Source organism: Varibaculum sp. C0165D1 (assembly GCF_056590355.1).
Window position 1 is genome coordinate 1 of the sequence record NZ_JBWPVY010000006.1, and the last position, 57,671, is coordinate 57,671.

A 57,671-nucleotide genomic window follows, 5' to 3' on the forward strand; every position below is an offset into this window, starting at 1 on the left:
ACAGACTTCCCCCTGCCCGCCCTCCCCCGATAACCTGGACGGGTGAAACTTTTTGGACGCAATAACGACGAGAACACTCAGACGCCAGCCGATCAAGGCGAGAGCAAGGGTCGCCCCACCCCTAAACGCAAAGAAGCGGAAGCGAAAAACCGCCGGCCCCTGATAGTAGACAAGAAAGAGGCCCGCAAACGCCGCCGCGAGCAGCGCGATAAGCTCTACAAGAAACAGCAAGCCGCCTTGGACGGCAAGGGAGACGAACGCTATCTTCCCTACAACGATAAAGGACCAGTGCGGCGTTACATTCGCGATTTTGTGGATGCCCGCTTCGCTATCGGCGAGCTATTTATGCCGATAGTGCTGGCCTTCCTAGTTTTGTCGATTGCATTTTCCCGTAACCAACAATTGAACGGAATCCTGCTTTTCACTATGTGGGGACTACTACTGCTAGCAATTATCGAAGCGGTGGTCACCACCATGATCATCAACCGTTCTTTATTGTCGGTTACCGGGGGCGACAAACGGGTGAAGAAAGGCAACGGACGTTACATTTTAATGCGCCTAGCTAGCCCGCGGCGCATGCGCCGCCCGCGTCCTTCCGGCCCGCGCGGACCGCGCCCTGATATTAGCGAATACGCTAGCGATATTCGCTCCTATATGCTCTCTCGTCCCTAAGAGTTTTTTTGCAACGGCAGGGCAGGAAGCTCCGCCGCAAGCTGTTTATTTAGCTTTCCCGCAAAGCCGGGACCTTGATAGATAAGGGCGGTAAACGCCTCCAACAGGTCAGCTCCCGCGTCCAGGAACTGACGGGCAGTGGCAGCGTCTTCTATTCCTCCGCACCCGATAATCAAGTAGTAATTGCCTAGTTGCCGGCGCAGCAAGCGCACTACTTCCAGGGCCCGTTCTTTTAAGGGAGGACCCGAGAGTCCGCCCTCGCCAAACTCATGGTTGATGGTGGTGTTAGTGGCTATTACTCCCGCTAGCCCCACTTCTTTTACGATTTGTGCGAGTTCTTTTAGCTGCGCATCTTGTAGGTCGGGAGCCAGTTTTACTAACACTGGAACTTCCCTTCCGGCACTTTGCCTCGCGGCAGAGATTACTGCCTGCCCGATTTCACGCAACTGCTCGCTGGCTTGCAGACTGCGAAGTCCCGGAGTGTTGGGAGAAGAAACATTAATCACCAGGTAATCTGCATATTTTGCGAGCAGGCGCGCACTGGCACGGTAGTCAGCGGCTGCTTGCTCCAGCTCGGTGGTCTTGTTCTTCCCCAGGTTTACCCCCAATATTAGGGAGCGTCCCGCCGGGGTGCTGCGCAGCTTCTGGAGTCGCCGCAGCATGTGAGAGGCACCCTGATTGTTGAAACCCATCCGATTGCGGACGGCGCGCAAATCTAATATCCGCCACAGACGCGGCTTATCATTTCCGGGTTGCGGACGCGGAGTAACCGTCCCCACCTCAACGAACGCGAATCCGAAAGCTCCGAACTGGAGCGGGGCTAGGGCATCTTTATCCATTCCGGCTGCCAGACCCAAATATCCGGGAACTGGCCTAGCCAGGGATTTCAGTCCCTGCGCTTCGCCTACCCATCCTCCTCGTAGGGTCCCCACTGAGCCGGAGAAAAATATTCTGATCAGCCCGGTTAATCCCGGAACCCGAGAGATTAGGTACAGGGCTTGCATAGTGGCGTGGTGACATTTTTCGGCATCTAGACGTGAAATCACGTGGTTAAATAAAAATCGATACAGCACGCCCTCAAGTGTACTTAAAAGCTAACGCCGGGAATTAAAAGTAGTCTGGTCGCTTGCTTCGCCCGAGCTGATTTTGGGGATTTTATTAGTTAGTCCCACCATAAGCACCAGCCGGGACATGCCCATCTAGGGTCGGCGCTATAGAGTTCATCTGGCGCGGATGCCTGACCCAAGGACAGTTTGTCCTGGTAGGTTTGCCAGATTTTTCGGGCCTGCTGCGCTGAAGGCTCGCTTGTCCCTTCGGCAGAACCTTCAACTACAAACATGGTGTCTACACTGACGCGTTCATCCCAACGCGAAGACCCGATAATATATCCCGAAAGGTACACCCGCCCGGGATTCGCGATGCAGGCGTTTAGGAAGGCTAGCAACGTGGGGGCATCATTTTGCCGATCTGCTAAAGCTACCCGCGGAAGTGCTGCTCGGAGCCTGCTTGCTCCCTCGGCATCTAGACCGTGAAAACGCTGATAATCTCCGATTCCCTGCCCCGTGGCCACATAGTCTTTAAGGATTTCTGGGATTTTGGCTTGCGCCAACCAACCTAAGGGACCGTAGAGTCCGGAAGGTAGATCCGGGTCGTCCTCCAGCATATCTAGGAGGATATTGTCGCCGTCTTCCCCCAGAAATTCTGGGGTAGACAACGCGAAAAAATCGGAACCTTTCAGGCGTTCCCCCAGAACCGGTTTTTCGGATTTACGGCTAGGTGACGAGGTGGTGGTCATGGTTACTCCTTGAATAGTGGTTGCTGGAACTCACTTTGGCGCACCCATCTCCAGGATGAAAATAGGAAATAACGAAACCGGGAAAACTTTCTGGGCTCAAAAAATGTGGAAATCTTTTTTGCGGGAGCGAGGCTCTAAACTAGTAGGGTGTTGATTCCGCTTGCAGATTTATCAGATCCGCGGGTACGTGATTTTACCCAGTTAAAAGACGTGAACCTGCGCAAAAGTTTTGAAGCCGAACATGGCCTGTATTTAGCGGAAAGTTTTTCGGTGATCTCCCGGGCGCTTGCTGCCGGACATCGGCCTCGATCCGTTTTGACCAGTAAACATTGGTTAGAACGCCTGCAGAAAACCTTGGGCACAGGCGCTGGCGACATCCCGATTTTTATAGCTGAAGAAGAACAGTTAATTCACCTTACCGGGTTCAGTATGCACCGAGGCGCTATCGCCGCGATGGAACGCCCGTCCCTTCCTGAGCTGGACGAAGTGCTTACCGGAGCGCGGGCAGTGCTGATCCTAGAAGATTTAGTTGACCATACCAATGTCGGCGCTGCTATTCGCTCAGCAGCGGCGATGGGTTTCGACGCCATTTTAACCAGCCCTCATTGCGCCGATCCGCTTTATCGCCGCGCAGTGCGGGTTTCAATGGGAACCGTTTTTTCGCTGCCTTGGACCCGGATTGATTCTTGGCCCGATACCACCGCTTTAAAGGCGAACGGTTTTACGGTTGCGGGACTAGCCTTATCTGACCAGGCGGTTTCGCTTCCAAAGTTTTGCGCCGATCTAAAGTCCAAGGTGAAGCGGGAAGAAAAACCAAAAGTGGCTTTGGTACTAGGCACCGAAGGCCCCGGCATGAGTCAACGGGCGCTAGCAGCATGTGATCAACTAGTGAAAATCCCGCTGAGTCACGGGGTGGATTCTTTGAATGTTGCCGCCGCGGGGGCGGTGGCCTGCTACGCAGTTAGCCAAGCCTTAGGGACGAATATTCAGGCTTCTTAGGGCACGAGGGCGTCCTTGGGAGCAATACGCCTACCGAAATCGCTGGGAAAAAATCAGGCGGGGCGCAGGCGAGATATTCTCGCCGCGCCCCGCCTTAAAAAACCAGGTCTACGTTACTCCTGACCGGCTTTAGCTGCTTCCGCCGCCTCTTTAGCTTCCTTTTCTATAAAGTCAGCCTCCGTAAGACCCGGATGCGGGTTAAAGTCGATTTCTGAGTAGTTTTCCCCTTTTTGATAGGGCGGATCCATGCGGCGCAAAGCCACTACCGACCCCACTAGGCCGCCCCAAATCACCAGGATGGCAACCAGCATCATCAATATTGCTTCACCAGTCATAGCTAGTCTTCCTCCTTATTCCAGTCCACGTTTTCTAGGTTGAACGAGGGCGAAATCTCGGCGCTCTTATGCCACTTCAAACGCGGCATTACCACTGAGAACACCAAGAGAATCGCCAACATTCCCCAACCGAAGGTGTTAGTCCACCAGCGCGGGTAATCGCCATAACCGTGGGAAATCAGGTCTACCAGGTTCGGCACCAGCATGAATACCAGGAGCACCGGGATTACGAACCCGATGAGCGCCTCCCACCATTTACCAGCCTTCACCGCAGAGGTGACATTTAGGTGAATCCGCAAGGAACGCAGCGAGGGGGTAACTACGGTAACAATCACGCACAGCGAGAGCGCCGCTCCCACCACCCCAATGGTGTTGATGTAGTTGTCAACCGTATCCAAAGCGGCGAGCCCGGTGGTGGTTCCAAAGAAGAACACCGAGACGATCGCGAGGATGACGCCCAGAATCACCGAAGCCTGCTTAGAAGTCCATCCAATTTTGTCTTGGAATGCACCTGCAACCACCTGCACCAAAGACACCATGGAAGTGATACCTGCCAGCACCAGGGAGGCAAAGAATAACGCCCCGAAAATGGCCCCACCCGGCATCTCATTGATGATTTGCGGGAAGGTAATAAAGGAAAGCGACACCCCGGTAATGTTTTCCAGTTTGTCAACCGAAGTATTTTGCAGATGCGCCATATAACCCAAGGTGGCAAAGACTCCGATACCGGCGAGTACCTCAAAGGAAGAGTTTGCGAAGCCCGCAACCAGGCCGGTACCGGTCAAGTTAGAACGTTTCTTCAGGTAGGAGGCGTAGGTCATCATGATCCCGAAACCCACTGACAGGGAGTAGAAGATCTGCGCCACCGCCGCGATCCAAACCTTTCCATTCCACAGAGCGCTCCAGTCAGGGGTAAAGAACTTGTTCAACCCGTCGGTTGCCCCCGGCAAAGTTAGCGCCTTGATCACCATGGCTACGAACAGCACCACCAACAGCGGAATGCAGATTTTAGTAATCCATTCGATGCCGCGGGAAACCCCCAGAGCGATTAGGACTATAGTGACCACCCAGGTGACGATCAACGGAATCGCGATTCCCCACACCGGGGTTAGGGAAATCGAGTTGGTGTCTTGCGCCTGCAGGAATTTATCAGAGAAGAATCCTGCCGGGTCATCTCCCCAGGCACGAGTAAAGGAAAATACGGTGTACCGCAGCGCCCAGGCAATAATGGCCGCATAGTAGACGACAATGAAGAAACAGACGCCCACCTGCCACCAACCTACGGCTTCGGCGCGCCGGTTTACCCGAGCCAGCGCCAGCGGAGGTGAGCCCCGGAACTTATGACCAATAGCGTAGTCCAGCATCAGCATCGGCAGCCCAATAGCTAGTAGCGCAATCAGATAGGGAACGATAAACGCACCGCCGCCATTTTCGAAGGCAACACCGGGGAAACGCCAAATGTTTCCCAAACCAATCGCAGAACCAATCGCCGCAATCAGGAATCCGTATTGTGTCCCCCATGACTGTCGGCTGGTCTTCTTGGACGCAGTAGACTGCGAAACCTCTTCAGACATCTCAACTCCTTATAGACGGGACAAGCAACTGTCTAAGCGCAATTGCTTAGAGCAAAAATAGCCCGATCCGCCATCTGTCGGACGAAAATACTCACATTGTGAGATTAAATCGATGCTTCCAACTGTCTGAAAATTATTTATCTCCCACCAACTGAGGGGGTTAGCGGGAGATAAGAGAAAATTATTAACTGGTTACCGCGGCGTGTTGCCGCGGCGCCTTCTCCGCGGAATCTTCAACGATATCCGGTTTCTTTTCCCAGGTGGGAGCGCCCGCACCTAACTGTTCTAAACTAACAGTCTTGGCTGCGCCAGCGCTTTGAATAGTCATCACTGCTCCCTCGGATGCCGGAGTAACCGTTCCGGAGGTGACAGCCGCCCGAGCTTTCCCGGTGGCCATACCTTCGGTGTTTTTTTCGCTTGATTCCGCCACTTGATCCTTTGGAACTTCGACTTTGCGGTTCTCAATTGTCGCGGGCATATCACTCGCGTCCTCTTTAGGAGCTGCCTGCGGGTGCCGGTCATCTTTACCAGCATCCGTTCCCGCCTCTTTAACGGAGACGGAGACTTCCTCAGCTACTGGCTCTGGCTGCTTAGAACTCGCAGTCGCCTCTACCTCAGGTTGTTCCTCGTGAGCTTTACTGGCAGCCGCCGCTACTTTCGCCATAGATGCCCGGTTTTTAGAATTCGTTTTCGAACGCTTTTCCTCTTTAGCCTCGCGCTTTTGCCCTTGGGAACGCAGATTCTCATCACTATTGGCACCATTTTCAACTGGATCAGTGTGCACAATAAACCCGCGTCCTTCGCAATGTTCACACGGGGTAGAAAATGCTTCTACTAGGCCTTCCCCTACCCGTTTGCGAGTCATCTGCACCAGGCCAAGAGAAGTAACTTCGGTTACCTGGTGGCGGGTGCGATCCCGCCCCAGACATTCAACCAAGCGCCGCAGCACCAGGTCCCGGTTAGATTCGAGCACCATATCGACAAAGTCGATAACCACAATTCCCCCGATATCGCGCAGCCGCAGCTGCCGTACGATTTCCTCGGCGGATTCTAAGTTATTGCGGGTGACGGTTTCTTCTAAAGTGCCACCAGAACCGGTGTATTTGCCGGTGTTGACATCAATAACCGTCATCGCTTCGGTGCGATCAATGATCAAATAACCGCCCGAAGGCAACCAAACCTTGCGATCCATCCCCTTAGCTAGCTGCTCATCGACGCGGTGGGCAACGAAAATATCGTCACTTCCTACCCATTGCTCTACGCGATCACGTAAATCAGGGGCGAACTCTTCCACATAGGAATCAACCTGACGATAAGTTTCCTTGCCTTGCACAATCAACTTTTGGAAGTCTTCGTTGAAAACATCGCGTACCACCCGCAAAGCTAGTTCGGGTTCGCCGTGTAATAAATAGGGAGCCGATTTAGAGGACGCCGCATTCTTTTCGATTTTTTCCCACTGTCTTTGCAGGCGCTGCACATCTTGGCGCAGTTGTTCCTCGCTGGCACCTTCGGCGGCAGTACGGATGATCACTCCGAAGTCCTTGGGCACAATCACTTTCAAGAGTTTCTTGAGACGTCGCCGTTCTACCTCTGGAAGTTTGCGAGAAATACCGGTCATAGATCCTCCCGGAACTAAAACCAGGAAACGTCCCGGCAGGGTCGCTTGGGAAGTAAGCCGTGCCCCCTTGTGACCAATAGGGTCTTTAGTTACCTGCACGGTGATCGAATCTCCAGATTTTAAGGCCTCTTCGATCCGCCGCGGTCGTCCCTTCATTCCGGCAACATCCCAATTAACTTCCCCGGCATAAAGCACCGCGTTACGGCCCCGCCCTAAATCAACAAAGGCCGCTTCCATAGACGGCAATACGTTTTGCACCTTGCCGCGATAAACCGAGCCCACCATAGTGGTTTGGGTGTGCCGGGAGACATAATGTTCCACCAACACGTTGTCTTCTAAAACCGCTATCTGATTTAGCCCATCTTTTGACCGGATCAGCATGGTGCGATCTACCGCTTCGCGCCGCGCCAGGTACTCGGATTCGGTAATGACCTTGGGTCGGCGTCCTTCTTTGCGCCCCTCGCGGCGGCGCTGTTTCTTTGCCTCCAGACGGGTTGAACCTTTTACTTGTTCAATCTGGTCATTAGCTTCCGCCGCTCCGCGGGTGCGCCGCCGACGTCGCCGACGACTACCGCTGGTTTCCTCCTCTGACTGATTGCCACGATCAGCATTGGAGTTACTGGATTGGTTACTATTTTTCTTAGTTGACGCTTCGCCCGCGCGATTGTCTTTCCGTTTTTCTGAGGCAGCACTGTCGCTGTCTACATTGTCACTTTTACGCGACTTTTTCGTTCCGCGCGTTTTCTTGTCGGTCTTACCGCTTGATGACTTGTCGTTTTTCTCCGCTGCGTCCTCAGCATTTCTTTTTCTCTGCCGCTTTGGTTTGCTGTCCTTTTCTGTTCCTGATTCTTCCGGGATACCCTGGTCGAAAGCAGGAGCCGCCGCAAACATAGGAGCCGCAAAAGCCGGAGCCGCCGCAATCTGAGCGGGAGCCGCCGGAGAGGACTCTATTTTCTTAGGGGCAGAAAAAGCCGGCCCGGAAAAAAGCGCCGCGCCACTATTTTGATTAAATTCTGTTTCGTTATTATCTGGGTTTTTCACCACTGGTCTCACCTGGACACGCCCGCACTGGCGAGTCCCCTATATTACGCCGTCCTCTAGGACGGAAGCCCTTGTTTGCGTGGGAGTATTCGCCCCACGCCAGAGAGTTTTCCTAGGAAAATAGTCCCTCCGGGGTAGTTTCCTCCGTAGTGCGCCGGGGAAACCATCCACCATCATTATTCCATATTTCTTAATTCTGTCGTAAAACTGAGGCAATTCTTAGGGAATCCTGGGAATTGCTTAGCGACGGGCTGAAAAACAAGCTAATCTAAGTGACAACGTTGTCACTATGGACTTGACGTAAGCCAGTTTTTAGTGGGCAGCGACTTCTAAACCGACTAGAAACGGAAAGGCGAGCAGAATGACTATTGCTTCAACAGCATTAGATGCCACCATGTTGGCGCGATGGCAGTTCGGTATTACTACCGTCTACCATTTCATCCTGGTTCCGTTCACCATCGGCATGTCCCTCCTAGTTGCCATTATGCAAACTAAATGGCATAAAACCGGCGAGGAATATTGGCTGAAGGCGACACGGTTCTTTGGGAAACTGTTCCTAATTAACTTTGCACTCGGTGTAGCCACCGGTATCGTGCAAGAATTCCAGTTCGGCATGAACTGGTCAGAGTACTCCCGCTTTGTGGGCGACATCTTCGGTGCGCCGCTAGCGTGTGAGGCTCTTATCTCCTTCTTTATGGAGTCCACTTTCTTGGGGCTATGGATCTTCGGCTGGGGCCGGCTATCCAAGAAGGCCCACCTCACCTGCGTCTGGCTGGTCTGCGTCGGGGTTAACACTTCGGCTCTGTGGATCGTGGGGGCGAACTCCTGGATGCAGCATCCGGTAGGGGCAACCTTCGATCCGGCAACCGGCCGTGCACAGTTGGACGGCCTGTCTGGCTTCTTCCAGGTGTTGCTGAACCCGGTTCTCTGGGCGGCCTACACTCACGTGCTTTCTACTTCTTGGCTGCTGGTTGGCACCTTTGTCGCCGGCATTGCTATCTGGTGGATGGTTCGCTCTGCCAACGCTGACGCTGAAACCGAAGCCCGTGATATCTGGCGTCCCATTGCCCGTTTCGGCATGGTGGTAGTTATCGTTGGTGGTCTGCTAACTGCAGTCACCGGTCACGTACAAGGTCAGCTAGTTGCTAAGCACCAGCCGGCAAAGATGGCTGCTGCCGAGGCTCTGTGCCAGACTCCGAATGCCGGCGAGGGCGCTCCCTTTACCATTGCCGCTTTCGGACCGCTGAACGCTAAGTGCGATGAGATCTCGAAGATTGGCGAGGTTCCTGGGGTGTACTCCTTCATGGCTACCAACTCCTTTACCGGCAAGGTAGAGGGTCTGGACACTGTAAACCAAAAGTACGGCTCAATGTTCTCTGAGATTCTCAGCCAGCGCGGATACGATATGCAGTCGCAGCCGGTTGACCTCAGCCCGAATATCATGTTCAGCTTCTGGAGCTTCCGCTTGATGATGCTGTTTGGCATCTTCTCGGCGGTCCTGGCGATTTGGGGTCTGGTTGCTACCAAGAACGGCAAGATTTCTAAGTCCACCGGCTTGGGTAAGTTCGCCATTTGGTCCCTGCCGATGCCTTTCCTAGCCTGCTCCTTCGGCTGGCTATTCACCGAATGGGGTCGTCAGCCGTTCATCGTGCACCCAGTGGATATGCAAGTCGATGGATCCTCGGTATTTATGCTTACCGCCCATGGGCTTTCGTTCGCGGTGCCCGCATGGCAGGTACTGGTTACCTTGCTGGGCTTCACGCTGATCTACCTGGCACTAGGCATTGTCTGGTTCCTGTTGATGAAGCGTTACGTTAAGGAAGGTATCCACGTCAATGCCAATGAAAAGGCAGTGCATGGCGAGGATGCTGGCAAGAACCTAAGCTTTGCTTACTAGGTCAGATAGGAGATCGAAGAGATGACTATTCTACAAGTTATTTGGTTCATCCTGATCGCCGTCCTCTGGACTGGCTATCTGGTACTGGAAGGGTTCGGTGTAGGCGCCGGTATGGTAATGCCGATGGTAGCCAAGACCGACCGCGAACGCTCTCAGGTGCAAAAAACCTTCGGCCCAGTATGGGACGGTAATGAGGTTTGGTTGCTGACCGCCGGAGGCGCGACTTTCGCCGCCTTCCCGGAATGGTATGCCACTATGTTCTCCGGAATGTACCTGGCACTGTTCCTGATCCTGTTCTGCTTGATCGTCCGCATTTGCGCGATTGAGTGGCGCACCAAGGTAGCCTCGGCTGCCTGGCGGGGTCGCTGGGACAGCTGGCAGACCGTTGTGACCTGGCTAGTTCCGATCCTGTTCGGGGTGGCTTTCGCTAACCTGGTACAGGGCATGAACATTGCGATCACCCAATACAACACCCCGGGAGAAGCGGTGGCGGGAGCTGCTGACCTCAGCAAGCACGTTCACAACTTCACCTCTCAGGGCGCTCCCCTCGGTAGCGTATTCCTTTCGCTGCTAACCCCCTACACTATTGCTGGTGGGGTCATGCTAGCGTTGATCTTCGCTACTCAGGGTTTGGCTTTCTTGGCTCTGCGCACCACTGGTGACGTTCAGAACCGCGCCAAGAACCTGCTCGGCAAGTTCGCGATTGCGGACACCGTACTGGTAGCGATCGCGGCGCTTTGGGGTCAGTTCCTTTACGCCTCCCAAGCCATGGCTTGGATTCCGCTTATCATTGCTGCCCTGGCGTTTGTCGCCACGGTACTAATGGCGCTTCGCGGCTCCGAATGGGGTGCCTTGCTCGCCCACTCCGTCGGAATTGCAGGCGCTGTAGCGTGGATCTTTACCGCGATGGCACCCAATGCCATGAAGTCTTCCATTAAGCCAGAGTTCTCTCTGACTATCTGGGATGCTTCCTCCTCGCAGTCCACTTTGGCGATTATGCTAGTGATCGCGCTGGTAGTGGTACCCATCGTTTTGGGTTACACCTTCTGGAGCTACACCCGCATGCCGCTGAAGATTACTCTTGAGGATCTAGACGAAAACCCGGGCGTTCCCTGGGACAAGATTCGTCAGGGTGCTTCTTTCCTCGCGGAAAGCTAGGCAAACAATCGGCACTTGCCAGATAACTTTCTGCCAAGTGTCGATTAATCAAAACTAAATAAATAGTGTTGGCCTTGGCTATTCAGCCAAGGCCAACACTATTTTTACCCCCGCGACTATTGACCCCACCTATCGGAAACAGATTTTACTGACACGCGAAACCCAGAATGAGCGCGGGAGGGGATTTCATCCGAGTAGGCGCGGTGTTACCGAACTGGGGTAGAAAAAGATGCGAGAGGGGGCTTGAGCCGAGCGAAGCAAGGCTCACCGGGGTCCCCCGAGTACTTTTTCTACCCCAGACCCGGAATGAGCGTGGGAGGAGAAATCCCTCTCCCGCGCTTAGTAACTAACTAGATTGGGACGCGTTTAGAGTTTTCAGGTTCGTGTGGGAAAATAGTCCCGATATTTGCACGGAGGACACTTGTTTTGAAACCACTTGATCCCAAACTGCTGAAATACGCCAAGTCTGCGCGGATTGCCATTGCTATCACCGCAGTAACCGGCATTATGCAAGCAGGTCTAGTAGTCGCCCAATGTTTTCTGATAGCTGCATTGATTTCTCCGGTGATATCGCTGCGCCAATCCTGGGATCAAGTCGCTTACTTTGCCTTTTGGTTAGCCATTGTTTCTCTGGCACGGGTGGGGCTCACCTATTTCCGCTCCAACCATCAACATAAAGCTGCCAAGAAAGCGATTCGGGAACTGCGCGGACAGGTGCTTGCCCATTGTCTAAAACTGGGGCCGCGCTGGCTGGCCCGCAAAGGAACCGACACGGTTACCCTGGCTACCCGCGGCCTGGAAAAGCTCGGCCCCTATTTCGTTGACTATATTCCGCAACTAATATTGGCAGTTACCGTCACTCCTATGGTTTTAGTGGTGATGGCAGTCATGGACTTCTGGTCAGCGTTAGTAGCGATCATTACGATTCCCTTGATTCCGATATTTATGGTGATTATCGGGCTGATGACTCAGACGGCCTCCGATCGCCGTTTGGCGACTATGCAACATTTAGGGAGGCAACTGCTAGATTTAGTCGCCGGTTTGGCCACCTTAAAGAGTCTCGGTAGGCACCGCGGTCCGGAGAAGCAGATTTCCTCTATCGGGAAAACCTATACCCAAACCACGATGGCGACTTTACGGATCGCTTTCCTATCGGGTGCCGTTCTGGAATTTATATCTATTCTTTCGGTAGCCATCGTGGCGGTTACCGTGGGTTTGCGAATGGTGGCTGGCGGCCTCGACCTTTATACCGGGCTAATCGCGATTATGCTGGCCCCCGAGGTATATGCACCGGTGCGAGAGGTAGGTAAGTTCTTCCATGCCTCCGCCGATGGACTGTCAGCTTCGCAATCTGCCTTTGAAATCTTAGAAACTCCCCCGGCTACCGCCGGAGATAATCCGGCTCCGAACCTGGAAGAAACCACTATTACGATTAAGGATCTGGGGATGCGTTCGCGGGGAGCCTGGGCACCCAACGCCGTGAATCTAGTCATTCAACCAGCTACTATCACCGCTTTAGTGGGTAAATCTGGGGAAGGCAAAACCACTACCGTAATGGCGTTATTAAAACAGCTGTCTAGCGATCGCGGAACCATTACCCTTGCGGACGCTTCCGGTAAGACCCTTAATTTAGACGAGGTTTCCCCAGACTCCTGGTGGGAGCAAACTTCCTGGCTACCGCAAATGCCTCTGCTTTTACCCGGCACCTTGGCGCAAAATATTGCGGAGAGTCCCGCTCATCTGGCGGAGCTTTTCCCCCAGGGGACTCCCGGGGAACAAGTGCGTAAAGCAGCACGTCTAGCCGGTTTTGAGGAGGTAGTAGCGAAGCTACCGGAAGGTTGGGACACTTTCTTGCGCGCCGGCGGGGAAGGCCTGTCAGTCGGTCAGCGCCAACGTCTTGCCCTAGTGCGCGCCCTGCTTTCCACCAAGCAATTAATCGCCCTCGATGAGCCTTCTGCGCACCTAGATGCGCATTTGGTTGCACAAGTAGCGCAAGTAGTCCAGCAGTTGAAAGATTCCGGGAAAACCGTAGTCTTAATTGCCCACCGCAAGGAACTCGCGCAGATAGCTGACCAGGTCGTGCGAATCTCCTCTGCTCCTTTCACTCCCGAAGAGACAGAAAAGTATAGAGACACTCAGCCAGAGGCGGCGCGAGCCAGTGAGGCGGAGATACCCGAATTTTTAGGCTCGACTCGGGGGTTGGAATAATATGAAAACTTGGTTTATTACTGCTCAGGAACGCCGAGCCTTGAAGCGGGCGATAAAACTTTTGGAATTAAAACCGGGCACCTTGTTCCTCGCTTGCTTCTTAGGAGCAGCCGGCCTGGGGGCCTCGATTGCCCTAGGTGCTACCGCCGCCTGGCTAATTGCCCGCGCCTCCCAAATGCCACCCGTCCTCTACCTAGAGGTCGCGGTAGTCTCGGTGCGTTTCTTTGGGATCTCTAAAGCGGTTTTCCGCTACCTGGAGCGCCTTGCCTCCCACCAGTTGGGGGTATCGGGGATGACTACCCTGCGCACTAACCTTTATAAGACGCTTTCTCATTCCGATACTGCCCGGATCGCCAGTTTGCGGCGGGGAGATATTCTCGACCGGATGGGAACCGATGTTGATAATATCGGGGACTTCGTAGTGAAAAGCCTGCTACCCGCAATGGTCGCTACCATTATCGGGATCATCACCGTGGTGGGGATTTCCCTAGTAGATTGGCGCGCGGGTCTCTTTTTGGCTCTCGGTCTGTTGCTCTCGGGAGTGGTGGGGCCGCTCTTTACCATTCGCTCTACCCGGATCGCCCAACGCCGGGAAACCGAAAGCCGCGCTCATATTTCGGAAGTGGCGATGACTATTGTTGATGGCGCCGCCCAAATCACGGTTGATGGACAAACCCAGCAGGTGCTTTCCGGATTATCCGATCTGGAAGATCAGCTGTATGACGCGAAAGATGCCACCGCAAAACCGGCGGCTTGGGCCGCGGCTATTGACGTGTTCGGGATGCTAATGGCAGTGATTATGGCTGCCTATTTCGGGATTTTTGCGGTTAATGACCAATCAATCCCCGAGGTAATGCTGGCAGTACTGGCCCTTACTCCCCTGTCTTCCTTTGAGGGTACCGCCCAGCTAGGTCCCGCTGCTCAACAACTGGTGATTTCGGCGACTTCGGCAGTGCGGATTATGAATATGTTGCCCCCGGAAGACCAGGTGAAAGCGGCTGAAGAAAACGAAGAAGTGGTAACTGAAAACCTGAAGCCAACCGGACCAAGCGTTTTAGAGGCCCAGGACTTAGCAATCGGCTGGCCAGGCGGCCCGGTAGTAGCTGAACACCTTAATCTGCGACTGGCTCCCGGGGATCACCTGGCGATTGTGGGCCAGTCCGGTATTGGGAAAACTACCCTGCTCTACACTCTATCTGGTCTGCTTAAACCGGTTTCGGGGAGCGTAAAGATTGATGGGATAGATATTTCTTCTCTTCCCCGTACGCAAGCAGCCGCGAGTTTCGTGATTACTCCTGAAGATGCCCATATTTTCGAGACCTCCATTTTGGAAAACTTACGGGTCGCTAACGGTCAGCTGTCTGTTGCCGAGGGCGAAGACCTGCTTAGGGAAGCCGGTTTAGGCGAGTGGCTTTCCTCGCTACCGGATGGTATTGAAACCGAGTTAGGTTCGGGAGCTACCACTATTTCGGGTGGGGAACGTCGCCGCATCCTGTTAGCACGTGCCCTCGCAGCGAAAGCTCCGCTGCTAGCCCTGGACGAACCGGGTGAGCATTTAGATCCCGAAACCGCTGATGCGTTGCTGCGGGACTTACTTACTGCCGGTAGCGAGGATCATAAGCGGGGAGTAATCCTGGTAACCCACCGCCTCACCCCCCTCGACCAGGCAGACCGGGTTTTCATTATGGATAAACCCCACGGGCGCCCGGATGAACCGGCAACTTTCGTAGCTCAGGGCACTCATCGGGAGCTGCTAGAAACTCACCAAGGCTATGCCTGGAGTCTGCGTCAGGAGCAGGTAGATGTCTTTTAATAACCAGACCGACTCCGGTATCGCTGCCCCTTATAACTCCGATTCCCGCGATTCTACCGCTGCTCCTGCGGCGCCACCCAGTCCTGACATCTCACCCAGTCCTGACACCTCACGCACTCCTGGTGCACCCTACAAAATCGATATGCCCCCGGTTTTAAATAACAATTCGGGCCGTTACTCGCCCCTGCCGGGAGATAGCACCCAGCTACTTTCCTCAGTGTTGCAGCTGATGGGCAACCTGGAGCAGGATAAAGTTTTGCAGGCTTTCGTGGACCAGGCCTGTGCCGTTACCTCCTCCCCTTACGGGGCGTTATCGATCTTAGGTTCGCGGGGGGAAACCAGTGCTTTTTATATCCACGGATTAAGCGCCGACGAGCGAGAAGCTTTAGGCAGTCCCCCGATCGGGCGGGGAATTATCGGAGATATCCCGGTGGATAACGGCATTATTTCTAATGATTTACATGCAGATCCTCGTTTCACCGGATATCCGCCTTCGCACCCGGACATGGTTTCTTTCTTGGGGGTGCCGCTGCGCATTCACGAGCAGGTGTATGGCCGTCTCTATCTGTGTAATCGTCCCGGCGGTTACCGCAAACAAGACTTAGCTTATGTGTCTGGTTTAGCAATCCTGGCGGCAGTGGCAGTAGAGAACTCGCGTCTTTACGAGGTTTCGCGTTCCCGCGAACGTTGGACCCGAGTATCTCAGCAGCTCACTACGATTTTATTAGAAGGAACCGAGGAAGAGGACGCGCTGCAGTTCATCGCAAAATCAGTGCGGGAGGTGGCGGAAGCAGATACCGCGCTGCTGATTCTGCCGTCGGTGGGTGATTCCTGGGTGTGCGAAATCGCCTCCGGATACGGCGCCACTGACCTAATCGGGGTGTCGTTCCCTCCCCACGGGCGCGCACGCACGGTACTGGAAGAAGGACAAGGTCTGGTGGTGGATTCCCTAGCGCGGGCGACCACTCTACGGGTACCGGAGTTAGCTAAGTTCGGGTCAGCGCTCTACGCTCCTCTATTGGCCGGCTCCCACGCTATCGGGGTTTTGTTGCTGCTGCGCCTGCCGGAAAAACCAGAGTTTGATCCGGCGGTATTAAAAATGGCGGAACAGGTGGCAAGTCAGGCGGCTTTGGCTTTAGAAATTGCCGGGGCTAAACATGCGGCAGATATTGCAACTTTGCTAGATGAGCGCGCCAAGATCGGCGAGGACCTTCATGACCTAGCAATCCAACAGCTGTTTGCAACTGGTATGCAATTGGAACGCATCCGCGCGGCCTTCGCTAGTGGAGCTGATCTGGATTCGGCACATGCAGAATCTTTGATGCAAGATGCTCTAGCTAGCGTTGACGACTCGGTTAAACAGATCCGGGCAATTGTTCATAACCTGCGAGAACCCGATGCCGCAGTTGATTTGGTGGAGCGACTGCGCCGGGAGGCTTCCTTGGCACGCCGTCTACTAGGATTCGCGCCCTCTTTTGTACTAGATATTGACGGCGAAACCCTATCTGCCTCTGATCCTTCCCATGAAGAAACCCTGATTGCGGAGACTGATCAACGGGTCGGTCACGATATATCCGATGATGTGGTTGCGGTAGTTCGCGAAGCTCTATCTAATACCGCCCGCCATGCCGGCGCGTCCTCAGCACAAGTGGTGGTGTCAATCAGCGGTATGGGTACCAACGGCTGTATCCGGGTAGTGGTAACCGATGATGGACGCGGCCTCGATCCCAAAGTTACTAGGCGCTCGGGGTTGGATAATTTACAAAGTCGCGCGCGCCGCCACGGCGGTGTCTGTTTTACTCAGCCCGCCTCCCCGCACGGGCTGCAGGTAATCTGGGAAGTGCCCCTCGGTTAGGGACACTTCCCGCTATCTTGACTACTTTTTAGAGTCCTACGGTTTTAGCAACCTCGGTCAGTTTTTCCGCGCTGCGGGTTAACGCATCGCGTTCGTCTAGGGTGATAGGCGGATCCAAAACCCGCCCTACCCCGGCGCGTCCCACCAAAGTGGGCGCTGCCATGCATACTCCGGAAATGCCATTCCAGTTATCTAACAGGGACGATACCGTCAGTACCCGGTCTTCATCGCGCATAACCGCCGAAATAATATTGGTAACCGAAAGCCCGATCGCGAAGTTAGTTACCCCTTTGCCTTCGATTATCCGGTAGGCAGATTCCACTACATCTTTAGAAATGCGCTGTTTCAGCTTGTCATCGAAAATCCCGCCGTTAATAGTGGCTCCCCAACGCGACAGCGGTACGTTGCCAATCTCGGCGCTGGACCACAGCGGCACCTCGGAGTCGCCATGTTCTCCGGCGATATAGGCGTGAATATTTTGGACTGCTACCCCCGTCTCTTGGGAGATTAGATAGCGCATCCGGGAGGTATCCAGCACCGTACCGGAACCAAATACCTGGTGAGAAGGTAGGCCGCTCATCTTTAGGGCCATATAGGTGGCAATATCAACCGGGTTGGACACCAAAATATAGATGGCATCGGGCGCCACTTTTAGCACCTTCGGCAAAATCGAGTTCATGATATTTGCCATCGCCTGCACCATATCGAGGCGTGACTGCCCCGGTTTTTGTTGGGGACCAGCGGTAATCACGATTACATCCGAATCGCGGAGCACTTCCACATCATCCGAGCCAGAGATTGAAGCCGCGGGGGTGAACTGAATCCCGTGGGCCAGATCTAGTGCCTCTGCCTCTACTTTGGCTTTATTAATATCGAAGAGGGCGATCTCGCGGGCTGCACCCTTGATTTGGCAGGCATAGGCCAGGGCAGTTCCCACGAATCCGGCACCTACAATCCCAACTTTTGAGCGCCGCGTAAGCATCGACGCGGGGTAGAGAGAATTGGCGCGTTCTTTGGACATTTTTTCTCCTTTAGTCTGGGATTGATCTCCTACATCTAAAGCTACCGGTTAGAACCGAGGTTGTCTGGTGAAGAACGGCCTAATACCGAGGTGATTTAGATTCCTTTTCACCTTGTCGGTTATCTAGTTTTCTGTTTCTTCTAGGTTTCCTAGCCGCCCTAGCGCCCCTAGCACCGTCTGCTGGTCGGTAGTCCGCCAAAATGGGGGCAAAGATTTCAGCAGATAGCCCGCATATCGGGCGCTAACTAGACGCTGATCTAGCACCGCTACTACTCCCCTATCGGCGTGAGTGCGAATCAACCTCCCGGCTCCCTGTGCTAAAAGTAAGGCCGCGTGGGAGAGGGAAACCTCCGCAAATCCGCTGCGCCCCTGCGCCTCCGCCGCCCGGGTACGCGCGGAAATATAGGGGTCATTGGGTCGGGGGAAGGGGATCCGATCGATGAGGACGAGGCGGCATTTATCGCCAGGTAAATCTACCCCCTGCCAGAGAGAAAGAGTGCCAAACAGGCAGGAATTTTTACTGGCGGAAAAGTCCGCTATCAGTTGGTTTATCGGTGCTTCCCCCTGCAGGAATATCTGCAAATCGCTTTCGTCTGCAAAATACTCGGCGGCTTGCTGGGCGGCTCTATAGGAAGAAAATAGCCCTAGCACCCCGCCGCCGGCTGCTTCGGCCAGCTCTAGGGTTCTTTTCAAGGCGGCTTCACTCAAGCCAGATTTACCTGGCCTTGGTAAATCGGCGGCCACATATAAAATCCCCTGCTGGAGATAGTTAAAGGGGCTGCCGAGGTCGCTGCCTTTCCAAGTGTGGCTATCCCGGAAGCCTAAACGAGTCGCAACCGCCTCGAAAGATCCCCCTAGCTGCATAGTTGCCGAGGTAAGTACGCATGAATGTCCCTTAAAGAGACGGGCATAAAGATCGCCGCCCACATCCAGGGGGCCGCTATAAAGACGGCGATTCCCGGATTTGTCTTCCACGATCCAGGCAGCCGATTTTTCCGGGTCGAAGGCAGCGATAATTTCGCAAGCGTCTAAAGCTTCTTCAATCTGGGCAAGGACGATGCGCTGTTTTACCCGTTGTTCGTCCTCATCCCCGCTGCCCGTAACTTCCCCGGAGATATCGGAGAGTTCTATTTGGAGAGTGGTCAAAGTAGTTTCGAGTTCTTTAGGCAGCGCGGTAAGTTCGCCTTCGTCCTGTTTCTCTAGGATTTTTGTGAAATTTTTGGCCGTCTTTTCGAGGGCAGTAACCGGCAGGTTGAAATGTTTACTCACCCCGCGCGCCACTTTTTCTATTGCACCGCCTGAGAGGCTTACGCAGGCTTGGGAGCGGGCGCGGGAGGGCAGTTCGTGAGCTTCATCTACGATTAGGAGGTCGAACTCTGGCAATAGTTCCGCGCTGGTGAGTGCCTCTATGGACAGCAAAGCATGGTTGGTGATGATGATATCTGCGTCTTGTGCCTTCAGGCGCGCATCGCGGGGAAAACAATCGGTAAAGAAACGACAGGTTTTCCCTTGGCATTGGTTGGGAGAAATCGAGGCTTGCTGCCAAGCGGCTAGGGACACTCCGCGCTGAAGTTCATCCCGGTCACCGCTGTCAGTTTCTTCTGCCCATTCTCGCAGGCGCTGCAGCTGTTTACCGATATTGCTGGGGGAATATTCGGCGGCCTCGTAGCTGGGGAACAGCCCTTCGATTTCTTCGGGAGCCGCCAATTTCCAGCGGCAAATATAGTTTGACCAGCCTTTTAATACCGCAACCGTGGGAGGAGTGTATCCGAGTTCGCGGCAGGCACTCACTACCGTGGGGATGTCGCAGGTAAGTAGCTGGCGTTGCAAGGCTAGGGTCGCAGTGGAGATTACTACTCTGTCCCCATGTTCGATTGCCCGTTGGAAGGCAGCTGCCAGATAGGCGAGAGATTTTCCGGTACCGGTTCCGGCCCCGACTAATTGGCTGCCGGACTGAGAAAACGAGCGGGCAACCAGGTTGCACATTTGCACTTGTTCTGCGCGTTCACTGCCGCCAATCTGGTTAATGCAGGTACTGAGGATTTTCCGTGCGGCCTGGGCATCTTTGCTGCTCCCACCTTTACCTTTATCGGTGGCCCCTACCAATGGGGAAACTCCGGGATCGGGCATCTAATTCGCCGCCTCTAGGATGGCTTGGGCGAGGGCAGGGCCGGCGCGTCCGACCACGTGGGTGCCGTTTTCTAAGTATTCGACTTTGTCAACGATACCTTCCTCGTGCAGCCGCGCTACCAGAGAAGATTGGTCGTAGGGAATCACGTAGTCAATAGGTTTAGCGGGAGGAGGTAGCGCCTGAGCGATAGCTTCCCGCAGCTGGTCTAAGCCCTGCCCGGTATGAGTGGACAGCGGGATTCCTCCACCAATGGCAGATTGCAATGCGCGAATGTGCAGGGCATCTATCAGGTCTGTTTTATTGAGGACGATAATCTCGGGAATGCGGGAGACATTGGGCAGATCCGCTAGCACTTCATGCACGGTTTGTACCTGTTGGACCGGGTTATGGTGACTGGCATCAACCACGTGCACGATTACATCGGCGTATTCGGCTTCTTCCAGGGTAGAGCGGAATGCTTCCACCAGTTCGTGGGGCAGTTCGTCAATAAAGCCTACGGTGTCAGACAAAGTATAGGCGCGTCCATCGGGAGTTTCCGCTTGCCGTACCGTGGGATCCAGGGTGGCAAATAGCGCATCTTGCACCATCACATCTGCATCTACCAGCGCATTCAGTAGGGAGGATTTTCCCGCGTTGGTGTATCCCACGATTACTACCGAGGGCAGGGGGCTACTGAGGCGACCTTCCCGTTTGGTGTCCCGGGCTTTCTTCATCTGTTTGATTTCGCGGCGTAGTTTCGCGATTCGTTTGGTGATCCGCCGCCGGTCAGTTTCCAGTTTGGTTTCGCCTGGGCCGCGTGCGCCGATTCCGGCGCCTCCCGATACGCGTCCGCCGGCCTGGCGCGACATTGACTGTCCCCAGCCACGCAGGCGCGGAAGTAGGTATTGCAGCTGCGCTAGTTCAACTTGGGCTTTGCCTTCGCGGGAGGAGGCGTGTTGAGCGAAAATATCGAGGATTACGGCGGTGCGGTCAATGACTTTCACTTTGACTTGGTCTTCAAGTCCGCGCCGCTGTGAGGGCTGCAGCTGCGCATTTACAATCACGGTGTCGGCTTCGAGCGCCGCCACCTGCTCCGCTAACTGTTTGGCTTTCCCGCGTCCTACGAAAGTTGCGGCATCGGGAGCGCTGCGTCGTTGCAAAGCCGCACCTACCAACTCAGCCCCGGCTGTTTGGGCTAACGCCGCGAGTTCCGATAGGGACTGTTGGGCGCCGGTGCGATCCGAATCATAAATACCTACTAGGAAAACTTTTTCTAGCTGTACCCGCCGATACTCAACCTCGGAAATATCTAGGTCAGAGGCGTTTGTGCGTTGGAATTCTTCGCGCAGCCTGCGAGAGAAATCCCCGCCGTGGGAACTTTGTTTCGTCAGGGCGGTACTGGACCAATCCAGCAGCTCCAACCCCTCCTTGGGAGTGGTTGCGTCCGGATAGTACCGCGCGGATTTTCCAGGGGAATTTCCCAGGGATGTCTTCAAAGTGGAATCAGTTTCGCGCCGGTTTAAGCTCCGGTCACGCACGCGGCGTACCAGATTATAGGCTCTGTCCAGGTCTTGTTTACTGACTTCCGTTTCCGCAGGTATTTGCGCCGCCTCCCTTGGTGTTCTTAGCTTATTCCATTTTCCCACGACCCTGCGTTAGCTGCAAAAGGCGCGCGGGAGGTGTGGACGAGCAGAATATTTCAGGGACCTGGCTGACCAAGTTCGACACATCTCACAGCCCGGTAAGTTTGTTTCTTCCGCGCGATTAGGTATTCTTTAACAGGTCTAGGGCCTATAGCTCAGTTGGTTAGAGCGTCACGTTTACACCGTGGATGTCGGGGGTTCGAGTCCCTCTGGGCCCACTCATAGTGGCTTACTTCCATAACATTTTCTTTTGTTCGGCAATCTTTTATCTTCCAGATAGGGCTCAGAGGGCTCGAACCCGTGAGGGCTAAGCCGGAAATAGTAAACGCGGGTTGAGCGTTTGCCCGGCTTAGTGCCCCGAAGCGAAGCAAGGGGCGGCGCTAATGCGAAGCATTGCCGAGTCCCTCTGGGCCCACTATCGTAGGCGTATGTTGCGAAGCAACATTACAGGCACTGTAGAACTCGAACGGCAAGCAAGTTTACTTGCTTGTCAGTGAGGGCGAGGAAACGGCGCGTAATCCCGCCAGGGATTACCGGCACTCATTGTGGCTTTCTTCCATGAAATTTTCTTAGATCGGTAATCTTTTCTTCCATACAAGGCTCGGAGGGCTGGGGCGGGAAAAGATGCGAGAGGGGACACGCTGCTAATCATTTCCCTTCGCATCGGATACGTTTTCTTTTATATAGATTCCATTCCGCCCTTGTTTTAATTCTTACAAGGCTCACCGGGGTCCCCCGAGCGCTTTTCCCACCCCAGCACCCAGGGTTTGAGTGAGGATAATAAAACTGTGTCTACAATCCCTACAGGGATTAATATTCACTTTATGTACTACAGGCGAATACCCTTATTTTCTTCGCTGGCACTTGCCGGGCTGACCGGGGGGTTATGGCAGTACGCCTTGGAGTCCACCGCTCCCGCTCCCATGTGGGTGCCGGCTAGCGTGCTAGTTATCGCATTCCTGATTGCAACTATCGGGATGGCCTGTGCGAGCAAAACTACCGGTTCCAAGGGCGCAAAAATTACTTACCTGACCGGGACGATGCTGTTCCTTGCGGGATTCGCATCCTTTTATGTATTCTCCCAACCTACCACTATAAACATTTTTGGGTTTATAGCGGTTACTGCGGGTTTAATAGCCGCAAATCTAGCCGCGGGTTACCTTTACCGGGACAATTCTCGGCAAAAGTAAATACTATGTTTTCCGCCGCTTAGCGGCCGCGAGTTACTACTTGGGTTCCCGCCCATTGGGGGGAAACCACATCAGAGGTAGTGGGGTTCATCCCGACTGTTTTTGCGGCCTCTTCAATTATGCGGGGATCAACGGCACCCGGGTCGGAGGCGATCGGGCTGAGCACCCAAATAAAGCCCCCTTCATCCATATTGCCCATCGCATCCATGAGCGCATCTGAGAGTTCATCGGCGCCACCGTCATCATCGCGCCACCAAATCAGGGCGCCATCGGTCATCGCGGTGAAATCTTCATCTGCGAGATCGTCATCAATTTGATCCATTATGGTTTGGCGAAGATCTTCATCGACATCCTCGTCCCAACCAAATTCTTGAATGACTTGTTCTTTCTTAAACCCCATCTCCGATACGGATAGGGAACTTTCATGCCTTTCGCGTGTGGTTTCCACGCTCTCTAAGTTACATGATTAAAGCAATAGGAGGAAACGCGGACGCAGACATTGAGATAATTGCGCCCTCCTTCACTAACTTTCTATTATCCAGTTGCCTCTTTTACCCTCCTCTGCTCCTATATGCCCTGTTAGAAAAGGTTTACTGCTACTAGGGAGGCACATGGAACAAGATTTCCAATTTTTTGAAGTTTCCCGGGCGCCGCTCTTTTCCTTCGAGTTCAGTCAGTCGCGGTAGCCAAAGTGAGGAAAATAGATAACAATTAGGTTCGTATGGTCTTTTCTGTTGGAGGAGCGACAAAACCTATGAGCGAAAATAAAGCGTCCCTGGACTCTGTACACCAGTTGGCTACTGCCCTGCCGGATCCCGATCCTCAAGAAACCAGCGAGTGGCTGGATTCTTTAGATCATTTGATTAAAGAACGTGGTCCGGAGCGTACTCGCGATCTTTTGTTGCGGATGCTGTCTGCGGCGGGCGAGCAAAACGTGGCGGTGCCCGCGAACCTCAACACCCCCTTTACTAACACTATTAAGCCGCAAGATGAACCGAGCTTCCCCGGTGATGAACGTATTGAGCGTGACTATCGCCGCTGGATGCGCTGGAATGCGGCGGTGCAAGTTACCCGCGCGCAGCGCGACGGAGTCCACGTGGGGGGTCATATTTCTTCCTATGCCTCGATTTCTACTCTTTACGAAGTGGGCTTTAACCATTTCTTCCGGGGGAAGTCGCACCCGGGTGGGGGTGACCATATTTTCTTCCAGGGTCACTCCTCCCCCGGTATTTATGCTCGCGCATTTTTAGAGGGGCGGCTCTCTGAGGAAGATATGGACGGTTTCCGTCAGGAACTATCGCAAGCACCGCACGGACTGCCTTCTTACCCGCACCCGCGGCATCTGCCGGAGTTTTGGGAATATCCCACGGTTTCGATGGGACTGGGACCGGCCGAGGCAATCACGCAAGCCTGGTTTGACACCTACTTAACTAACCGTGGCATCAAAGACTGCTCAGACCAGCACACTTGGGCGTTCCTGGGTGACGGCGAGATGGATGAACCGGAATCGCGGGGAATGCTGCAGCTGGCGGGGCAACAAAAGCTCGACAACCTTACCTTTGTGGTGAACTGCAACCTGCAGCGCCTGGATGGCCCGGTGCGCGGCAATGGGCAGATCATTCAGGAGCTAGAGGCATTTTTCCGAGGCGCCGGCTGGAACGTTATTAAAGTGATTTGGGGTCGCGGCTGGGATCGGTTATTGGCCAAGGATCACGACCATGCGCTGCTGAAAGTCATGACGGAGTGCCTGGATGGTGACTACCAGACATTCAAAGCTAATGATGGCGCTTACGTGCGCAAACACTTCTTTGGACGGGATCCGCGCACCGCGAAAATGGTGGAGGATTGGACCGATGAGGAGATTTGGGATTTGCGGCGGGGCGGTCACGATTACCGCAAGGTTTACGCTGCTTATCACGCAGCCATGGAGCATAAGGGACAGCCGACAGTCATTTTGGCGCACACTATTAAGGGATATGTGCTAGGAGAGACTTTCGCGGGACGCAACTCCACTCACCAGATGAAGAAGTTGAACCTGAAGGATTTGAAGGCGCTACGCGACCGGCTCCATATTCCGATTACGGATGAGGAACTGGAGAAAGATCCGCAGCTTCCGCCCTACTACCTACCTCCTAAAGATCATCCTTCGCTGCAATATCTGTTTGAGCGGCGGGAAAAGTTGGGAGGATTCCTTCCTTCTCGTCCTAAAGAACGCAATCAGATGCAGATTTCTTTGCCGGAGGATTCCGTGTACGACGTCCTCAAAAGCGGATCCGGTAAGCAAAAGGTTGCTACCACTATGGCGCTGGTGCGCCTGATGAGAGAGTTCCTGAAAGACAAAGAGTTCGGCAAGCGGATTGTACCGATTGTGCCGGATGAGGCGCGTACTTTCGGGATGGACTCGATGTTCCCTTCGGCGAAGATCTATAACACCCTGGGCATGAATTACACGGCGGTGGATAAAGATTTGATGCTGCATTATGCCGAGGGCAAGGATGGGCAGATTCTACACCCCGGCATTAATGAGGCGGGAGCGGCGGCTGCCTTGCAGGTGGCCGGCACCTCCTATATGTCTAACGGGGAACCGATGATCCCCTTCTACCTGTTCTATTCGATGTTTGGTTTCCAGAGGACGGGCGACCAGTTCTGGGCGGCTGGGGATCAGTTGGCGCGGGGCTTCGTGATTGGCGGAACCGCGGGGCGTACTACTCTGACCGGTGAAGGTCTGCAGCACGCTGATGGGCACTCCCCGATCATTGCCGCCACTAACCCGGCGTTCGTACAATACGATCCGGCCTATGCCTACGAGCTGCGGCATATTATTCGTGATGGGCTGCAGCGGATGTATGGGGATGGTTCCGATGGGCGCGACCAGAACGTTATGTACTATTTGACGGTTTATAACGAGGGGATTCACCAGCCAGCAGAACCCGAAGGGGTCGACGTTGAGGGAATCTTGCGCGGCATGTATGCCTTGACCGGTCACTATGAAAATGGCGGACCGAAAGTGGAGCTGCTGGCCTCGGGGATTTCGGTTCCTTGGGCGCTGCAGGCACAAAAACTCTTGATGCAAGATTGGGGGGTTGACGCCGCGGTCTGGTCGGTTACCAGCTGGCATGAGCTGCGCCGGGACGGGATGGAATGCGATCGCCACAACCTGATTCATGCGGATGAGGAATACCGCCTGCCATACGTGACCCAGCGGCTACGTAACGCGACGGGTCCGGTGATTGCTACCTCGGATTATGACCATCTGGTTCCCGATATGATCCGCCCCTGGGTGCCGGGACGCTATAAGGTGCTGGGCGCTTCGGATTTCGGATATTCCGATACCCGCGCCGCCGCACGCCGCCACTTCTTGATCGATGCGGAATCCCTGGTGGTTCAGGCCTTGGAGGCTTTGAATGAGAATGGGATTTTGCAGGATCGCTCGGTGGTTACCCAGGCACGCGATCGCTATGACTTGCTGAATCCGAACGCCGGTTCTTCTGGCGAACAGTAATCGCTGATAGTACTAGCATCAGAGGGGCGCCCACCGCTTGGTGGGCGCCCCCCTGCTTTTTACAATTTTGCAGACACGGATCCCCCAGCTTTCGCGGGATTTCCCTATAGTTACCGTTGCTACAACTACCGATAAAATTCTTTGCGATGTCCAATCGCCAAGTCTTGAATATAGAAACAGTCATCCTCAATTTCACAGATGAGGCGGTAGTTTCCGATGCGGTAACGCCACTGCCCCGCATGATTCCCGCGCAGCGATTTTCCGTGGCTGCGGGGATCAGGAGTTCCCACCAGGTTTTTATCAATCCAGTTACTAATCATGCGCTGGGTGTAGCGATCGAGTTTACGAAACTGTCTTTTAAATCTGGCGGTTACCCGAAACTGGTATTTCAAAGGTCAAGTTCTTTCTTGAACTCATCCCAGGAGTAGGATTTCTTTCCGTCCTCCACCCAATCGCGGTGAGCCTCATCGGCTACTGCCAAGTCGAACTCGTCTTCGATCTTTTCAAAAAGTGCCTGCCGAAAGGCTTCTGCCAAGGTAACGGAATGCAGGTTCGCATAGCTGGTGGCTAGTGCTTTTTCTTCTGCACTCATCCGGATAGAAAACGCCATCTTTTCCCCTCCTCCGTTGTAGTACAAGGTACTACACACCCGAGAGGTGGTCAATAGCTTTAGAGCCATTTTAGTTTTCCCTGCCGCCGGAATAACTGCCGGACTGGTTAGCAGTGGCAGCTGCACGCTCCCAAGATATTTATTGCGATAAGTAGATGCTGGGAGGTGTGGGAGAATGGCCCTATGGAAAAAGCTAAAGTTTCCGCCCAGACAGTGAAGCGGGTTTCGCAGATGGAGTCGGCGCTGGTGCGCCTAAATGACGCGATTGCAACTGTTGAGGGCGCGCTGGATACCTATGAGCAAATGTGGGACGATTACCGCGCTTTGGATAGCTACTATTCCGGAAAAGCCTGGTGGGAGGATTTAGAGGCAGACAACCGGGGGCTTTTACCAGAGGATTTGCCTCGCGGAGTCCTTTCCGAGGACGCACTCTATGACGCCCTCGGCGACGCCGAAGCCCTTCGCCAGCGCCTACAAGAACTCTCCCAAGCCGCGAAGTAAAACACACGTCACTAACCCGAAAAGGATATTGAACGCTTTATCCTGCTTTAGTTGCACATATGCAACTCAGATAGTTTTGCTGCGTTTACGTAACTGCGCTGCAAAAAACATCAGGCATAGGTTTATTGTCAAGAGCAGTGAATAACGTTTCCGGCTATGCCTGTTAGCTTAAACGAATTCCAACCCTGTTCAAGATCGCTTCTGCCGAAAGGATTATTCTCAAACCCAGAAAAAGAAACTCCCGTTTACGACAATGCCCATGGCGCTGACTAGCCGGGTGTGGGAAAAACTCCATCTCCCGGGCAAAAAGTTACTGCCACGTCTCCACTACCGGGTAGAGCTTTGGACTTTCATCGCCTAGACTCTGTGAAACACCTCCACTCAAAGTCAGGCTAGTGATCACCAGGAGCACAAAATATTTTTAAGTAAATTTTTCACCATTTGAAAACACCTCCCTTGTATTGCTCGGGTTCCACCTACTGCTATGCGTATTTAAGGGATTCGCTGTACCCAATAAAACGAACACTCCAGGTAAAAGGTGTTTCTGGTGGCAAATGTTCCGCCTAGTTACAAAGCGCCTCTTCTTTTCCAGCTCCTCCAGCGCGCTAAAAGATGCATGCAACACTGGCGGGGAGCGGGTAACTCCGACCTCGCAAGTAGTAGTAAGTTCGTCCCTATTGTGAGAAACGAAAAAATCATCAACCAACCTGGACTCAAGATCGTTCACAAGATTTTGATTTTCTTCCATACTCCCTATGTAGGGCGCAAGAGCAGAAACCCAGGTGAAAGCTATATTCCCACTGTGTAGTATTGGAAGTTTTCAAAAAAGAAGATTTTGTTAAGATTTCTGTGTGTGCAAGCAAAATTGGGATGATGGCCTCCCAAACGGGGACTACCAGATACCGCCCAGGACAAGGTGCGAGAAGTACCCAATCAGCGACATTGTGCCTTGCGATATAGAATACTTACGAATTCAGGGGAATCGTTGGACACAGACCGGGAGACTGACTGAGTTTGTTTTTGTGCTCCAGGTCAGAAACGAAAACACTGGTAGGTGGCAAACGCACCTTTCGATAGACTGCACCCACTCCAACGCCCATATCCATTACTACAAAGATGGGGAACGTGATGGCCACCCGCGCGAAACGATTAAGGTACTTAACCGGGCAAGGGATGTTCAGGACGCATTGGGAATGGCTATACTAAGAATCAGGCAAGAAATTAACAAACTGGTGGAGGTGCGAAAGTGAACAAGGAATTGGCAGACTTTGAGAACGAAGTCCTCTACAACGTCATGCTTGGAACTACCACCCCTAAAGTTATAGATTCTAGGGGTCACACCCCGCTTATCGCCTGCCTGGAAAGCGAAACTGTAGGCACCCTGCTAGCTAGAATCGAAAGAGCCGGAGGATGCGGGACCGTATATGCCCTATCCGAAACCGGCGAGGTCAGCGTAGTAGCCGTGCAAGACAAAGACCCGCAAGCACCCAGTCCCACCGATCTAGCAGCCGACACCCTAAGCGAAAACTCCCCTATCGGATTATTTATCGAATACATTTCTACCCAAGAAGACGGGGTGTATCTCACCGGCGCAAAAATGCGTTCCTACGGCACTGCCGAACTGACCAAGGTTTAATTCCCGCAATTCCAGCTACCGCTGACCGATCCATCAGCAGTCAAAGTGGCTGCAAACGAGCCGTTCCAAGGAAGACTCAGGCTCGATCCGCCACGTTTGCCGCCCAAAGATATGGAGGCATTCTGCCCAGAGGCGTAAATTGTTAGCGTGCCGTTGCAGGCCCCGGTAAGAGTGGTGCTTGCCCGCCTGCTTGCCGGGGCAGGTGCCGGGCGAACGGGCGCTACTGGACGCTCAGTAACCGTTTTTGTTGGCACCGGGGCAGGGCGCATCGGAGGCGCTGGCGGAGGCGGCAGCTGGCTACTTTCAGGCGCAGAAGGCGTATTTTATACGCTAGGAGCCTCAATGCTTAGGCTAGCAGTAATCGTTGCCGTCTTCGTTACCGGGACGGGAGGTGTTCCTTTTTCTTAATATCATTTAGAGCCAAAGAAGAAAGCACCCCTCCAGGACAAGACCTACCACTAGCACACACGATATAAACGTAGGCGATAGTAATAGGTACTTGAGAGTGCCCTAGGGGCTCAATCCTCCTCCACAACAGGCGGGTTATCCCGGTTAGTTACTGCCTTTGTAGCTTCAACGGCTTATGGTTCTCTTTTGCCTCGCTTCCTCGAATAGGAACCATTTCCAGAAACAGAAAGAGCAAATTGCGTTTCCGGCATTATCCCCTGACGGTAATTAGCTGAGTATGCACAAAAATTCACCTCCCCGACTGACATCTGCTCCCGATACTCCACGGATGGGCAGCGATATAGCTTGTCCTCGCCTGGATTAGGCGGAACAATAACGCTTAGTGCTAACGCCACCAAGGCGACTAGCAATACTAAGCGTTTCGATACTTTTTGTATCATCTTGGAAAATCCTCCTTATACGGTTTTTGTCTTTCCCCTATGGGTAATGCGTAAACAGAAATTCGAAAACAAAAACGCAGGTAGGAAGGATATGGGCTGTAGCTACAAATTGCCCCCAAATACACTTGTAGCCCCAGCAAAACGCTAGGGCTACAAGGTCTTAAACGTTCAGCTTAACTTAGCAGGGCCAGGTGTTACCCTCACTGTCGCCGCAGCCGGAAACTTGAATTTCAGTTTCGCTAGTGCGAGTCCACCTATCGCCTTTATAGTCCCGGCTCTCCCCGACTTTCCATTGCCCAGAATTGCCTGCCTTGGCTCTAGTTCCGGAGCGGCGAGGAGCTTGATAGTGCCGTTTAGGCTGCGCCTTACGCTGGTAACTACGTGCTTTCGGCTGATAGCTACGCGCCTTGGGTTGAGCTTTCACCGGGGCGGGTGCTTTAGCTTTAGCAGCAGCCTGTGCTTGAGCTTCTTGCTCAGCTTTCGCCTTTGCTTCCGCCTTGGCTTTAGCTTCTTGTTCCGCCTTAGCTTTGGCTTCTTGCTGTTGCTTTTGCTTCTCCACCTGACTAATAGATGGAGGCTTCGGGGTATCCTCCGCCTTTTTATCGGTCGAGCTACACCCTGCCATACCTAGAGCAAGCCCAGCGCTAGCAAGTACGATAAGTAGTTTTTGAGTTTTCATTTTTCCTATCCTTTCGTGGGTCTAATGACCTCTCACTTACCTCTGCAGGGCGCGCGATAAAAACCAGGTGGGAACCTTATAGCGTCATTATATATTTTTAAGAATAGAAAAACTAGCAAATATTTGAGTAAACCAAGGGTTTTCTATTTCAATATCCCAGTCGAGCAAACGATAACCACCAACAGTACTAATCGGGGTAGACAGCAGATCAAGATAAAGGAAAGTAAAAAACAAATCCGGCGAGAGGAAATACTTCCTCTCGCCGGATGGAATGTTAGGTTATTGTGCTTCTAAAGCTAGTTCAGAATTTTTAGTATTTAGCCCCGACACGCCCAAATACTGCGATTTCTTTATTTTGAATACCGTTAGGACTTACCGAAACCTGCTTTATAGCTTTGTTTTATTGACTATGATAAAGGCGCGCTAGCTCGCCCAGGGTTTCGCATTCTGCGATCTGTTTATCGGAGCACTTTTCACCCAGTTCCCCCTCGAGCCGCGCCACCACCGCATACAGCGATAAATCATCAAAATCTAGTTGGGCTTTCAAACTTGCATCTGGTGACAAATCCGTTTGCTCACAGTCACTTTCCGCAGCAACTGCCTCTAAGAGACAGGCTATAACCGCGGTATCACCGCTAATCTTTTCCCACGCAACTGGAATATTCTCTGAGGACGCATCTGGAGTACTACCGCCACTTTCCTCAGCAACCGTCTCAGATTCCGGGTTAGAACTAAGCGCAGCTTCGCCCTCTCCCCTATCTTCGTCCTCCGAGCCGCCGGGCAGGTTCTTGCCGAAATCGGCAAGCGCGGCTAAGGCATCGGCATCTAGCGCCATCTCAGCCCACTCGGTGCAGCCAGCGCACCGGCGCTCCGGCTCCGGCGTAGCGGAAAGGTTCAAGCTCTTCGTCCCAAGCGGTTCCCAGCGCGAGATCCAGCAGGCGCCGCAAATCTTCTTGGCTGCCCTGAGAAAGGGCAACGCGCACCCGATCCTCTGGGACCACTACGTTGCCCACTACATCCGTTTGGGCATGGAAGATTCCCAGATCAGGGGTGTATGACCAACGTCCCCCATTGTTATTTATGGAGGCATCCTCGGTTACCTCGAAACGCAGATGTTCCCATCCACGCAGGGCGGAGGCCAGTTTCGCACCGGTACCAATCTGCCCTACCCAGGACAGTTCCGAGCGGAACATTCCCGGTTGGGCAGGCTGTTCCGTCCACTCTAGGTTGACGCGTTGATCTAGAACTGCGCCAACCGCCCACTCCACGTGGCTAGAAAGCGCACGGGGGCATGAGTGTACGAAAAGTACACCGCGGGTGTAATCCTTGTTCATCGCTTCTCCTTTAGTGTTCGCAAGGTTCGTCTTCCCCAACGGCCTGTACGCACTACAGAGTGATGACACGCGGTGTCTCACTTTCTATTTTGCCCTCGATAACAAGTTTCAACAAGCCCAAAAGCCTCTGACCACCAATTTTGTGACCACTGAGGCCAATGTGACACCTGTGGTTTGTCACTGCGCTAGCCACCGCGGGGGACGACGACTTTAACTCCGGAGGTAGGCTCCCGGCACTGCAGCTACCAAGCGGGGGCGGTTTTACACCCCGGAACAAGTTACGGGATCCAGATGCAACACAGCATTAGAGCACAAGCAACGATTACCTGTGTTCAGCAGGGGGGTTTAAAGCGGAATGATACGAGAGAGAGACTTGAGCAATGGCGCAGGAGCATGTTTTCGCTGCCACAGGACTTTCAGCACAGGTTGGGGCCAAAGATGGATATAAAGGGGGACTTGGGCAGACGCGCGGGGGCTGGGTTTGATCCGAGTAGGTGCGGTGGGCATAAGTATTCGGAAAACGGCGCTACGTTTTCCGAATACTTGGGCGGGAGGACAAACACAGCCCCCGCGCCCTTACCTGACTACAGGCCTTTTTCGCGAATCTCTTTGAAAGCTTTGCGGCGCGTTAACCGATCCAGGCGATCAAGATAGAGATGACCATCCAAGTGGTCACATTCATGCTGGATGCACCGCCCCATCAGCTCTTCACCCTCAACCACTTTCGGCTTGCCGTCCAGATCAATGCCTTCAGCACGCGCGTACCAGGCGCGCTGGCAGGGGAAGAACAGTCCCGGCACCGACAGGCAGCCTTCATCGCCGTCTTGGTATTCGTCCTCAGAAACCTCTACCAGACGCGGGTTAAGAATATAGTCAACTTCCCCGTCGATGTTCCAGGAAAAAGCCCGCAGCCCCACGCCAATCTGGTTGGCGGCTAGACCGGCACGCCCATCGGCATCTACCGTTTCCAGCAGGTCTTCTACCAGCTGTTTTATATGTGCATCGATTTCGCCCACCGGTTCACAAGGGGTACGTAAAATCGGGTCCCCGATTACTCTGATTTCTCGAAACGCCATAGTCTATTCCTCCTCGCTTCCGCTCGCCGGAACGATTTTTTCTGCCCGGGCATAGGCGTCTGCAAGATCCTGGCGCACCTTGTCACTTACAAACTGGAAGGCATCTGCAACTGCGATTTCTTGGCGCTCGCCAGTAGCGCGGCACCGTACTTCCACGGTTCCCTCTTTGAGCCCGCGTCCGACCACTACCAGCCAAGGCATGCCGAGCAGTTCCGCATCCTTGAACTTCACCCCAGCAGATACTTTCTTACGGTCATCAACCAAAGTATCGATACCGGCGCCGGTGAGCTGGTCTCCCAGCTTCTGCGCGGCCTCGAAAAGTTCTGCCCCTTTGCCGGTAACCAGCACATGCACCTGGAAGGGCGCCACATTGGTAGGCCATTTCAACCCCACCTCGTCATGATATTCTTCGGCGATCGCGGCCATGACTCGGGAAACCCCGATCCCATAGGAACCCATGGTCACTACCTGGGATTTTCCGTTTTGATCTAGCACGTTTAGCCCCAACGCTTCGGAATACTTCGTTCCCAGGGCGAATATGTGCCCGATTTCGATTCCGCGGGCGGTCTGCAAGGCTCCGGAACCATCAGGCGCTGGATCCCCGTCGCGCACTTCCGCGGCTTCAATAAAGCCGTCCGCGCGGAAATCTCTCCCGGCCACCAGGTGATAAAGATGGGTGTCTTCTTTGCCGGCACCCGCAATCCATTCGGTACCTTCCACTACCCGCGGATCTAAGAGGCAGCGGGGGCTACCGGAAATATTCCCGTCCTCGTCTACCTTCCGATCCGGATGATCGGGTCCGGCGCAGGTGGGGCCGGTAAAGCCCGGCACAATATTGGGGTAGGCTGCCATGTCTTCCGGGGTGGCCATTTCTACGTCAGCCCCTAGCGAGGCTTCCAGGCGGCGCATATCAATCTCGCGATCCCCGGGTACTCCCAACAGCAGCACTTCCCGTTTGCCATCCGCATAGGTGGCGGCCACCATAAAGGCTTTCAAAGTGTCTGCTTTATTCCATTCCCGGCCATCTTCACGCGGGAAATGCTCATTCGAGTAATCCACTAGCGCTTCAATAGTGTGTGCACCAGGGGTTTTACGTTCAATTGCCGCCGGAAGTAGCGAATAATCTTGCGGCTCGGGCGCAATAGTAGTTACCGCCTCTACGTTAGCGGCATAACCGCCCTCAGAGCGCACAAAAGTATCTTCCCCGATAGCGCAAGGGAAAATAAATTCCTCGGAGCGCGAGCCTCCCATAGCTCCTGCCATCGCGGAACAAATCACGAAATCCAGCCCTAACCGCGAATAGATCCGTTGATAGGCGCGGCGTTGCTCCTGATAGGAGGCCTCTAGTCCTTCTTCGTCAATATTGAAAGAGTAGGCGTCTTTCATAATGAATTCGCGTCCGCGAATCAGTCCTGCCCGCGGACGCGCCTCGTCCCGATACTTTTCTTTTATCTGGTAGAGGACGACCGGCAGATCCTTGTAGGAAGAATAAAAGTCCTTCACCAGCAGGGTGAACATTTCTTCGTGAGTAGGTGCCAACAGATAGTCAGCGCCCTTGCGATCACGCAGCTTAAACAGGGAAGGCCCGAACTCCTCCCAACGGTTGGTCGCTTCATAGGGTTCGCGCGGCAGCAGTGCCGGGAAAGCCACCTCGAGGGCGCCAATCCGATCCATTTCTTCGCGCACTACCTGCTCTACGCGCCGAATCGTGCGCAGTCCCAGGGGGGTCCAAGTGTAAATCCCGGGCGCGGCGCGGCGAATATAACCGGCGCGCACCAGCAGTTTATGGGAATCCACCTCGGCATCTACCGGGTCTTCCCGCAAGGTCCTGACAAAGTAAGTCGACATATTGTAAGCCACGTTCGCCAGTTTAGTAGATGATCCAAAGGAACCTAAACCGCGCCCGCCTCGCAGGAATCAACAATACTTTTTATCCGGATACCGGTGCTAACGCTAGCCAAAAGTTACGCGCGAGCGAGAAGTTTTTCCTCCCGCCCAAAAACTCGCAACTGCCCGCGGCAGTTACGAGTTTTACGCCCGCCTATCCTGATCGGATAAAACTTCTCTCTCGCGCTCGGGGTTACTGCCATAGCAAGCCACATAACGAGCATCTTTAAAGCCGAAGCAGGGTTTGGAATGCCAATATCTTCCTGCAAGAAGCGTCGCGGAAGAACAATATAAAAAGGCAACCGGGTTAAGCGTGATAAACGTAGCTAGGCTTTTGGATTTTGGGGGCAGGAGTGGGAAAAGATGCGAGAGGGGGCTTGAGCCGAGCGCAGCAAGGCTCACCGGGGTCCCCCGAGCGCTTTTCCCGCTTCTGTCTCGAGAGACTAAACGGTTACCTCAACTTCGCCGGATCCTTCTTCTAGGCCTAGCAGCTCGGCTTGGCGATGCGCCTCCGCAATCAGGGTAGGCACGATTTCCTCCTCGGGAACCGTCTTGATTACTTCGCCTTTGATAAAGATCTTGCCTTTGCCGTTACCGCTGGCTACCCCGAGGTCGGCCTCGCGCGCCTCGCCGGGACCGTTTACGATACAGCCCATCACCGCTACTCGCAGCGGCACTTTGATTTCGTCTTTCAGGGCATCGGTGACGGCGTTTGCCAAAGTGTAAACATCAACTTGGGCACGTCCGCAGGACGGGCAGGAAACAATCTCCAGGGTGCGTTCTTTTAACCCCATGGATTGCAGGATTTCGATCCCGACTTTTATTTCTTCTACCGGATCAGCAGAGAGGGAAACCCGGATGGTGTCCCCGATGCCTTGGCGCAGCAGCGCTCCAAAGGCGGTCGCGGATTTAATGGTGCCCTGGAATTGGGGGCCGGCCTCGGTTACTCCCAGGTGCAGGGGCCAATCCCCCATTTCGCTGAGCAGTTCATAGGCGCGAATCATAGTCACCGGGTCATGGTGTTTGACCGAGATCGCAAAGTCGTGAAAATCGTATTGCTCGAATAGGCGGGCCTCGTTAACCGCGGATTCTGCCAGTGCTTCGGGAGTGGCTTTGCCGTGGCGCGCCATTACCCTCGGGTCCAGGGAACCGGCATTGATCCCGATCCGCAAAGCAGTGCCGTGTTGGCGTGCACATTTGGTGATTTCTTCTACCTGATCATCGAATTTGCGGATATTTCCGGGGTTAACCCGCACTCCGGCGCAGCCGCCCTCGATCGCGGCGAATACATATTTAGGTTGAAAGTGAATATCAGCTACCACCGGAATAGTAGATTTTTGGGCGATTACCGGCAGTGCCTCCGCGTCATCAGCGCTGGGACACGCTACTCGCACGATATCGCAGCCGGCAGCGGTCAGGGCCGCGATCTGCTGCAAGGTAGCACCAATATCGGTAGTTTTGGTGGTACACATGGATTGCACGCTAATCGGGGCATCTCCGCCGATCGCTACGCTTCCGCAATGGATCTTCCGAGTTTTCTTCCGCGGAAAACCCGCTAGTTTTACTTCCGGCATTCCTAGTTCAACACTCACGTTCCTATTATGACGCGTCAGACGCTAAAGCCCTATTTTCTAGAAATAATCAGGCCTTTCACTGTGCTGTCACCAGAGGTTTTTCGCAGGCTCGCTGAGGGCGAAAGCTCGGAAGAAGCACAAAAACCAGCGGAGGACGCTAAGGCAGGCGAATCGGATCCACAATATCGGCCACCATCAGCAATACGGTCATCGCAATCAATAGTCCGGCTACCACATAGGTTAACGGCACGGCTTTCGCGGCATCGATTGGGCCGGGAGCGGGGCGAGAACGCAGCCGCGCATAGCTGTTCTTGATTCCTTGCCAACAGGCACCGGCAATATGCCCCCCATCTAGCGGAGGCAGCGGAATCAGGTTGAATACAAATAGCGCCATATTTAGCGAGGCCAGTAGGGAAAGCATTCCTCCGGCGCGATCGGCCAAAGTAATTTGAGTGGCCGGGGCAGAACCGATTTCCCCGGCGATACGCCCTACCCCCAGAACTGACATGATTCCGGAGCTATCTCGCGGAGTATCGGTAAACACTGAAACCCCCACGTTCCACACTGCAACCGGCAGTTTTAAGACTACCGCCCCGGTTTGGTAGAACATCTGCCACATGGTTTGCCCATAGGTGGCTATCCCCGCGCTTTGCCGCACCGAACGCGCGTAGAGACCGGCTTTACCATCTACCCCACTAAGCTGCAGGTCGATAACCTCCCCGCCGCGACGCACCGACACGGTAGCGTCTCCCTGAGTTGCCTGCGCATATTTGCGCAAGTCCTCCCAGGTGTTGATTTTTTTGCCGTCCCAGGCGACCAACACATCTCCGGATTTAATTCCGGCTCTGGCTCCCGGGGACGGCTGGGCTCCCGGCTGGGAACACTCGACTACCTGACCGGCTTTTAGACACACGGCTTTATCGACCGTGGTGGTGGGGGTGGCAATCCCGATCCCCAGCATCGCTATCCCCATCAGCACAAAGGCCAAGAATAGATTCATGACCGGCCCACCGAACATAACTATTAGGCGGTGGCGTACCGGCAGGTTATAAAAGCCGCGCTCTCGCTTCTCGGGAGGAATCTCGGCTAGCGAGGCATCGCGGGCTTCCTGCGACCAGGTAGGAACCAAGTTTTCGGCTTGCTGCGGATCCAAGGCGCGTGCCTGGCGCACCGAGAGTTTCTTACCGTCAAGTTTGTACCCAAATTGGTCAGGGTCACCCGGTCCGTACATTCCCAGGATCCGGCAGTATCCCCCTAAGAGGATGGCTTTTACCCCGTACTCGGTTTCCCCGCGTTTGCGCGAAAACAGGGTGGGTCCAAAACCAATCATGAACTGGGGAACTAACGCCCCGAACTTCTTGGCGGGCAGCAAATGTCCACATTCGTGCAGGCCAATAGAGATAATCAGTCCCACAACCAGAATTATTATTCCCAGCAAAAACGCCATGGAGGTAGCCTACCTAGTGTTTATGACAATTTCCTGAGCCTTAGTTTTCGCCCAGGTTTGCGCTTCCATAATTTGCCCTAAATCCGGATTATCAATGCCGCTGTGTTCCGATAAAACTTCCGCTAAAGAATCCACTATCTGCAGGTAGGGCAGGTTCCCCGCCAGGAAGGCATCGACGAACACTTCATTAGCGGCGTTATAGACCGCCGGGTGCGAGGCCGATGCCGCCACTGCGGCTCGCGCCAGTTTTATTGCCGGGAAAGTCTCGTGATCTACCGGCTCGAACTGCCACTGCTGAGCAGTGGTGAATTCTAGGGGGGTCACCGTTTTTTCGAGGCGGGCCGGCCAATCTAGTCCCAGGGCAATTGGTAGGCGCATATCGGGCGGAGAAGCCTGCAAAATAGTGGCCCCATCCCGCCAGGTAACCCCGGAATGAATAATCGACTGGGGATGGATCACCGGCACAATGTTTTCGGGAGCAACATCAAATAGGAGGTGAGCTTCAATCAGCTCTAGACCTTTGTTTACCAAGGTAGAGGAGTTAATAGTCACTACTGGTCCCATCGACCAGGTGGGATGATTGAGGGCCTGCTCCGCGCTGACCTCCGCTAAATCCGCGCGCTGCTTACCCCGGAAGGGTCCGCCGGAGGCAGTGAGAATAATCTGGCTAACTTCACTGTATCCATCCTGGTTTACGCTGGTGAGCCCCTTATGGTGGACGCCAGAAGCTAAAGCTTGGGCAATCGCCGAATGCTCCGAGTCAACCGGAACGATCTGGCCAGGGCGCTGGCAGGCAGCTTTCACCAAGGCGCCCCCTACAATCAAAGATTCCTTATTCGCCAGCGCTAAAGTGGCGCCGCTTTCTAAGGCGGCCAAAGTGGGAGCCAAGCCCACTCCCCCGGTAATCCCGTTGAGTACTACCGCCTCGCAGGTGGCTCGCCCAGCCACCCGGGCACTAGCGTCTTCTCCGGTCAAGATTTCGGGCAGATATTTTTCTCCCCTAGGTAGTTCCGCAGCAAGCGCGTTAGTGAACTCTTCGCCCTTATTTAAAGAAATCGCCACCATCTCGGGGCGGAAATGAGCGGCCTGGCGCGCCAGTAAAGCGAGATTAGCTCCGCCGGCGCTGAGAGCGCGGACGCAAAAACGCCCGGAATTCTGGGTGATTACTTCAAGAGCTTGGGTTCCGATAGATCCGGTGGAACCCAAGATGAAAACGTCGCGCACTGCCCCTCCCGATTGAAAGAAATATTTTGTCGGCTTGTAGCCGGCCTCAAACGCTTATTCCACCGCGAGCAGTACTTCTATCGCCCGCGAAAGATAGGCGTCGACTACGCCCTCTTTATAAGCCTTTTCGTTCTTGGCAGTTTTGAAGGTGGCGTTGCGAATCTCGGTGGAAGTTATCCCTTCATCCGAGTCGAAATATTGCGCTAGCCGGTCGACCAGTTCATCTACCTGCACCACGTCGTAACCTTTACCCTCCGGGTGGGCGAAGCGTTTGCCCAGCGGACGCAGCATCCGCGGGTACAGCGTGGTTGCCCGCTGCGCTACTCTGTCCATCCAAGCTTGCGAGCCATTGACCGCCACGTTATCTGCCCGATCTCGCCGCACGAAGGCGGCCTCTAGGCGATCCATAGCCTGGTCGATGGCGCTAGTTTGGTAACCGCGACGTACCAGATCAAAATGGGCGCCGCGCACCTGGGCAGCCGAGAATTTTTCGGCAGGTACCCCGCCCTCATAGGCCTTGCGGGCATCAGCAAAAAATTCGTCTACCTGGGACGGGTCGTATCCGCGCGTAAAAAACCCGGCTCGCGGGAAATTGGTCTCACTCATTTGCCAGCCCTCTCCTTCCGAGATTTGGTCGCCAATTGGCCACATGCTCCGTCAATATCCTGTCCGCGAGTATCGCGGATAGTGGTAGTGATACCTTTACTTTCCAGGGTATCCACAAATTCTGCTTGGGCGCGGGATTCACTCGCCGTCCAGATCGATCCGGGAGTCGGATTTAAGGGAATCGGGTTCACATGCGCCCAACCTTTCCCGCGCACGTTCAGTAAATCTGCCAGCAGGCCCGCCCTCCAAGCTTGATCATTCATGTTCTTAATCAGGGCGTATTCGATAGAAACCCGTCTGCCGGTAGCTTGAAAATACTGGTAGGCAGCATCTAAGAGTTCACTGACCTTAAAGCGAGAGTTCAGCGGAATCAGCTGGTCGCGTAGTTCATCATCGGGGGCATGCAGCGAGATCGCCAAAGTAAGCGGAATTTTTTCCGCCGTCAGTTTCTTTATCCCCGGCACCAGCCCCACGGTGGAAACCGTGATTCCCCGCGCCGACATTCCGAATCCTTCCGGCGGATCAGCGATCAGGCGACGCACCGCGCCCAGTACGGCGCGATAGTTCACCATTGGCTCCCCCATCCCCATAAACACTACGTTGGAAAGGTGACAGGGATTCCCGCCAAGTTCGCCCTCTTCACAGGCTTTGCGCGCCAGGCGCACCTGTTCCACGATTTCGGCGGTAGAAAGATTGCGGGTCAGCCCCATTTGTCCAGTGGCACAAAACGGGCAAGCCATTCCGCACCCGACTTCGCAAGAAATGCAGAGGGTAGCGCGGGAAGGATAGCGCATTAGTACCGATTCCACTTCGGCACCGTCGAAAAGTCGCCACAGGTATTTGCGAGTCATCCCCTGATCGCCACTGCGCACCACCACTTGTTCAACTAGGGGCGGGAAAGCCAGGTTAGTGAGTTTTTCTCGCCCATTGGCGGGCAGATCCGACATTTTCTGCGGATCGGTGGTCAGGTGGGTGAAATAGTGACGTGATAACTGATCGGCGCGGAAAGCCGGGAAACCGGCTTCCTTTAGCAGTTGCTTGCGCCCCGCCAAATCAAAATCAGCTAGATGCACCTGCGGTTTCGCCCGCCTAGTCGCTTGAAAACGCAGCACGGGACGGGCGTCCTGGCTGCGAGCGCCCTCGGGAGGCTGATCCGTGGGCATTACTTGGGCGGGGTCGCGCCGCGGCTTGGCTCGGCGCATTAGATCTTTATCGCTGGCCGCACTTTGGGGGAGGACGCTCCCCTTCCCTCCGGTTTTAGCTACACTTTCGCCTTTCCCGGGGGCTTTTTCTTTCGCCATGCTTCCCGCCTCTAAAAAATAAACAGCGATACCAGGAAAAACAGGGGCACGGTGATTAGCAGCGAGTCCAAGCGGTCCATCACCCCGCCGTGACCAGGCAGCAAATGCCCCATATCTTTAAGGTGTAAATCTCGTTTGATCAAAGACTCCCCTAAATCACCGCAGGTGGCGACGATGGGGGTAAGTATCCCCAATACCGCGATTGCCCACAGCGGAGTACCGGTGATCCAGACTGCGATAGCAGCGGCCACCGTGCACATCACCACCGAGCCGGCGAAACCTTCCCAGCTTTTCGCGGGAGACACTGCCGGAGCCATCGGGTGTTTACCTTTAAGCGCTCCGGCCGCATAGCCGCCAATGTCATTGCAGATAGTGATGACAATCCAGACGATAATCGGCGCCGGATGATGCGGGTTATGCAGCATAATCACTACAAAAGAAGCCAGGAACGGCAGATAGATAGCAACAAAGCAGGTAGCTATCAGGTCGCGGGTAGCGAACTTAGAAGGCCCCAGGCTCAAGCGCCAAATCGCGCAAGTAATCAGGGTGGCCAGCAGCGCCGCCCATACTCCTTCGGGTCCCAGCAGATAGGCACAAAGCAGCATCCCGATAGTGCCTACCCAGAGGGGAGGCATACATAAGGCTATCCGAATACGCGCGAGAGCTCTGGCCATCTCAATTTCGGCCATAATCGCCACTACCATAGCAAAAACCAGGAATAGAACCGTGGGTGCCAGCAGCAGTGCCAGAGCCAAGGCTCCCAGGCCTATCCCCACCCCAATCGAGGCTGGCAGGTTACGACCCGCCCGTGATTTTTTAGCTTTCTTGGGCGGGTTCTTAGCAGGCTCTGGGTTCATTACAGACGCAGATCCCTCGCTTAAGGCGTGGGGGCTGGGATTCAACTACATCTCCATCAATTCTTTTTCTTTGGCATCTAGCAGGGCATCCATGGCGTCAACCTGCTTCTTGGTCAAAGCCTCGATTTCCTTTTCCGCGCGGGCCACTTCGTCCTCGCCGGCATCGCCATCTTTTTTCAACTTCCCTAGCTGATCCATGGCTTTGCGGCGGATACCACGAATCGTGACCCGGCCTTCCTCGGCCTTTTGCCCGGCGAGCTTTACATAGTCGCGGCGGCGTTCCTCGGTAAGTTCTGGAAGGGTTACCCGAATATGGTTACCTTCATCAGTGGGGTTAACCCCCAGGTCGGAGTCGCGAACCGCCTTAATAACATCGTTGGTGGAGGACTTGTCATAGGGGGAAATCAGCACCGTGCGCGGCTCCGGGATATTGATAGTCGCCAGCTGCTGCAAAGGCGTAGGCGCCCCATAGTACTCCACCAAAATCGGGTTAAACATGGCGGCATTGGCACGCCCGGTACGAATCGCAGTGAACTCTTCCCGGGAAAACTCGATGGCTTTTTCCATCTTGTCTTCGGCCTCGAGCAGAATATCGTCAATCACTTGGCTACTCCTTTTCAGCAGAAACTAATGTACCGATTGTCTCACCTAGCAGGGCGGAAGTAACGTTGCCAGGCTCAGACATCCCAAAAACGCGGGTATTGAGACCATTATCCATACAAAGACTAAAGGCAGTGGCATCCATGACCTTCAGTTCTTTCTGTAGAGCTTCCTGATAGGTGAGGTGGTCAAACTTGGTGGCATTAGGGTCACGCTTGGGATCTGCGCTATAGACCCCGTCAACCCCGTTTTTACCTACTAATAGCTCTTGGCAATGGGTTTCGAGGGCGCGCTGGGCACTAACAGTGTCGGTAGAAAAGAACGGAAGACCGGACCCGGCACCGAAAATCACTACCCGCCCCTTTTCCATATGACGCACCGCTTTCAAGGGAATATAGGGTTCGGCAATTTGCCCCATAGTGATCGCGGTCTGTACCCGGGTGGTTACTCCTGCCTGCTCTAGCAGATCTTGCAGAGCTAGGGAGTTCATTACTGTTCCTAGCATTCCCATATAGTCGGCACGTGCCCGGTCTAGGCCGCGTTGGGACAGTTCGGCGCCACGGAAAAAGTTACCGCCGCCGACTACTACCGCTACCTGGACTCCTTGCTCAACTGCCGCCCCAATCTGGCGAGCTACCGAATTGATGACGTCCAGATCCATGCCAACCTGTCCGCCCCCGAAGACCTCTCCGGACACTTTCAGCATTACTCTGCGTTGTTTATTTGTAACTTTTTGGTTCACCCTTGTCCCCTTAAAATATCGTTACTGGCCGGTAGGCAGCACCTGTTACTACCTTAACCCGAAGATTACAGCCTGGGGAGCGCCCCCAAATGCTTCTTACTTATTTGTCCCGGAAAAACCGGGTTCAGCCCTTAGAACATAAAAGTGTGGCCTCAGGATTTTCCTGAGGCCACATCTTTATTTGTTTAAGAACCTACGTGGAAACGGGCAAAAGCAGTAACTTTACCGCCCGCCGCCTTCACGATCTGTCCTACCGACTTCTTGGGATCTTTCGCAAAATCCTGGTCTAGCAGACAGTTGTCTTTGTAGAAGGAGCCCATCCGGCCTTCCACAATCTTGTCTACGATCTTTTCGGGCTTGCCCTCTTTAATCGTCATTTCGCGCAGAGTTTCGCGTTCCTTATCCAGTTCGGACTGGGGAACTTCGGTGCGGTCAATGAAACGGGGGCTGTAAGCGGCAACGTGCAGTGCGATATCGTGGGCAACTTCTGCGCCCGCTTTATCGGTGGCCACCAGCACCCCAACCTGCGCGGGCAGATCCGCGGAGGAGTAGTGCAAGTAGCTGGTCACGGCCTCGCCCTCGATGCGAGTAACCTTCCCTAAAACAATGTTTTCAGAGAAGAGGGCGCCGATTTCCTCGACCTTTTCTTTCACGGTGCCTTCGCCGCATTTAGCAGCTAGCAGCTCGTCGCGGGTGCTTACTCCACTGTCTACCAGTGCCTGCATGATTTCTTCGGCAGCCTCCACGAACTTGGGGGACTTGCCCACAAAGTCAGTTTCGGAGTTCAGCTCTAGCATTACCCCGGCCTGTCCGTCCGCGGTGTCCAGCACTTTCGCCATTACCAGGCCATTTGCGGTAGAACGATCTTCCCGCTTAGCCAGGGATTTCTTACCCGCCAAACGGATAGCCTTTACGGCTGCGTCCTTGTCGCCATTTGCCTCTTCCAGTGCTTTCTTTACTTCCATCAGACCTGCGCCGGTCAGTTCGCGCAGCTCTTTAATGTCTTGCATCGAAATAGCCATAAGTATGTTCCTCTCGTTAACGATCCTCAGCGGATTATTCAGATTTTTCTGCTTCAGCCGGGGCGGTTTCCTCTTCCGCGGAGGCAGCAGGGGCTTCTTCTTTCGCGTCCTCTGCCTTGTCGGCTTTCTTCTCGCCGGCCTCTTCGCTAGCTTCGTCCTTTGCGGTACCTTCTAGCAGTTCCCGTTCCCAATCGGCCAAGGGTTCTTCACTGGCCGAAGCGGATTCTTCACTGTCGGTAGCGGTTTCTTCGCTAGCTTCTTTCTTGGCTGCCGCCTTCTGCGAGCGTGCAATCAAGCCGTCTGCGCAGGCATCGGCAATAATCCGGGTGAGCAAGGCTACCGAGCGGATCGCGTCATCATTTCCGGGAATCCCAAACTCGATCTCGTCCGGGTCGCAGTTGGTATCCAAAATCGCCACGATCGGGATGTTGAGCTTGTTGGCTTCTGCCACTGCCAGGTGTTCTTTATTGGTGTCGACTACCCAAATAGCAGAGGGAATGCGGGCCATATCGCGAATACCGCCCAGGGTGCGGGACAGTTTATCTTTCTCGCGGCTCATCATCAATAGTTCTTTTTTGGTGCGTCCAGAACCGGCAACATCATCGAAGTCGATTTGTTCTAGTTCTTTCAGACGCTGCAAGCGCTTGTGTACAGTCCCAAAGTTGGTGAGCATGCCGCCCAACCAACGCTGATTAACATAGGGCATCCCTACCCGCTCTGCCTGTTCGGCAATGGAATCTTGGGCCTGTTTCTTGGTGCCAACAAAGAGGATGTTGCCTCCGCGCAGCACGGTTTGCCGCACGAAATCGTAGGCGCGGTTAATACCGTCTAGCGACTGCGCCAAATCGATTACGTAAATACCATTGCGATCAGTCAAGATGAAGGGCTTCATCTTGGGGTTCCAACGCCGGGTTTGATGTCCAAAGTGAACGCCGCTCTTCAGCAGCTCAGACATGGTTACTACCGCCATGACTTCCTTTCAGTGCGCCCAGGGCGCACGCATTGTGGGGCTATTGCCCCCGTTTACGGTTTCCATTCGGTTCCTGGCACGACGTCCACTGACACCCGTTTTACCTGGTAGAGACCATTTAAGGTTATCCCCCTAAAAAGTCACTGCCGAAAACAGGACCGAAGCCAGCGTGACCCAGCGAGGCTGGTAGTCGTACGCGAAGTCACCTGGCAAGCCAGGTGCTAAGAGCTAGCTTAGCGGGTAATACGAAACCTCCCAAGCTGAAAGCGGGACTGAGCAGTGTTAATCTGCTGACAGTTTCCCGAAATATGCTGGTCTTTTTATTTTCCGCTGTCCCCACCGAGGTTGTTTTCCGGTTTTCCTCACTACTTTATTGAAAAGTTTTTCCAACCGTTGCCTGCCTGCAAGCTAGCAGGTATGAAGAAGTCGCCTGCCCCGCCGCTACCGCTTTTAGCGGCGCTATCCGCCATCTGTTTACTGGCTCTCTCCCCTGCTTCACCGGCTCCCGCTGCTGTCACCTCCGCGAGCGACCCGCAACTGGTAAACCTGGAGCAGCTTTCTGGCGAGATTGGTTTTTATCACTGGCCTAGTCGTCACCCGGTCAAGATTCTACGTCCCTTCGACCCGCCCGCCTCGCCTTGGGGCAGCGGACACCGCGGAGTTGATCTGGACATTTCGGCAGGCAGCGGCATATATAGCGCCCGCGAGGGAACAGTTTTCTTTGTCGGCACTATTGCCGGCAAGCCCAGCATTTCGATTAAACATACGGAGCTGATTCGCACCACCTATACCCCGGTAACCAGCGACCTAGCAGTAGGCATGGCGGTTGCAGCCGGTCAAAAGATTGGAACCTTGCAGGCGGGACATCCGGGGCTGCATTTCGGCGCCAAAATCGATGACCGCCACTACCTGAATCCCCTGCTACTGATCCTGGGCCCGATTCGCCTACTTCCCAATCCTTAAACCGCTTTCGCGGAGTTTGCGCGGTTAAGACGGAGACCATAGTGCCGCTAAGCGCGAGGGAATGCTTGCTGGTAGGCGCCGATTATCCGCTGCGCGTCCACGTGAGTATAGCGCTGGGTAGTAGACAGCGCGGAGTGTCCTAACATTTCCTGGATTACCCGCAGATCCGCCCCGCCCTCCAACATATGGGAAGCCATTGAGTGACGCAGTCCGTGCGGCCCCAAATCCGGAACTCCCGCCAGGGCACAGGCCCGATGTAGGCGCGCCCGCACGATTCTTTCCGAAACCGCACCGCCTTCTGCCCCTAAGAATAGGGCGTCATTGGGAGGTGACTTTTGCAGCTGTCCCCGCGCCCGTTGCAGATAAAATTGCAGAGCTTTTCCCGCCTGAGCGCTAAAAGGAACTATTCGCTCTTTAGAACCTTTACCCCACAACCGCACGGTACGAGCCTCGAAATCAATATCTTCTGGCACCAGGGCGCAAATCTCGCCCACCCGCGCCCCGGTCGCGTAAATCAACTCGAAAATCGCCCAATCGCGTGCCATTACCGCTTCGCTCTCGGCCTGGCTTTCACACCAGGTAAGCAGCTGTTTTGCTTGGGAAACCGACAACAGATGAGGCAGATTCTTCGCGGTTTTGGGGGTGCGAAGTTGCTTCGCAAAATCTGCTTCCACCAGGTGATTTTGTTTCGCCCATTTCGAAAAGGCTCGCAGCGCCGCAATTTTTCGCGCAATCGTGGTAGCCGATTGTCCCTGGCAACGCAGCTGCGCCAGCCAGTTACGCGCGGCCAGCACCGTACACGCCGACAAAATCGATTGCTCTTCTTTGATCTGACAATGATCTAGCCACCCGCGCAGATCTGCCAGATAAGCCTTGATCGAGGCCGGAGAAAAAGATTTCGCGTATTGCAGGTAGTGGCGATAATCCTCGAACACTTCCCTCCGCGTCGCTGCCCGCATTCTAGACCCCCGCCTTCTTCCATTTACCGGCTACTTGGATTACCCGGCCATCCATTTCCAGGTTACCCATTACTGAGGCCACTTCTTCGATAGCTGCCCCGCTGGCCCGGGCAATTGCCTCGGCATTAACCGGGCTGCGCAGCGGAGTGGCATCCAAAATCCGCGCGCTCAAAGGATCCAAACCATCGAGGTAGCCCCCTGCTACCCGGGTGCGTTCGCTAGTTACCGTCCCTAAGGGAGCGATCATTTCTAAAATATCGTCGGCACCGCTAATCAAAGTGGCACCGTCTCTAATCAGCTGGTTGGAGCCTGCCCATTCGGGTTGATTAATCGGGCCAGGTACCGCCCCCACCTGCCGCCCCATCTCCATACCGTGCCGGGCAGTATTGAGTGCTCCGGAGCGAAAACCCGCCTGGACTACCACTGTTGCACCTGATAACGCCGCGATTAACCGATTGCGATCTAAGAATCGCCAACGGGTAGGACGGGCCCCGGGTGGGTACTGACTGACCAACAAGCCGCTGCGGGCAATCTGTTTAAACATCTCGGTATTGGAGGCCGGATAAGGACGATCCAATCCCCCGGCCAGCAGGCTAATCGTGGGGGTCTGGGCTCGCAGACACGCCTGGTGAACCAGGCAATCCACCCCATAGGCACCCCCGGAAACCAGGGTCATCCCCTCCCCGGCGCACCGCCAAGCAAGTTCGGTAGCAACATCGTGTCCCAGCGCGGAGACCGCGCGGGCCCCCACCATCGCTACGGTTTTGCTGCTCTCCCGGTTTAGCAGCGTGGTATCCCCGATTGCCCACAGCGCCCACGGAGCATTGCTAAGGTTATTAAACGCTTCTGGCCAGTCACTATCCCGGCGAGTAATTAACTTAAAACGTCCTCGGGACAGCATCTTTTCTAAGGCGGGTAAATCTAGGGCTTCTAGGCGGCCCCGCCAGCGGGCAAAACTTTTATCCCATTTATCTCCGCCGCTGCGCCGCACTAGCTCCACCGGCAGATAGGTGTGCCAGCGCTGCGGATCATCACTGGCAGCGCGGCGAGCAATCTTTAAAGCCGCAACCGGGCCCAATTCGTTAAGGAGCAGATCTGCTGCCAAATCGCCAGCTTCGGTTAATCTCGACCAACTGGCGCAGGCCAGGCGGTATTGATAGTTATCATCCATACTTCCTCCTTGAATTTTGCGCGCTACTGGGAGCGGCCTAGTTGGGGTGTTGCGAAGTGCGCAGCGAATAGGCGAGACCAAAATCTTCTCTACTGGGTTTATCGCGGCCATGCAGATCGGCAACCGTCCACGCTACCCGGCAGATGCGATCGGCTCCTCGCATCGAGATTCTTCCCGAACCCACCAGGCGATCAAGGCGATCTTTGCTGGCAGCATCGAGGCGCCGTTTCAGAACGCGACTAGGTATCCGCGCGTTGAGGGCTATTCCCTGCTCTTTCCAGCGTTTTTGCGCGCGCTCGCGAGCCTGCAAAACTCGCTCCCGTACAGTTTTGCTGCTTTCTGGAACTTCCGTAGTGGTTAAATCCGTGATTTTAGGGCGCCCAACTTGGCACTGCAGGTCGATGCGATCCATCAGGGGGCCAGAAAGTCGCGCTAAATAACGTACCCGCTGGTAAGGGGTACATTTACATTCTGCTCCCAACTGTCCCCACATCCCGCAAGGACAGGGGTTGGCCGCAATCACCAGCTGAAAGGCAGCGGGAAAACTAGTTACTGCCCGCGAGCGATGCACGGTTATTTTTGAGGTTTCGAGCGGCTGTCTTAAAGCATCCAGGCTGCGGGTTTGGAACTCGGGTGCTTCATCAAGAAAGAGGACGCCGTGGTGCGCCAAAGAAATCGCACCCGGAGTGGCGATCCCGCTGCCTCCCCCGATCAAAGCCGGGAGCGTGGCGGAATGATGCGGAGCGATAAAGGGCGGGCAGCGCATCAGGCCATTTGCGGGCATAAAAGTTCCCGCTAGCGAATGAATCGAAGTCACTTCCAGGGCTTCTTCATCATTTAGGGGCGGCAAAATTCCCGGCAGACAACGCGCCAACATGGTTTTCCCCGCTCCCGGCACCCCAATAAAGCTCAGGTGATGTCCCCCCGCGGCGGCAATCTCTAAAGCTTGCCGAGCCAGAAAGGCTCCGCGTACCTCTTGTAAGTCCGGGGGATCCTCTCTCGCCACGACAGGGAGTATTTCCGGGGTAGCCGATTTATCTAGGGTTTTAAGCTGAGCTACCCGCTCTTTCATTTTCCGCATCCCTAGGTAGAACAGCGCCTCTACCAGGTGCGAGACCCCGATAATCTCTATTCCCTCAATAAGGGAGGCCTCAGCAACGGCCTCGGCGGCCACCATCACTTTCTTAAAACCAGCACGCCTAGCCGCCAAAACCTGTGGCAAGATTCCTTTTACCCGATAGACCCGTCCGTCCAGGCCCAATTCCCCACAAAACACCATTCCAGCTGTCCTCTTTTGCACCCCCGCATAGCGGGAGGCCACCACCGCAAGCGCAATCGGTAAATCAAAACCCGAACCGGTCTTAGGCAGTTCCGCCGGGGAAAGATTAACGGTCAACCGCGTAGGTTCCCAACGTAGCCCGGTAGAGGCAATAGCGGCCTCCACCCGCGAGCGGGATTCCCTTAGCGAAGCATCTGGCAACCCTACTAGGGAAAATGCCGGCAATCCTTGACTATGATGCGCTTCGACCTTAATTAGGTGACCATTCAAACCCACCATGCCCAGGGCGAAACAAGTTCCAATTTGTGCCATCTTAAATCCCTCTTAAATCCCTCGACAGTGGGTAATCAGCGGCACTTTTCCGGCAGTAGCGTCAATAGCAATCAAATCGATGCGCACTCCGATCCCTCCCCCGACATCGGGGTGAAGGCTTAGCCAAAGGCTCACCAATTGGCGCAAACGAATATATTTTTCACGTCCTATTCCCCGCTTCGCTCCCCCATATTGCTGGGTGGTACGGGTTTTTACCTCCGCAAACACCAATCGCGTCGAACCCGGATCCCGGCAGATAATATCGATTTCTCCAAAGCGGCACCGCCAGTTGCGATCGATTATTTGATACCCGCACTCTGTAAGCATCCGGGCGGCCAGGTCCTCTCCGGCAGCACCAATTTCCCGGTTCTTGGTTCCCATGCTGTAAGGTTGCCGCCCGGCCAACAGGAACTAAACTTTTTCTTTTCCAATCAAGGAAAACCTAGAACTACCACCCCTGGGGACACTTGGGGATAGCCGCCGTCAGGACGGCAAAACTCACTCGCCTCGGGAAGAGCCCGGCAAGCCAGAAAAGGCGGCTGCGCCCTCTAAAGTACCGTCAACCGTCCCCGAGAAAACTAATGATCTGTATGAGGGTTACGAATCAAGTAGCCAAACGCGCCCAGCGCAGCATTGGCCCCTGCCCCTAAGGCGATCACGATCTGTTTATGGGGAGTATCGGTGCAATCTCCGGCCGCAAAAATTCCCGGCTCTGAAGTGGCACCGCAGTTATCTACCTTGATATAGCCGTTTGCTAACTCTACAGTTCCCTGTAACCAATCAGTATTGGGGATTGAGCCGATCTGCACGAAGATCCCGTCAACCTGCAACTTCTGCTTCTCGCCTTGGGCATCTACATATTCTAAACCGGTAACCCGATGACCATCCCCCACTACCCTGGTGGTATTGGCAGAACTGATCACCTTGATATTAGAGTGTTCCGCCAAACGGTCTACCAGCACCTTATCGGCTTTCAACTGGTCTGCCTGGTCAATCAGAGTAACTTCGCGAGCCATCCCCGCCAGGTCAATAGCCGCTTCTAATGCGGAGTTTCCGCCCCCCATGACTGCAACTTTACGATCTGCAAACAACGGACCGTCACAGTGAGGACAGAAAGTAACCCCCCGGTTCAAATATTGCTCTTCTCCGGGAATCTCCAGTCGCCTAAAACTGGTACCTGTACAAATCACCACGGTGCGCGCGCGCAGCCAAGCACCACCTTCGGTAGTGAGCGGGATCAGCCCGTCTTCCCCGCGCTTTCCAATTTTTTCTATCTTGATGCCACCGATCTGTTCGATAGCGTAGTCGCGCAGGTTAGCTTGGAAGGTGGCCGCCAGTTCTTCGGGTTGCACCCGCTCGAGAGTAATCAAATTTTCGATCTGACCGCTCTCCAGGACTTGTCCTCCGATCCGGTCTGCCACAATCCCGACCCGTAACTGTTTGCGCGCAGCATAAACCGCCGCGGCGGTAGCCGCCGGACCGCCGCCTATCACCAGCACATCGAAAGGCTCCAGGGCATTCAAACGCTTCAGGCGCAGCCCGGTCATTCCCCGCCCGATCTTGGACACTATCTGTTCGAGGGTCACTCTGCCTTGCAAAAAAACTTCCCCATCTTTTACCACGGTGGGTACTGATTGCAGATGGAGATGCTCAAACTCTTCCCAGAAGGTTCCTCCATCAACGGTGGTGTGTTTAATCAGGGGATTAAGTACCGAAATCGCATTCAGGGCCTGCACCACATCCGGGCAGTTCAAGCAGGAAAGCGAAACATAGCTCGTGAACTCGGCTGGTTCGTCGATCTCTTTAATCGCGGCAATAATATCGGCATCGGCCTTAACCGGATGTCCACCTACCTGCAGTAATGCCAGGACAAAACTGTTGAACTCGGTTCCAGTCGGCACCCCCGCGAAACGTACACTGATATCGGAATCAACTCGCCGAATCGCAAAAGAAGGCTTACGCTGATTTTCTTCCCATTTGACCTGAATCAGATCCGATAATCCCGCAATCTGGTGCAAAATCTCGGAGGTCTGCTTGGATTGTTCGCTGTAATCAAGCGAGGTTGCCAATTCAATGGGGTATTTGATCAACCCGATAACTTGTTTTACCTGGTCAAGTATTTTATCTTCTAGCATTTCTTATAGCTTTCCGGATAGATCAAAAGTCGGGGTAATGGTACTTTCCCCAAGATCCCAATTTGCGGGGCAAACTTCATCGGGGTGATCGTAAATATATTGTGCTGCCCGTACTTTGCGCAGCAGTTCTCCGGCGCTGCGCCCGACTGCATCGGAAGTGGTCTCTACGTATTGAATAATGCCGCTGGGATCTATCAGGAAGGTACAGCGATAGGCACACCCGGATTCCTCATCCAAGGCACCAAACCCGCGCGAAATCTTGCCGGTGGGATCAGCTACCATGGGGAAGGAAATTTTTTGAATCCGCTTAGAACTGCTATGCCAGGCCTTATGGGAATGATGCTTATCGGTAGAAACCGAGTAGACCTCTACCCCCATCCGCTGCAGCTGAGCATAATTGTCTGCTAGGTCCTCTAGCTCGGTGGGACAAACATAGGAAAAGTCTGCCGGGTAGAAGAAAACAATCGCCCATTTATCGCGGTAATCCTCGCTGGATACATCCACAAAGGAGTCATTGTAGAACGCTATCCCGGACCAGTCCGGCGCTACAGTATTAATCTTGGACACTGTCAGCCTCTTTCGCCTTTAAACCATCGCTAGATGCCTAATACTTCCCTTATATGGTAACAGCCGCCCGCCGCCCCGGTTTGGCAAACACCTAACGTAGATAGGTATTTTAAATAGTTATTTCCGATTCGGGCAGCTTTTCCACGTTAATGTCTTTGAAAGAATAAACCTTGACTCGATTAACAAAGCGAGAAGGACGATAAATATCCCATACCCAGGCATCTTGCAAAGTTACTTCAAAGAAAACATCCCCGCCATTATTGTGCATTTGCACGTCTACCTGGTTAGCCAGATAGAAGCGACGATCGGTTTCCACCACATATTTGAAGATAGACACCACGTCGCGGTATTCGCGGAATAGGGCAAGTTCCTGATGATTCTCATATGCCTCTAGATCTTCGATTCCCACTGTCATCCCTTCTGACTGCTGAAAACTTTCGGAGGCTGCACCCGTTTTTCGCGGCGGATCTGCCAGGCCTTCGCCAAGTTTGCAGAAGAAACTCCCTGCAAATTCCAACTGAGACGGTGATAAGAATCTAGCCCCAGTTTCGCGATTGCCTGCAGATGCTGCGCGGACGCATATCCCTTATTTTTTGCCCAACCATACCCGAGATCGGGTAGGTCGCTCATTAGTCTATCCCGAGTAACTTTCGCTAACACGGAAGCGGCGGCGATAACCATAGATTTCCCGTCTCCCTTTACCACGGTAGTGACTTCCCGGGAGATTTCTGTTTCAAAGGACGCGGCCGGCGAGGATGCGGGGGGGCGTCGTTCGGTTGCCGCAAATAAATCTGCGGGGGCAGATAGATAGTCGAAACTACCGTCAAGCAGCAATAACCGGGGAGAAAAACCAATTTTTTCGATTGTCCCCAAGGCGCGGAATGCCGCTAAACGCAAGGCCGGGGTTAATCCCTCGCGATCAATCTCCTCGGCACTGGCCGTGCCCACTGCCCAGGCGGCTGGCCAGGTGGAGAGCTCCGCAAACATAGCTTCCCGTCGCCGCGCCGTTAACTGTTTAGAATCGGTTAATCCGACTGGGGGTTCTCCCTCGCTGCCATCTATTACTGCTACCCCCACCGCCAAGGGGCCGGCAATCGCTCCCCGGCCGACCTCGTCAATACCGGCTACGCACTGCAGCCGGGAGGCAGGGGCGCAAGTGGGAGTATTCTTTGCCGTCCCGGCACTTCGATAGAGCTCTCGCGAGCGCTCAAGCGCAGATAGTTCGAGGTCGCGGGTAGGTACGGTTGTCATCTTTGGGAACGGGCAGCTTAGCGAGCAGGGGGAACCGCCGCGAAAGCATCGGTGTTTTTGATTGTTGACATGTGGTTTATCGGCCACATAATGGCGAACGCTCTCCCAGTTACCTGATCCAGCGAGACGAACCCTTTCGAAGGCTCCTTCATATGGAAACGGGAATCCTCCGAGTTGGAACGGTTATCCCCCATCACCCAGAGTTTTCCTGCCGGCACAGTCACATCAAATTTTATTAGCGAGGGCGCGCTGCCGGGATTAATATATCCGCTTTCGTCTACACTGACTCCATTAACTTTCAGCCGCCCATTAGTGTCGCAACATTGCACCCGATCTCCCGGCAGTCCCACGACCCGTTTAACCAGATGATTTTGGGAATCATCGGGGCGCAGACCAACCCAGATCAACATTTTCCCTACCAGGGAGGGACGCGGGGTGTCTGCGCTTCGCTTCAGCCAGTTATCGTCATCTTGGAAAACAATTACGTCTCCCCGATTAAGCTGTCGGTATTCGGGAACCAGTTTCGAAACGATAATCCGGTCGTTGATTTGCAGAGTTTGTTCCATTGAGGAAGAGGGAATCTGGAAGGCCTGGATTAAGAAAGCTTTGATAATCGCCGAGATAGCCAGGGCTACCACCACCATCATTAGGGTTTCGCGAATCATCATCCAAGTTTTAGAGGGAGCTTTGCGTACGCGCCTAGCACTCATTTTGGCTGGGTTGTTTGCTACCCGTTCCCCTGAGCCGCTTGCGCCTCGAGTTTCTTTCATCCCTTTAACTCCCGCCATGATTCAACATTTCCATCATGCCATATATAGTTAAACGGCTCTGCCCGCAGGCAGAGCCGTTTAACAAATAACGGTTTTAGGAGTCGCGACGCTCTTTGATGCGAGCCGCTTTACCGTGACGTTCACGCAGGTAGTAAAGTTTTGCCCGGCGGACATCGCCGCGGGTTACTACCTCGAGAGATTCAATGCTCGGCGAGTTTACCGGGAAGGTACGCTCTACCCCGATTCCGAAACTGATTTTACGTACCGTAAAGGTGGCGTTCGGCTGTTTCTTGCCGTGACGGGCGATTACTACCCCCTGGAACACCTGGATACGAGTGTTTCCCCCCTCGGTTACGCGTACGTTTACTTTAACGGTGTCGCCGGCGCGAAAATCAGGCAGATCCGAGCGCTGGGACTTCTGGTTAATCTCATCGATAATATTCAATGTAGTTTCCTCATTGCTTTCGTTCCGCAGGTAACGTCAGCTATCGGGCCGGTCTAGCCGGCGTATCTAGCATTGCCAAGCGGCATTTGCGGCCCCCTGCGGCAGGTTTCGCAGCCTACTTATGCAACCTTGCCTATTGTGCCATGTTTTGCGCCCAAGACGGAACCTGGCGGGTTGTGAAATCCCTAACCGCGATTAGATCCTGGTTTTCGATTCCCCCCACCATGAAGGTGCGGCGCCCACATTTACGATATCCGTGGTGGCGATAAAACTTTAGGGCCCGACGGTTGGCCTGATTGGTGCCTAAACCAATCTTGATTATATGCGGGAAAAGTGCTTGCAGCTGGGCATGGGATACTTCTAGCATTGCCCCCGCCAGTCCCGAACCGCGCCAGCGCTGATCCAGATAGCATTTCGACAGGTAGGCACAGTTTTCTCCCCCCGCTTTCACCAGGTTTTCTTCGGGGGGTACAAACCCGGGAGCTCCCGCGTTAATCAAGGTGTAGCCAGCAGCTTCCCAAACAGATTCGTCTTTGACCTTCTCCGGGGAGGAAACTTCCGCCAAGATAATCAAAGTTCCCGGATCAGCTAGATAGGCTTTAAAAGCCTGCTCACTAAGTTCTTCGGCGACAAAACGGGCAATCGCGTCTGCAGGTAAATAGTCTGGGCAGGCCTGCGGGAATAGACGAGAAGCTATAGCTGAGCAGGTTGCAGCCTCTCCCGGCTGCGCCCGGCGAAAGCGTACCTGCTGCCTATAGGGAGCAGGTAGGAATCCCCTAGCTGCCAGGATTTCGCGATCTGCTTTTTCGAGGGCGCCGGCATCTAAATCCCAGATCAAATCGGGGCGACGAACGGCAGTTAACATTAGAGACTGCTGGCGGCGCCAAGCTGCAACCTTTTGGTGATCTCCGCTGAGCAGCACCGCCGGGATATCGAGGCCGCGCCAAGTAGCCGGCTGCGTATAGGCGGGATACTCCAGCAGTCCGGACAGCTCATAGGATTCTTCCACCAGGGAACTGGGGTTACCTACGAAGCCATCCAGCAGCCGGCCAGTTGCTTCTACCAGGGCAACGGCGGCGACTTCTCCGCCGTTAAGCACATAGTCCCCCAGGGAAAAAGGTAGTACCCCAACGCCTGGCAACTGCTGATAGTACTGGCTGACTCGCTGGTCGATACCTTCATAGCGCCCGCAGGCCACCACCAAATGCTCGGTGTTTTTCGCAAGATCCCGCACCTGGCGTTGAGTGAGCGGAATTCCTGCAGGGGTAGGAATGGCCAGCACTGTTTTAGCGGCAGCTGCCTGGTCAATCACCTGGTCAATGGCTTTGCCCCACACATCGGGTTTCATCACCATCCCCGCGCCCCCGCCCGCGGGGGCGCGGTCCACGGTGCGATGTACGTCTTGGGTCCAGTCCCGCAGATCCCAAATATGGGTCTCTAAAATGCCACTGTCCCGGGCTTTCCCCATTAGGGAGACATCTAAGCAATCAAAGAACTGGGGAAAAATGGAAATAATATCTATCCGCATCTTGCTACCTTTCCACGTCCTTAGAACAGTCCGGCAGGTGCGTCCACGGTGATTACCCCATTTTCGAGGTCAATCCCGGTTACTAAGGCTTTCACAAAAGGCACTTCCACTAGTTCGTCCTCGGCCGTGGTTACCTGTAGACGATCTTGGAATCCTCCCAGGGCAAGTCCCACGCATTTACCTAGAGTTTCACCCGCAGGACTGACTACCGCGAGCCCCTCTAGCTGGAGAGGCGAGTATTCATCTTCATGGGAAGTCTCGGGGGCAAAAAGTTCGGTACCCCGGATAGCTTCCGCACCCTCGCGCGTGTTTATATGCGAAAAAATCAGGCAGCAGCGATTTTTTATTTCCCGGTAGGAAACCACTGTCCACTCCTCCCCCGCGGCAGTAGTCAGGGTTGCTCCCGCTTGGAAACGTTCGGCGGGATAGTCGGTAAAGGGACGTACTAGTACCTCTCCTTTAAGGCCACGCGCCGGACCTAACTGCCCGACTTTTACCAAATCCATGTTTCCCCCCGACAAAATATTCCTACAGATAAAGGGCGAGCCCCATGAATCCTCATGGGGCTCGCTTTAAAAAACTAGCGCTATCGGCGCGAACGACGATCGGTGTCGACTACATCGACCCGAACCGGTCCGCGAGTAGAAAGTGCGCCCATAACCTTGCGCAAAGCCCGCGCGGTGCGACCTCCGCGACCGATTACTCGCCCAAGATCCTGCGGATTAACCCGCACCTCTAGCAGTTTGCCGCGCCGCATATTGCGTTCATCCACCCGCACATCGTCGGGGTGATCGACAATTCCACTAACTAGATGTTCTAGTGCATCCGCCAACATTACTAGGCTTCCTCACTCTCGGGAGCAGCTTCTTCAGCTTCCGCAGCTTCTTCAGCTTCCTTGGCTTTCGCTTCCTCGGCTTCTTTTGCTGCTGCTTCGGCTTCGGCCTTA

The 57,671-nt window shown here is 54.4% G+C and carries 54 protein-coding genes and 1 tRNA gene (1 of these 55 running past the window's edge); 15 read left to right on the forward strand and 40 right to left on the reverse strand.

Annotation, left to right across the window (positions count from 1 at the left end; translation table 11 throughout):
- Positions 1-42: 42 nt before the first annotated feature.
- A complete protein-coding gene (locus AC1EKS_RS08305) occupies positions 43-672 on the forward strand; it encodes a DUF3043 domain-containing protein (RefSeq protein ID WP_481009559.1) in 630 nt (209 codons plus the stop codon).
- Here AC1EKS_RS08305 and AC1EKS_RS08310 read toward each other — a convergent pair.
- The gene (locus AC1EKS_RS08310; RefSeq protein WP_481009558.1) at positions 669-1,745 is read right to left on the reverse strand and encodes a quinone-dependent dihydroorotate dehydrogenase; all 1,077 of its coding nucleotides are present in this window, start codon (positions 1,743-1,745) and stop codon (positions 669-671) included. The genes AC1EKS_RS08305 and AC1EKS_RS08310 overlap by 4 nt on opposite strands.
- Before the next feature lie 89 nt (positions 1,746-1,834).
- On the reverse strand, positions 1,835-2,467 hold the full coding sequence (locus AC1EKS_RS08315) for a hypothetical protein (protein ID WP_481009557.1): 633 nt from the start codon (positions 2,465-2,467) through the stop codon (positions 1,835-1,837).
- A 147-nt stretch (positions 2,468-2,614) separates the two neighbouring features.
- Here AC1EKS_RS08315 and AC1EKS_RS08320 point away from each other — a divergent pair, with 147 nt between their 5' ends.
- Entirely contained in the window at positions 2,615-3,466 is an 852-nt protein-coding gene (locus AC1EKS_RS08320) for a TrmH family RNA methyltransferase (RefSeq protein WP_481009556.1), read from the forward strand.
- 113 nt (positions 3,467-3,579) lie between these two features.
- Here the strand turns inward: AC1EKS_RS08320 and AC1EKS_RS08325 are convergent, their stop codons facing one another.
- The 3 genes from AC1EKS_RS08325 to AC1EKS_RS08335 all read right to left on the reverse strand — a co-directional run bounded on the left by AC1EKS_RS08325 (position 3,580) and on the right by AC1EKS_RS08335 (position 7,884).
- Positions 3,580-3,801 (reverse strand): methionine/alanine import family NSS transporter small subunit, encoded by a 222-nt coding sequence (locus tag AC1EKS_RS08325; protein ID WP_481009555.1) that lies wholly within the window; start codon positions 3,799-3,801, stop codon positions 3,580-3,582.
- Between the two features lie 2 nt (positions 3,802-3,803).
- Positions 3,804-5,375 carry a sodium-dependent transporter gene (locus AC1EKS_RS08330; protein WP_481009554.1) on the reverse strand — a complete coding sequence of 524 codons (1,572 nt, stop codon included), beginning with the start codon at positions 5,373-5,375 and terminating at the stop codon, positions 3,804-3,806.
- Positions 5,376-5,559: 184 nt separating this feature from the next.
- Complete coding sequence (locus AC1EKS_RS08335; protein WP_481010369.1) at positions 5,560-7,884, reverse strand: Rne/Rng family ribonuclease; 2,325 nt, start codon at positions 7,882-7,884, stop codon at positions 5,560-5,562.
- A 511-nt stretch (positions 7,885-8,395) separates the two neighbouring features.
- Between AC1EKS_RS08335 and AC1EKS_RS08340 the strand changes: the two genes are divergently transcribed.
- From AC1EKS_RS08340 to AC1EKS_RS08360, 5 genes are all read left to right on the forward strand, one after another.
- Positions 8,396-9,931, forward strand: a complete 1,536-nt coding sequence (locus AC1EKS_RS08340; RefSeq protein WP_481009620.1) for a cytochrome ubiquinol oxidase subunit I — start codon at positions 8,396-8,398, stop codon at positions 9,929-9,931.
- A 21-nt stretch (positions 9,932-9,952) separates the two neighbouring features.
- Positions 9,953-11,089, forward strand: a complete 1,137-nt coding sequence (cydB, locus tag AC1EKS_RS08345) for a cytochrome d ubiquinol oxidase subunit II (protein WP_481009619.1) — start codon at positions 9,953-9,955, stop codon at positions 11,087-11,089.
- 426 nt (positions 11,090-11,515) lie between these two features.
- Entirely contained in the window at positions 11,516-13,297 is a 1,782-nt protein-coding gene (cydD, locus tag AC1EKS_RS08350) for a thiol reductant ABC exporter subunit CydD (protein WP_481009618.1), read from the forward strand.
- Position 13,298: 1 nt separating this feature from the next.
- Entirely contained in the window at positions 13,299-15,110 is a 1,812-nt protein-coding gene (cydC, locus tag AC1EKS_RS08355) for a thiol reductant ABC exporter subunit CydC (RefSeq protein WP_481009617.1), read from the forward strand.
- Positions 15,100-16,965, forward strand: a complete 1,866-nt coding sequence (locus AC1EKS_RS08360) for a GAF domain-containing sensor histidine kinase (RefSeq protein WP_481009616.1) — start codon at positions 15,100-15,102, stop codon at positions 16,963-16,965. Before cydC ends, AC1EKS_RS08360 begins: the two co-directional genes overlap by 11 nt.
- Before the next feature lie 28 nt (positions 16,966-16,993).
- On the opposite strand, the gene AC1EKS_RS08365 is transcribed toward AC1EKS_RS08360, so the two are convergent.
- The 3 genes from AC1EKS_RS08365 to hflX all read right to left on the reverse strand — a co-directional run bounded on the left by AC1EKS_RS08365 (position 16,994) and on the right by hflX (position 21,742).
- A complete protein-coding gene (locus AC1EKS_RS08365) occupies positions 16,994-17,986 on the reverse strand; it encodes an L-lactate dehydrogenase (RefSeq protein ID WP_481009615.1) in 993 nt (330 codons plus the stop codon).
- A gap of 123 nt (positions 17,987-18,109) precedes the next feature.
- Positions 18,110-20,116, reverse strand: coding sequence for an ATP-dependent DNA helicase (locus AC1EKS_RS08370; protein ID WP_481009614.1), 2,007 nt, complete (start codon positions 20,114-20,116; stop codon positions 18,110-18,112).
- Complete coding sequence (gene hflX / locus AC1EKS_RS08375; RefSeq protein WP_481009613.1) at positions 20,117-21,742, reverse strand: GTPase HflX; 1,626 nt, start codon at positions 21,740-21,742, stop codon at positions 20,117-20,119.
- A 141-nt stretch (positions 21,743-21,883) separates the two neighbouring features.
- Here hflX and AC1EKS_RS08380 point away from each other — a divergent pair.
- Positions 21,884-21,957 (forward strand) — tRNA-Val (locus AC1EKS_RS08380).
- 606 nt (positions 21,958-22,563) lie between these two features.
- Positions 22,564-22,929: a hypothetical protein gene (locus AC1EKS_RS08385; protein ID WP_481009612.1), complete on the forward strand. Its 366-nt coding sequence runs from the start codon at positions 22,564-22,566 to the stop codon at positions 22,927-22,929.
- A 19-nt stretch (positions 22,930-22,948) separates the two neighbouring features.
- On the opposite strand, the gene AC1EKS_RS08390 is transcribed toward AC1EKS_RS08385, so the two are convergent.
- Positions 22,949-23,377 (reverse strand): DUF3052 domain-containing protein, encoded by a 429-nt coding sequence (locus AC1EKS_RS08390; RefSeq protein WP_481009611.1) that lies wholly within the window; start codon positions 23,375-23,377, stop codon positions 22,949-22,951.
- Between the two features lie 306 nt (positions 23,378-23,683).
- Between AC1EKS_RS08390 and aceE the strand changes: the two genes are divergently transcribed.
- Positions 23,684-26,431, forward strand: coding sequence for a pyruvate dehydrogenase (acetyl-transferring), homodimeric type (gene aceE, locus AC1EKS_RS08395; RefSeq protein WP_481009610.1), 2,748 nt, complete (start codon positions 23,684-23,686; stop codon positions 26,429-26,431).
- Positions 26,432-26,556: 125 nt separating this feature from the next.
- On the opposite strand, the gene AC1EKS_RS08400 is transcribed toward aceE, so the two are convergent.
- Both AC1EKS_RS08400 and relB read right to left on the reverse strand, forming a co-directional pair.
- A complete protein-coding gene (locus AC1EKS_RS08400; protein ID WP_481009609.1) occupies positions 26,557-26,823 on the reverse strand; it encodes a type II toxin-antitoxin system RelE family toxin in 267 nt (88 codons plus the stop codon).
- Positions 26,820-27,167 carry a type II toxin-antitoxin system RelB family antitoxin gene (gene relB, locus AC1EKS_RS08405; protein ID WP_481009608.1) on the reverse strand — a complete coding sequence of 116 codons (348 nt, stop codon included), beginning with the start codon at positions 27,165-27,167 and terminating at the stop codon, positions 26,820-26,822. Before relB ends, AC1EKS_RS08400 begins: the two co-directional genes overlap by 4 nt.
- A gap of 57 nt (positions 27,168-27,224) precedes the next feature.
- Here relB and AC1EKS_RS08410 point away from each other — a divergent pair, with 57 nt between their 5' ends.
- The 4 genes from AC1EKS_RS08410 to AC1EKS_RS08425 all read left to right on the forward strand — a co-directional run bounded on the left by AC1EKS_RS08410 (position 27,225) and on the right by AC1EKS_RS08425 (position 29,586).
- Positions 27,225-27,542, forward strand: a complete 318-nt coding sequence (locus tag AC1EKS_RS08410; protein ID WP_481009607.1) for a DUF4298 domain-containing protein — start codon at positions 27,225-27,227, stop codon at positions 27,540-27,542.
- 944 nt (positions 27,543-28,486) lie between these two features.
- Complete coding sequence (locus tag AC1EKS_RS08415) at positions 28,487-28,792, forward strand: DUF7718 family protein (protein WP_481010371.1); 306 nt, start codon at positions 28,487-28,489, stop codon at positions 28,790-28,792.
- Positions 28,789-29,178 carry a hypothetical protein gene (locus AC1EKS_RS08420; protein ID WP_481009605.1) on the forward strand — a complete coding sequence of 130 codons (390 nt, stop codon included), beginning with the start codon at positions 28,789-28,791 and terminating at the stop codon, positions 29,176-29,178. Before AC1EKS_RS08415 ends, AC1EKS_RS08420 begins: the two co-directional genes overlap by 4 nt.
- 147 nt (positions 29,179-29,325) lie before the next feature.
- Complete coding sequence (locus AC1EKS_RS08425; RefSeq protein WP_481009604.1) at positions 29,326-29,586, forward strand: hypothetical protein; 261 nt, start codon at positions 29,326-29,328, stop codon at positions 29,584-29,586.
- Between the two features lie 618 nt (positions 29,587-30,204).
- Here the strand turns inward: AC1EKS_RS08425 and AC1EKS_RS08430 are convergent.
- From AC1EKS_RS08430 to rpsB, 15 genes are all read right to left on the reverse strand, one after another.
- Complete coding sequence (locus AC1EKS_RS08430) at positions 30,205-30,705, reverse strand: hypothetical protein (RefSeq protein WP_481009603.1); 501 nt, start codon at positions 30,703-30,705, stop codon at positions 30,205-30,207.
- A gap of 400 nt (positions 30,706-31,105) precedes the next feature.
- Entirely contained in the window at positions 31,106-31,540 is a 435-nt protein-coding gene (locus tag AC1EKS_RS08435) for an acyl carrier protein (protein ID WP_481009602.1), read from the reverse strand.
- A 1-nt stretch (position 31,541) separates the two neighbouring features.
- The gene (locus AC1EKS_RS08440) at positions 31,542-32,039 is read right to left on the reverse strand and encodes a DUF3145 domain-containing protein (RefSeq protein ID WP_481001601.1); all 498 of its coding nucleotides are present in this window, start codon (positions 32,037-32,039) and stop codon (positions 31,542-31,544) included.
- Between the two features lie 584 nt (positions 32,040-32,623).
- Positions 32,624-33,115 (reverse strand): peptide deformylase, encoded by a 492-nt coding sequence (def, locus tag AC1EKS_RS08445; protein WP_481009601.1) that lies wholly within the window; start codon positions 33,113-33,115, stop codon positions 32,624-32,626.
- Between the two features lie 3 nt (positions 33,116-33,118).
- Positions 33,119-34,975 (reverse strand): proline--tRNA ligase, encoded by a 1,857-nt coding sequence (locus AC1EKS_RS08450; RefSeq protein ID WP_481009600.1) that lies wholly within the window; start codon positions 34,973-34,975, stop codon positions 33,119-33,121.
- 470 nt (positions 34,976-35,445) lie between these two features.
- Entirely contained in the window at positions 35,446-36,576 is a 1,131-nt protein-coding gene (gene ispG / locus AC1EKS_RS08455) for a flavodoxin-dependent (E)-4-hydroxy-3-methylbut-2-enyl-diphosphate synthase (protein WP_481009625.1), read from the reverse strand.
- A 157-nt stretch (positions 36,577-36,733) separates the two neighbouring features.
- Positions 36,734-38,023 carry a M50 family metallopeptidase gene (locus AC1EKS_RS08460; protein WP_481009599.1) on the reverse strand — a complete coding sequence of 430 codons (1,290 nt, stop codon included), beginning with the start codon at positions 38,021-38,023 and terminating at the stop codon, positions 36,734-36,736.
- A gap of 9 nt (positions 38,024-38,032) precedes the next feature.
- Positions 38,033-39,247, reverse strand: a complete 1,215-nt coding sequence (dxr, locus tag AC1EKS_RS08465; protein ID WP_481009598.1) for a 1-deoxy-D-xylulose-5-phosphate reductoisomerase — start codon at positions 39,245-39,247, stop codon at positions 38,033-38,035.
- Positions 39,248-39,301: 54 nt separating this feature from the next.
- Positions 39,302-39,853, reverse strand: a complete 552-nt coding sequence (locus tag AC1EKS_RS08470) for a DivIVA domain-containing protein (protein WP_481009597.1) — start codon at positions 39,851-39,853, stop codon at positions 39,302-39,304.
- Entirely contained in the window at positions 39,850-41,055 is a 1,206-nt protein-coding gene (gene rlmN / locus AC1EKS_RS08475) for a dual-specificity RNA methyltransferase RlmN (RefSeq protein ID WP_481009624.1), read from the reverse strand. The genes AC1EKS_RS08470 and rlmN overlap by 4 nt, the downstream gene beginning before the upstream one ends.
- 110 nt (positions 41,056-41,165) lie before the next feature.
- Complete coding sequence (locus AC1EKS_RS08480; RefSeq protein ID WP_481009596.1) at positions 41,166-42,011, reverse strand: phosphatidate cytidylyltransferase; 846 nt, start codon at positions 42,009-42,011, stop codon at positions 41,166-41,168.
- Positions 42,012-42,056: 45 nt separating this feature from the next.
- Positions 42,057-42,614 carry a ribosome recycling factor gene (gene frr / locus AC1EKS_RS08485; RefSeq protein WP_481009595.1) on the reverse strand — a complete coding sequence of 186 codons (558 nt, stop codon included), beginning with the start codon at positions 42,612-42,614 and terminating at the stop codon, positions 42,057-42,059.
- A 4-nt stretch (positions 42,615-42,618) separates the two neighbouring features.
- Positions 42,619-43,317: a UMP kinase gene (gene pyrH / locus AC1EKS_RS08490; RefSeq protein WP_481009623.1), complete on the reverse strand. Its 699-nt coding sequence runs from the start codon at positions 43,315-43,317 to the stop codon at positions 42,619-42,621.
- Between the two features lie 221 nt (positions 43,318-43,538).
- Entirely contained in the window at positions 43,539-44,375 is an 837-nt protein-coding gene (gene tsf / locus AC1EKS_RS08495) for a translation elongation factor Ts (RefSeq protein WP_481009594.1), read from the reverse strand.
- A gap of 34 nt (positions 44,376-44,409) precedes the next feature.
- Positions 44,410-45,345 carry a 30S ribosomal protein S2 gene (rpsB, locus tag AC1EKS_RS08500; protein WP_481009593.1) on the reverse strand — a complete coding sequence of 312 codons (936 nt, stop codon included), beginning with the start codon at positions 45,343-45,345 and terminating at the stop codon, positions 44,410-44,412.
- A 417-nt stretch (positions 45,346-45,762) separates the two neighbouring features.
- Between rpsB and AC1EKS_RS08505 the strand changes: the two genes are divergently transcribed.
- Complete coding sequence (locus tag AC1EKS_RS08505) at positions 45,763-46,308, forward strand: M23 family metallopeptidase (protein ID WP_481009592.1); 546 nt, start codon at positions 45,763-45,765, stop codon at positions 46,306-46,308.
- Between the two features lie 47 nt (positions 46,309-46,355).
- Here AC1EKS_RS08505 and AC1EKS_RS08510 read toward each other — a convergent pair whose 3' ends face one another.
- The 14 genes from AC1EKS_RS08510 to rpsP all read right to left on the reverse strand — a co-directional run.
- Positions 46,356-47,267, reverse strand: a complete 912-nt coding sequence (locus tag AC1EKS_RS08510; RefSeq protein WP_481010361.1) for a tyrosine-type recombinase/integrase — start codon at positions 47,265-47,267, stop codon at positions 46,356-46,358.
- Position 47,268: 1 nt separating this feature from the next.
- Positions 47,269-48,438 carry a DNA-processing protein DprA gene (gene dprA, locus AC1EKS_RS08515; RefSeq protein ID WP_481010363.1) on the reverse strand — a complete coding sequence of 390 codons (1,170 nt, stop codon included), beginning with the start codon at positions 48,436-48,438 and terminating at the stop codon, positions 47,269-47,271.
- Positions 48,439-48,475: 37 nt separating this feature from the next.
- Entirely contained in the window at positions 48,476-50,029 is a 1,554-nt protein-coding gene (locus AC1EKS_RS08520; RefSeq protein ID WP_481009806.1) for a YifB family Mg chelatase-like AAA ATPase, read from the reverse strand.
- A 12-nt stretch (positions 50,030-50,041) separates the two neighbouring features.
- Positions 50,042-50,410 (reverse strand): YraN family protein, encoded by a 369-nt coding sequence (locus AC1EKS_RS08525; protein ID WP_481009805.1) that lies wholly within the window; start codon positions 50,408-50,410, stop codon positions 50,042-50,044.
- Between the two features lie 197 nt (positions 50,411-50,607).
- Positions 50,608-52,164, reverse strand: a complete 1,557-nt coding sequence (gene ahpF, locus AC1EKS_RS08530; protein WP_481009804.1) for an alkyl hydroperoxide reductase subunit F — start codon at positions 52,162-52,164, stop codon at positions 50,608-50,610.
- A gap of 3 nt (positions 52,165-52,167) precedes the next feature.
- Positions 52,168-52,731 carry a redoxin domain-containing protein gene (locus AC1EKS_RS08535; protein WP_481009803.1) on the reverse strand — a complete coding sequence of 188 codons (564 nt, stop codon included), beginning with the start codon at positions 52,729-52,731 and terminating at the stop codon, positions 52,168-52,170.
- Between the two features lie 109 nt (positions 52,732-52,840).
- Positions 52,841-53,146, reverse strand: coding sequence for a DUF2469 domain-containing protein (locus AC1EKS_RS08540; RefSeq protein WP_481009802.1), 306 nt, complete (start codon positions 53,144-53,146; stop codon positions 52,841-52,843).
- Positions 53,143-53,982, reverse strand: coding sequence for a ribonuclease HII (locus AC1EKS_RS08545; RefSeq protein ID WP_481009801.1), 840 nt, complete (start codon positions 53,980-53,982; stop codon positions 53,143-53,145). The genes AC1EKS_RS08540 and AC1EKS_RS08545 overlap by 4 nt, the downstream gene beginning before the upstream one ends.
- A gap of 17 nt (positions 53,983-53,999) precedes the next feature.
- The gene (lepB, locus tag AC1EKS_RS08550) at positions 54,000-54,770 is read right to left on the reverse strand and encodes a signal peptidase I (protein WP_481009800.1); all 771 of its coding nucleotides are present in this window, start codon (positions 54,768-54,770) and stop codon (positions 54,000-54,002) included.
- 76 nt (positions 54,771-54,846) lie between these two features.
- Positions 54,847-55,197, reverse strand: coding sequence for a 50S ribosomal protein L19 (rplS, locus tag AC1EKS_RS08555; RefSeq protein ID WP_481009799.1), 351 nt, complete (start codon positions 55,195-55,197; stop codon positions 54,847-54,849).
- Between the two features lie 133 nt (positions 55,198-55,330).
- Complete coding sequence (gene trmD, locus AC1EKS_RS08560; RefSeq protein ID WP_481009798.1) at positions 55,331-56,725, reverse strand: tRNA (guanosine(37)-N1)-methyltransferase TrmD; 1,395 nt, start codon at positions 56,723-56,725, stop codon at positions 55,331-55,333.
- Between the two features lie 20 nt (positions 56,726-56,745).
- Positions 56,746-57,231, reverse strand: coding sequence for a ribosome maturation factor RimM (gene rimM / locus AC1EKS_RS08565; protein ID WP_481009797.1), 486 nt, complete (start codon positions 57,229-57,231; stop codon positions 56,746-56,748).
- Between the two features lie 80 nt (positions 57,232-57,311).
- The gene (locus AC1EKS_RS08570) at positions 57,312-57,560 is read right to left on the reverse strand and encodes an RNA-binding protein (RefSeq protein WP_022864074.1); all 249 of its coding nucleotides are present in this window, start codon (positions 57,558-57,560) and stop codon (positions 57,312-57,314) included.
- 2 nt (positions 57,561-57,562) lie between these two features.
- Positions 57,563-57,671, reverse strand: partial view of a 30S ribosomal protein S16 gene (rpsP, locus tag AC1EKS_RS08575; protein ID WP_481009796.1) — the end only. 383 nt of this gene lie beyond the right edge of the window; only the last 109 of its 492 coding nucleotides appear in the window; its start codon lies beyond the right edge, outside the window — the gene reads right to left on this strand; the stop codon is at positions 57,563-57,565.

Coding starts and splice junctions, on each gene's coding strand:
- AC1EKS_RS08315 (WP_481009557.1), bottom strand. CDS start 2,467: ATGACCACCACCTCGTCACCTAGCCGTAAATCCGAAAAACCGGTTCTG.
- AC1EKS_RS08325 (WP_481009555.1), bottom strand. CDS start 3,801: ATGACTGGTGAAGCAATATTGATGATGCTGGTTGCCATCCTGGTGATT.
- AC1EKS_RS08330 (WP_481009554.1), bottom strand. CDS start 5,375: ATGTCTGAAGAGGTTTCGCAGTCTACTGCGTCCAAGAAGACCAGCCGA.
- AC1EKS_RS08335 (WP_481010369.1), bottom strand. CDS start 7,884: ATGTTTGCGGCGGCTCCTGCTTTCGACCAGGGTATCCCGGAAGAATCA.
- AC1EKS_RS08340 (WP_481009620.1), top strand. CDS start 8,396: ATGACTATTGCTTCAACAGCATTAGATGCCACCATGTTGGCGCGATGG.
- cydB (WP_481009619.1), top strand. CDS start 9,953: ATGACTATTCTACAAGTTATTTGGTTCATCCTGATCGCCGTCCTCTGG.
- cydC (WP_481009617.1), top strand. CDS start 13,299: ATGAAAACTTGGTTTATTACTGCTCAGGAACGCCGAGCCTTGAAGCGG.
- AC1EKS_RS08360 (WP_481009616.1), top strand. CDS start 15,100: ATGTCTTTTAATAACCAGACCGACTCCGGTATCGCTGCCCCTTATAAC.
- AC1EKS_RS08365 (WP_481009615.1), bottom strand. CDS start 17,986: ATGTCCAAAGAACGCGCCAATTCTCTCTACCCCGCGTCGATGCTTACG.
- AC1EKS_RS08370 (WP_481009614.1), bottom strand. CDS start 20,116: ATGCCCGATCCCGGAGTTTCCCCATTGGTAGGGGCCACCGATAAAGGT.
- AC1EKS_RS08385 (WP_481009612.1), top strand. CDS start 22,564: ATGTACTACAGGCGAATACCCTTATTTTCTTCGCTGGCACTTGCCGGG.
- aceE (WP_481009610.1), top strand. CDS start 23,684: ATGAGCGAAAATAAAGCGTCCCTGGACTCTGTACACCAGTTGGCTACT.
- AC1EKS_RS08410 (WP_481009607.1), top strand. CDS start 27,225: ATGGAAAAAGCTAAAGTTTCCGCCCAGACAGTGAAGCGGGTTTCGCAG.
- AC1EKS_RS08430 (WP_481009603.1), bottom strand. CDS start 30,705: ATGAAAACTCAAAAACTACTTATCGTACTTGCTAGCGCTGGGCTTGCT.
- AC1EKS_RS08435 (WP_481009602.1), bottom strand. CDS start 31,540: ATGGCGCTAGATGCCGATGCCTTAGCCGCGCTTGCCGATTTCGGCAAG.
- AC1EKS_RS08440 (WP_481001601.1), bottom strand. CDS start 32,039: ATGAACAAGGATTACACCCGCGGTGTACTTTTCGTACACTCATGCCCC.
- def (WP_481009601.1), bottom strand. CDS start 33,115: ATGGCGTTTCGAGAAATCAGAGTAATCGGGGACCCGATTTTACGTACC.
- ispG (WP_481009625.1), bottom strand. CDS start 36,576: ATGCCGGAAGTAAAACTAGCGGGTTTTCCGCGGAAGAAAACTCGGAAG.
- AC1EKS_RS08460 (WP_481009599.1), bottom strand. CDS start 38,023: ATGGCGTTTTTGCTGGGAATAATAATTCTGGTTGTGGGACTGATTATC.
- AC1EKS_RS08470 (WP_481009597.1), bottom strand. CDS start 39,853: ATGAGTGAGACCAATTTCCCGCGAGCCGGGTTTTTTACGCGCGGATAC.
- rlmN (WP_481009624.1), bottom strand. CDS start 41,055: ATGCGCCGAGCCAAGCCGCGGCGCGACCCCGCCCAAGTAATGCCCACG.
- AC1EKS_RS08480 (WP_481009596.1), bottom strand. CDS start 42,011: ATGAACCCAGAGCCTGCTAAGAACCCGCCCAAGAAAGCTAAAAAATCA.
- pyrH (WP_481009623.1), bottom strand. CDS start 43,317: ATGCTGAAAGTGTCCGGAGAGGTCTTCGGGGGCGGACAGGTTGGCATG.
- tsf (WP_481009594.1), bottom strand. CDS start 44,375: ATGGCTATTTCGATGCAAGACATTAAAGAGCTGCGCGAACTGACCGGC.
- rpsB (WP_481009593.1), bottom strand. CDS start 45,345: ATGGCGGTAGTAACCATGTCTGAGCTGCTGAAGAGCGGCGTTCACTTT.
- AC1EKS_RS08505 (WP_481009592.1), top strand. CDS start 45,763: ATGAAGAAGTCGCCTGCCCCGCCGCTACCGCTTTTAGCGGCGCTATCC.
- AC1EKS_RS08510 (WP_481010361.1), bottom strand. CDS start 47,267: ATGCGGGCAGCGACGCGGAGGGAAGTGTTCGAGGATTATCGCCACTAC.
- dprA (WP_481010363.1), bottom strand. CDS start 48,438: ATGGATGATAACTATCAATACCGCCTGGCCTGCGCCAGTTGGTCGAGA.
- AC1EKS_RS08520 (WP_481009806.1), bottom strand. CDS start 50,029: ATGGCACAAATTGGAACTTGTTTCGCCCTGGGCATGGTGGGTTTGAAT.
- AC1EKS_RS08525 (WP_481009805.1), bottom strand. CDS start 50,410: ATGGGAACCAAGAACCGGGAAATTGGTGCTGCCGGAGAGGACCTGGCC.
- ahpF (WP_481009804.1), bottom strand. CDS start 52,164: ATGCTAGAAGATAAAATACTTGACCAGGTAAAACAAGTTATCGGGTTG.
- AC1EKS_RS08540 (WP_481009802.1), bottom strand. CDS start 53,146: ATGACAGTGGGAATCGAAGATCTAGAGGCATATGAGAATCATCAGGAA.
- AC1EKS_RS08545 (WP_481009801.1), bottom strand. CDS start 53,982: ATGACAACCGTACCTACCCGCGACCTCGAACTATCTGCGCTTGAGCGC.
- lepB (WP_481009800.1), bottom strand. CDS start 54,770: ATGGCGGGAGTTAAAGGGATGAAAGAAACTCGAGGCGCAAGCGGCTCA.
- trmD (WP_481009798.1), bottom strand. CDS start 56,725: ATGCGGATAGATATTATTTCCATTTTTCCCCAGTTCTTTGATTGCTTA.
- rimM (WP_481009797.1), bottom strand. CDS start 57,231: ATGGATTTGGTAAAAGTCGGGCAGTTAGGTCCGGCGCGTGGCCTTAAA.
- AC1EKS_RS08570 (WP_022864074.1), bottom strand. CDS start 57,560: ATGTTGGCGGATGCACTAGAACATCTAGTTAGTGGAATTGTCGATCAC.